Origin of the sequence: Rahnella perminowiae (assembly GCF_019049695.1) — a bacterium.
In the GTDB taxonomy this organism is placed as follows: domain Bacteria; phylum Pseudomonadota; class Gammaproteobacteria; order Enterobacterales; family Enterobacteriaceae; genus Rahnella; species Rahnella perminowiae.
Genome location: NZ_JAFMOT010000162.1, coordinates 1 through 57,671, shown reverse-complemented (window position 1 = coordinate 57,671; position 57,671 = coordinate 1). Strand labels below are relative to the sequence as shown.

The 57,671-nt window shown below is 52.1% G+C and carries 53 protein-coding genes, 1 tRNA gene and 2 pseudogenes (1 of these 56 running past the window's edge); 25 read left to right on the top strand and 31 right to left on the bottom strand.

Going from position 1 to position 57,671, the window contains the following annotated elements; translation table 11 throughout:
* On the bottom strand, nt 1-300 hold the start of the coding sequence (purK, locus tag J1781_RS06440; RefSeq protein WP_217220979.1) for a 5-(carboxyamino)imidazole ribonucleotide synthase. 765 nt of this gene lie to the left of the window's left edge; only the first 300 of its 1,065 coding nucleotides appear in the window; it begins with the start codon at nt 298-300; the stop codon falls past the left edge of the window.
* Nucleotides 297-806: a 5-(carboxyamino)imidazole ribonucleotide mutase gene (gene purE, locus J1781_RS06435; RefSeq protein WP_129955610.1), complete on the bottom strand. Its 510-nt coding sequence runs from the start codon at nt 804-806 to the stop codon at nt 297-299. Before purE ends, purK begins: the two co-directional genes overlap by 4 nt.
* A gap of 180 nt (nt 807-986) precedes the next feature.
* Here purE and miaE point away from each other — a divergent pair, with 180 nt between their 5' ends.
* Complete coding sequence (gene miaE / locus J1781_RS06430; RefSeq protein WP_129992288.1) at nt 987-1,619, top strand: MiaE family protein; 633 nt, start codon at nt 987-989, stop codon at nt 1,617-1,619.
* 111 nt (nt 1,620-1,730) lie between these two features.
* Here the strand turns inward: miaE and lpxH are convergent, their stop codons facing one another.
* Nucleotides 1,731-2,453, bottom strand: coding sequence for a UDP-2,3-diacylglucosamine diphosphatase (lpxH, locus tag J1781_RS06425; RefSeq protein WP_217233347.1), 723 nt, complete (start codon nt 2,451-2,453; stop codon nt 1,731-1,733).
* 11 nt (nt 2,454-2,464) lie between these two features.
* Entirely contained in the window at nt 2,465-2,959 is a 495-nt protein-coding gene (gene ppiB, locus J1781_RS06420) for a peptidylprolyl isomerase B (protein ID WP_129955607.1), read from the bottom strand.
* Nucleotides 2,960-3,186: 227 nt separating this feature from the next.
* On the opposite strand from ppiB, the gene cysS reads away from it, so the two are divergent.
* Together cysS and alkA are read left to right on the top strand one after the other, a co-directional pair.
* Nucleotides 3,187-4,578: a cysteine--tRNA ligase gene (cysS, locus tag J1781_RS06415; protein WP_217233346.1), complete on the top strand. Its 1,392-nt coding sequence runs from the start codon at nt 3,187-3,189 to the stop codon at nt 4,576-4,578.
* A 121-nt stretch (nt 4,579-4,699) separates the two neighbouring features.
* On the top strand, nt 4,700-5,563 hold the full coding sequence (gene alkA / locus J1781_RS06410) for a DNA-3-methyladenine glycosylase 2 (RefSeq protein WP_238483480.1): 864 nt from the start codon (nt 4,700-4,702) through the stop codon (nt 5,561-5,563).
* 13 nt (nt 5,564-5,576) lie between these two features.
* Here alkA and J1781_RS06405 read toward each other — a convergent pair whose 3' ends face one another.
* The 3 genes from J1781_RS06405 to J1781_RS06395 all read right to left on the bottom strand — a co-directional run bounded on the left by J1781_RS06405 (nt 5,577) and on the right by J1781_RS06395 (nt 9,723).
* Entirely contained in the window at nt 5,577-7,853 is a 2,277-nt protein-coding gene (locus tag J1781_RS06405) for a diguanylate cyclase (protein ID WP_129955604.1), read from the bottom strand.
* Between the two features lie 202 nt (nt 7,854-8,055).
* Nucleotides 8,056-9,495, bottom strand: coding sequence for a magnesium transporter (mgtE, locus tag J1781_RS06400; protein ID WP_217220977.1), 1,440 nt, complete (start codon nt 9,493-9,495; stop codon nt 8,056-8,058).
* A 9-nt stretch (nt 9,496-9,504) separates the two neighbouring features.
* The gene (locus tag J1781_RS06395; protein WP_217220976.1) at nt 9,505-9,723 is read right to left on the bottom strand and encodes a YfgG family protein; all 219 of its coding nucleotides are present in this window, start codon (nt 9,721-9,723) and stop codon (nt 9,505-9,507) included.
* Nucleotides 9,724-10,264: 541 nt separating this feature from the next.
* On the opposite strand from J1781_RS06395, the gene J1781_RS06390 reads away from it, so the two are divergent.
* The gene (locus J1781_RS06390; RefSeq protein ID WP_238483374.1) at nt 10,265-12,469 is read left to right on the top strand and encodes a sensor domain-containing phosphodiesterase; all 2,205 of its coding nucleotides are present in this window, start codon (nt 10,265-10,267) and stop codon (nt 12,467-12,469) included.
* A 74-nt stretch (nt 12,470-12,543) separates the two neighbouring features.
* On the opposite strand, the gene ppx is transcribed toward J1781_RS06390, so the two are convergent.
* The 5 genes from ppx to purM all read right to left on the bottom strand — a co-directional run bounded on the left by ppx (nt 12,544) and on the right by purM (nt 19,130).
* Nucleotides 12,544-14,088, bottom strand: a complete 1,545-nt coding sequence (gene ppx / locus J1781_RS06385) for an exopolyphosphatase (RefSeq protein ID WP_129955626.1) — start codon at nt 14,086-14,088, stop codon at nt 12,544-12,546.
* A gap of 22 nt (nt 14,089-14,110) precedes the next feature.
* Complete coding sequence (gene ppk1, locus J1781_RS06380; protein ID WP_129955600.1) at nt 14,111-16,180, bottom strand: polyphosphate kinase 1; 2,070 nt, start codon at nt 16,178-16,180, stop codon at nt 14,111-14,113.
* A gap of 441 nt (nt 16,181-16,621) precedes the next feature.
* Entirely contained in the window at nt 16,622-17,197 is a 576-nt protein-coding gene (gene speG / locus J1781_RS06375) for a spermidine N1-acetyltransferase (protein WP_129955599.1), read from the bottom strand.
* Nucleotides 17,198-17,417: 220 nt separating this feature from the next.
* Nucleotides 17,418-18,056 (bottom strand): phosphoribosylglycinamide formyltransferase, encoded by a 639-nt coding sequence (gene purN / locus J1781_RS06370; protein WP_217233345.1) that lies wholly within the window; start codon nt 18,054-18,056, stop codon nt 17,418-17,420.
* 36 nt (nt 18,057-18,092) lie between these two features.
* Nucleotides 18,093-19,130, bottom strand: coding sequence for a phosphoribosylformylglycinamidine cyclo-ligase (purM, locus tag J1781_RS06365; protein WP_129955597.1), 1,038 nt, complete (start codon nt 19,128-19,130; stop codon nt 18,093-18,095).
* Between the two features lie 232 nt (nt 19,131-19,362).
* Here purM and upp point away from each other — a divergent pair, with 232 nt between their 5' ends.
* The 3 genes from upp to hda all read left to right on the top strand — a co-directional run bounded on the left by upp (nt 19,363) and on the right by hda (nt 22,371).
* Nucleotides 19,363-19,989, top strand: a complete 627-nt coding sequence (upp, locus tag J1781_RS06360; RefSeq protein ID WP_013576561.1) for a uracil phosphoribosyltransferase — start codon at nt 19,363-19,365, stop codon at nt 19,987-19,989.
* A gap of 205 nt (nt 19,990-20,194) precedes the next feature.
* Nucleotides 20,195-21,487 (top strand): uracil permease, encoded by a 1,293-nt coding sequence (uraA, locus tag J1781_RS06355; protein WP_129955596.1) that lies wholly within the window; start codon nt 20,195-20,197, stop codon nt 21,485-21,487.
* 176 nt (nt 21,488-21,663) lie between these two features.
* Entirely contained in the window at nt 21,664-22,371 is a 708-nt protein-coding gene (gene hda / locus J1781_RS06350; protein ID WP_013576559.1) for a DnaA inactivator Hda, read from the top strand.
* A gap of 51 nt (nt 22,372-22,422) precedes the next feature.
* On the opposite strand, the gene arsC is transcribed toward hda, so the two are convergent.
* Both arsC and bepA read right to left on the bottom strand, forming a co-directional pair.
* Nucleotides 22,423-22,779 (bottom strand): arsenate reductase (glutaredoxin), encoded by a 357-nt coding sequence (gene arsC / locus J1781_RS06345; RefSeq protein WP_129955595.1) that lies wholly within the window; start codon nt 22,777-22,779, stop codon nt 22,423-22,425.
* Nucleotides 22,780-22,806: 27 nt separating this feature from the next.
* Entirely contained in the window at nt 22,807-24,339 is a 1,533-nt protein-coding gene (bepA, locus tag J1781_RS06340; RefSeq protein ID WP_165383774.1) for a beta-barrel assembly-enhancing protease, read from the bottom strand.
* A gap of 260 nt (nt 24,340-24,599) precedes the next feature.
* Between bepA and J1781_RS06335 the strand changes: the two genes are divergently transcribed.
* The gene (locus tag J1781_RS06335) at nt 24,600-25,664 is read left to right on the top strand and encodes an AI-2E family transporter (RefSeq protein WP_129955593.1); all 1,065 of its coding nucleotides are present in this window, start codon (nt 24,600-24,602) and stop codon (nt 25,662-25,664) included.
* Between the two features lie 75 nt (nt 25,665-25,739).
* On the opposite strand, the gene bcp is transcribed toward J1781_RS06335, so the two are convergent.
* Nucleotides 25,740-26,207, bottom strand: a complete 468-nt coding sequence (gene bcp, locus J1781_RS06330; RefSeq protein WP_217233344.1) for a thioredoxin-dependent thiol peroxidase — start codon at nt 26,205-26,207, stop codon at nt 25,740-25,742.
* Nucleotides 26,208-26,232: 25 nt separating this feature from the next.
* A complete protein-coding gene (locus J1781_RS06325) occupies nt 26,233-26,799 on the bottom strand; it encodes a glycine cleavage system transcriptional repressor (RefSeq protein ID WP_129992281.1) in 567 nt (188 codons plus the stop codon).
* Nucleotides 26,800-26,944: 145 nt separating this feature from the next.
* Between J1781_RS06325 and dapA the strand changes: the two genes are divergently transcribed.
* The 11 genes from dapA (at nt 26,945) to J1781_RS06270 (ending at nt 37,018) form a co-directional block, all read left to right on the top strand.
* Nucleotides 26,945-27,826 (top strand): 4-hydroxy-tetrahydrodipicolinate synthase, encoded by an 882-nt coding sequence (gene dapA, locus J1781_RS06320; protein WP_013576553.1) that lies wholly within the window; start codon nt 26,945-26,947, stop codon nt 27,824-27,826.
* 16 nt (nt 27,827-27,842) lie between these two features.
* A complete protein-coding gene (bamC, locus tag J1781_RS06315) occupies nt 27,843-28,922 on the top strand; it encodes an outer membrane protein assembly factor BamC (protein ID WP_217220973.1) in 1,080 nt (359 codons plus the stop codon).
* Between the two features lie 56 nt (nt 28,923-28,978).
* Nucleotides 28,979-29,692 (top strand): phosphoribosylaminoimidazolesuccinocarboxamide synthase, encoded by a 714-nt coding sequence (gene purC / locus J1781_RS06310; protein WP_015698209.1) that lies wholly within the window; start codon nt 28,979-28,981, stop codon nt 29,690-29,692.
* 225 nt (nt 29,693-29,917) lie between these two features.
* Nucleotides 29,918-30,793 (top strand): KPN_02809 family neutral zinc metallopeptidase, encoded by an 876-nt coding sequence (ypfJ, locus tag J1781_RS06305; protein ID WP_129955590.1) that lies wholly within the window; start codon nt 29,918-29,920, stop codon nt 30,791-30,793.
* A gap of 113 nt (nt 30,794-30,906) precedes the next feature.
* On the top strand, nt 30,907-31,359 hold the full coding sequence (locus J1781_RS06300; RefSeq protein WP_129955589.1) for a DUF441 domain-containing protein: 453 nt from the start codon (nt 30,907-30,909) through the stop codon (nt 31,357-31,359).
* 1 nt (nt 31,360) lies between these two features.
* Nucleotides 31,361-33,346: a tRNA(Met) cytidine acetyltransferase TmcA gene (locus tag J1781_RS06295; protein WP_217233343.1), complete on the top strand. Its 1,986-nt coding sequence runs from the start codon at nt 31,361-31,363 to the stop codon at nt 33,344-33,346.
* A gap of 108 nt (nt 33,347-33,454) precedes the next feature.
* On the top strand, nt 33,455-34,105 hold the full coding sequence (ypfH, locus tag J1781_RS06290) for an esterase (protein WP_129955587.1): 651 nt from the start codon (nt 33,455-33,457) through the stop codon (nt 34,103-34,105).
* A gap of 984 nt (nt 34,106-35,089) precedes the next feature.
* Nucleotides 35,090-35,581 carry a type VI secretion system tube protein TssD gene (gene tssD / locus J1781_RS06285; RefSeq protein ID WP_217233342.1) on the top strand — a complete coding sequence of 164 codons (492 nt, stop codon included), beginning with the start codon at nt 35,090-35,092 and terminating at the stop codon, nt 35,579-35,581.
* 13 nt (nt 35,582-35,594) lie between these two features.
* Nucleotides 35,595-35,951, top strand: a complete 357-nt coding sequence (locus J1781_RS06280) for a tlde1 domain-containing protein (protein WP_217156237.1) — start codon at nt 35,595-35,597, stop codon at nt 35,949-35,951.
* Nucleotides 35,948-36,385 carry a hypothetical protein gene (locus tag J1781_RS06275; RefSeq protein WP_217156239.1) on the top strand — a complete coding sequence of 146 codons (438 nt, stop codon included), beginning with the start codon at nt 35,948-35,950 and terminating at the stop codon, nt 36,383-36,385. Before J1781_RS06280 ends, J1781_RS06275 begins: the two co-directional genes overlap by 4 nt.
* Nucleotides 36,386-36,529: 144 nt before the next feature.
* A complete protein-coding gene (locus J1781_RS06270; RefSeq protein ID WP_217156679.1) occupies nt 36,530-37,018 on the top strand; it encodes a phage head morphogenesis protein in 489 nt (162 codons plus the stop codon).
* A 246-nt stretch (nt 37,019-37,264) separates the two neighbouring features.
* Here the strand turns inward: J1781_RS06270 and J1781_RS06265 are convergent, their stop codons facing one another.
* The 7 genes from J1781_RS06265 to acrD form a co-directional block, all read right to left on the bottom strand.
* Nucleotides 37,265-38,365 carry a phosphoserine transaminase gene (locus J1781_RS06265; RefSeq protein ID WP_129955586.1) on the bottom strand — a complete coding sequence of 367 codons (1,101 nt, stop codon included), beginning with the start codon at nt 38,363-38,365 and terminating at the stop codon, nt 37,265-37,267.
* A 2-nt stretch (nt 38,366-38,367) separates the two neighbouring features.
* The gene (locus tag J1781_RS06260) at nt 38,368-39,666 is read right to left on the bottom strand and encodes an ATP-grasp domain-containing protein (protein ID WP_238483478.1); all 1,299 of its coding nucleotides are present in this window, start codon (nt 39,664-39,666) and stop codon (nt 38,368-38,370) included.
* 109 nt (nt 39,667-39,775) lie between these two features.
* A complete protein-coding gene (locus J1781_RS06255) occupies nt 39,776-39,961 on the bottom strand; it encodes a YpfN family protein (RefSeq protein ID WP_013576544.1) in 186 nt (61 codons plus the stop codon).
* 10 nt (nt 39,962-39,971) lie between these two features.
* Entirely contained in the window at nt 39,972-40,631 is a 660-nt protein-coding gene (locus J1781_RS06250; protein WP_205951638.1) for a M15 family metallopeptidase, read from the bottom strand.
* 11 nt (nt 40,632-40,642) lie between these two features.
* Entirely contained in the window at nt 40,643-41,770 is a 1,128-nt protein-coding gene (dapE, locus tag J1781_RS06245) for a succinyl-diaminopimelate desuccinylase (protein WP_217139348.1), read from the bottom strand.
* 1 nt (nt 41,771) lies between these two features.
* Nucleotides 41,772-42,155, bottom strand: coding sequence for an ArsC family reductase (locus tag J1781_RS06240; RefSeq protein WP_217233341.1), 384 nt, complete (start codon nt 42,153-42,155; stop codon nt 41,772-41,774).
* A gap of 448 nt (nt 42,156-42,603) precedes the next feature.
* Nucleotides 42,604-45,759 carry a multidrug efflux RND transporter permease AcrD gene (gene acrD, locus J1781_RS06235; protein ID WP_129955582.1) on the bottom strand — a complete coding sequence of 1,052 codons (3,156 nt, stop codon included), beginning with the start codon at nt 45,757-45,759 and terminating at the stop codon, nt 42,604-42,606.
* A gap of 330 nt (nt 45,760-46,089) precedes the next feature.
* Between acrD and J1781_RS06230 the strand changes: the two genes are divergently transcribed.
* The gene (locus J1781_RS06230) at nt 46,090-46,380 is read left to right on the top strand and encodes a winged helix-turn-helix domain-containing protein (RefSeq protein ID WP_129955581.1); all 291 of its coding nucleotides are present in this window, start codon (nt 46,090-46,092) and stop codon (nt 46,378-46,380) included.
* Nucleotides 46,381-46,452: 72 nt separating this feature from the next.
* Complete coding sequence (nudK, locus tag J1781_RS06225) at nt 46,453-47,043, top strand: GDP-mannose pyrophosphatase NudK (RefSeq protein WP_129955580.1); 591 nt, start codon at nt 46,453-46,455, stop codon at nt 47,041-47,043.
* 55 nt (nt 47,044-47,098) lie between these two features.
* Here nudK and J1781_RS06220 read toward each other — a convergent pair whose 3' ends face one another.
* Nucleotides 47,099-48,274 (bottom strand): hypothetical protein, encoded by a 1,176-nt coding sequence (locus J1781_RS06220; RefSeq protein ID WP_217233340.1) that lies wholly within the window; start codon nt 48,272-48,274, stop codon nt 47,099-47,101.
* Nucleotides 48,275-48,528: 254 nt separating this feature from the next.
* Here J1781_RS06220 and J1781_RS06215 point away from each other — a divergent pair, with 254 nt between their 5' ends.
* A complete protein-coding gene (locus J1781_RS06215; RefSeq protein ID WP_129955578.1) occupies nt 48,529-49,596 on the top strand; it encodes a DUF1176 domain-containing protein in 1,068 nt (355 codons plus the stop codon).
* A 98-nt stretch (nt 49,597-49,694) separates the two neighbouring features.
* Here the strand turns inward: J1781_RS06215 and ybcJ are convergent, their stop codons facing one another.
* Both ybcJ and folD read right to left on the bottom strand, forming a co-directional pair.
* A complete protein-coding gene (gene ybcJ, locus J1781_RS06210; RefSeq protein WP_013576535.1) occupies nt 49,695-49,913 on the bottom strand; it encodes a ribosome-associated protein YbcJ in 219 nt (72 codons plus the stop codon).
* 32 nt (nt 49,914-49,945) lie between these two features.
* Complete coding sequence (gene folD / locus J1781_RS06205) at nt 49,946-50,818, bottom strand: bifunctional methylenetetrahydrofolate dehydrogenase/methenyltetrahydrofolate cyclohydrolase FolD (protein WP_129955576.1); 873 nt, start codon at nt 50,816-50,818, stop codon at nt 49,946-49,948.
* A 185-nt stretch (nt 50,819-51,003) separates the two neighbouring features.
* Between folD and J1781_RS06200 the strand changes: the two genes are divergently transcribed.
* From J1781_RS06200 to J1781_RS06190, 3 genes and pseudogenes are all read left to right on the top strand, one after another.
* Nucleotides 51,004-51,915, top strand: a complete 912-nt coding sequence (locus J1781_RS06200; protein WP_129955575.1) for an L-lactate dehydrogenase — start codon at nt 51,004-51,006, stop codon at nt 51,913-51,915.
* A gap of 145 nt (nt 51,916-52,060) precedes the next feature.
* Nucleotides 52,061-52,137 (top strand) — tRNA-Arg (locus J1781_RS06195).
* A gap of 195 nt (nt 52,138-52,332) precedes the next feature.
* Nucleotides 52,333-52,755: pseudogene (locus J1781_RS06190) on the top strand (tyrosine-type recombinase/integrase); the annotation flags it as partial.
* 172 nt (nt 52,756-52,927) lie between these two features.
* Here J1781_RS06190 and J1781_RS06185 read toward each other — a convergent pair.
* From J1781_RS06185 to J1781_RS06165, 5 genes and pseudogenes are all read right to left on the bottom strand, one after another.
* Complete coding sequence (locus J1781_RS06185; protein WP_217233339.1) at nt 52,928-53,560, bottom strand: hypothetical protein; 633 nt, start codon at nt 53,558-53,560, stop codon at nt 52,928-52,930.
* Between the two features lie 2 nt (nt 53,561-53,562).
* On the bottom strand, nt 53,563-55,002 hold the full coding sequence (locus J1781_RS06180; RefSeq protein ID WP_217233338.1) for a KPHS_23130 family T6SS system protein: 1,440 nt from the start codon (nt 55,000-55,002) through the stop codon (nt 53,563-53,565).
* Nucleotides 55,002-55,259 carry a PAAR domain-containing protein gene (locus tag J1781_RS06175; RefSeq protein WP_129992345.1) on the bottom strand — a complete coding sequence of 86 codons (258 nt, stop codon included), beginning with the start codon at nt 55,257-55,259 and terminating at the stop codon, nt 55,002-55,004. The genes J1781_RS06180 and J1781_RS06175 overlap by 1 nt, the downstream gene beginning before the upstream one ends.
* Nucleotides 55,256-57,283, bottom strand: a complete 2,028-nt coding sequence (locus J1781_RS06170) for a Tle3 family T6SS lipase effector (RefSeq protein WP_217233337.1) — start codon at nt 57,281-57,283, stop codon at nt 55,256-55,258. The genes J1781_RS06175 and J1781_RS06170 overlap by 4 nt, the downstream gene beginning before the upstream one ends.
* Before the next feature lie 3 nt (nt 57,284-57,286).
* A pseudogene (locus tag J1781_RS06165) lies at nt 57,287-57,671 on the bottom strand (T6SS immunity protein Tli3 family protein); the annotation flags it as partial.

Sequence of the window (57,671 nt, the reverse complement as noted above, 5' to 3'; positions counted from 1 at the left end):
CAGCAATTGCCATGGTGCGGTTGCCAGGCCGAGTTGATCCAGTAACTGTTTTTGCGTCAGGCGGTCGGCCAGACGCGGGAAAATATCGCGGTTGACGAACGCATTATGCGTCGCCAGTTCACGGGTCAGGGCAGTTTCCGGCCAGCGCTCGATTTCAGCAGTGATGACGCTTTGCTGATACGGTACGGCTTCCGGCTCGGCATCCAGGCCGACGGGATATACGGCGATGCCCAGCGGTTCACCGGCCTGACGCAGCATTCTGCCTAACTGACCGTTTCCGAGTACGCAAACCGGTTTCATGCTTCCTCCCGCGGATCGGGATTATTCAGCACTTCGTCCGTTTGTGTGGTGCGCCATGTCGCCAGATTTTTGGCGATTTCAGCATCATGCAGCGCCAGAATCTGTGCCGCCAGTAGCGCCGCGTTAGCCGCACCCGCTTTACCAATCGCCAGCGTACCGACCGGAATGCCACGCGGCATCTGCACGATGGAATATAAGCTGTCGATGCCACTGAGTGCCGCACTTTGCACCGGAACACCCAACACCGGTACCAGCGTCTTCGCCGCCAGCATGCCCGGTAAATGCGCTGCGCCACCGGCACCCGCGATGATCACATCAAATCCGTTAGCGGAAGCCTGCTCAGCGAAAGTAAATAACTTGTCCGGCGTACGGTGCGCGGAGACGATATCGACATGGAAAGGAATATTCAGCGTTGTGAGGACGTCGGCGGCGAACTGCATGGTCGCCCAGTCACTTTTTGACCCCATAACGATGGCGATTTTTGCCGGGGTAACGTTGGATGACATGTCTGTAAAGCTCCTGTGATTCGGAAATAGAAACTGCGAGGGCGCAAATGATAGCATGCTCCGTGAGGGAGGAAAACGGTTGCGTCGCCGGAAAACCGCGCATTTTTGATGAGAAGTTGGCGGCAGATTTGTATAATCCCCCTCACGCTGTTAATGACAAATCTGACTGGAAACTGATTTATGACGCAGGCTTTACTGGCACCGATTTATGATTTTCTTCACTGTGAAACCCCTGCTATCTGGGTCGATGTGGCGTTGGAAAATCAGACGGTGATGCTGATTGATCACGCCAACTGTGAAAAGAAAGCAGCGGCAACGGCGATGAGCCTGATGACCAAATATCTTGAGCGCACTGAACTGCTGTTTTGCGCGGCCCGTCTGGCACGGGAAGAGCTTCACCACTTTGAGCAGGTGGTGGAAATCATGCAAAAACGCAATATTACTTATACCCAGCTTTCACCGTCGCGCTATGCCAGCGGGATGATCAAACATACCCGTCATCATGATGATCTGAATATTCTGGTTGACCGGCTGATTATCGGAGCGTACATCGAAGCGCGTTCCTGCGAGCGCTTTGCCAAAATTGCGCCACATCTCGATGAAACCTTATCGCGCTTTTATACCTCACTGCTGCGTTCTGAATCACGGCATTTTGCCGATTACCTGGCGCTGGCAGAACAGTATGCCGGAACGGATATCCGTGAACGGGTAGAGGAGTTTGGCAGAATTGAAGCGGAACTGATCCTCACGCCGGATGAGCAATTCCGCTTCCACAGCGGCGTACCTGTTACCCTTCATACTTCAGGCTGCTGATATGTTGACTGCGTTCATTCGCCCTGGTCACTGAGCCAGCTAAGCTCCCGGGGATTCACAAACTTGTTGCCTTCGGCAACTCAACATTATTCAGGGTAATGGGAGGGTGACTCAAAACGGGAAGCTGATCAGTTCCACGTTGTCGGCAGTCACCTTGACCATCGAGCCTTCTTCGTGCCAGGCACCGAGTACCACCCGGTGGCCGGTTTTATTCTGCAACGCCACCTCGTGGATCGCCGGACGATGGGTATGGCCGTGAATCATCCATTCTACGCCTGACGTCTGCATTTCGCTGATCACTGCCTGCGGGTTCACATCCATAATATCCAGTGACTTACCCTGATTTGAGGCTTTGCTGTTGGCGCGCATTCTGGCGGCAATCGCCAGCCGCCATTTCAGCGGCAGCATCAGGAAAAGTTTTTGGATCAGCGGGTTGTGGACTTTTTTGCGGAAATTTTGATACGCGACATCATCGGTACACAGGGTATCACCGTGCAGGATCAGGACGCGGCGGCCATACAGCTCAAGCACTTTTTTTTCCGGCAGCAATGTCATCAGGCTGTCGCGTGCGAAGCGTCTGCCGAGCAGAAAATCGCGGTTACCATGAATGAAAAAGCAGGGTACGCCTTGCTGGTGTAACTGATGGAGTGCTGCGGCGATCTCGGCATGAAGCGGCTGCGGATCATCGTCGCCTATCCAGGCTTCAAACAGGTCACCGAGAATGTACAGGGCATCAGCCTGCGGCGCATCTTCGCGCAGAAAACGCAGAAAACCGGCAGTGATTGCCGGTTCCTGTGCGCAAAGATGGATATCAGCAATAAAAAACGTGGTCATCCCGACGTTGATTATTCGCTGACTGTGACGCTTTTGATCACAACATCTTCTTTTGGAACGTCCTGGTGCATGCCGCTGCGGCCGGTTTTGACGGCTTTGATCGCGTCAACCACATCCATGCCTTCGACCACTTCTGCGAATACGCAGTAACCCCAACCTTGCGCATTTTTGCCGCTGTGGTTCAGGAAATCGTTGTCAGTGACGTTGATGAAGAACTGGGCCGTGGCGGAGTGCGGATCGTTGGTACGCGCCATTGCCAGCGTGCCTTTGGTATTTTTCAGACCATTGTCTGCTTCATTATTGATAGGCGCATCGGTGTTTTTCTGGTTCATGCCTGGCTCAAAACCGCCGCCCTGGATCATGAAACCGTTAATCACACGGTGGAAAATAGTGTTGTCGTAGAAGCCTTTACGGCAATAGTTCAGGAAGTTTTCAACGGTGGCTGGCGCTTTGTCAGCGAAAGTATTAATGACGATGTCGCCGTGGTTAGTGTGGAAAGTGACCATATTTATCATCCTGCTAATGTTGATGTGTGCTCTTAGTAAGAGCGGCTACTATAGCCTTTTCTTATACCATAACTCAAAAGTTGCCGTCAGCAGTGGCTTTGTGATGACTAAAGCCCGTCCGGTGGCCTTATGGCGTTTCGGTGAAATCATTTTCGTTATATTATACGCGTTAGTGTCGCTTAAACGCGTCAACGTCATTTTCTACGCCCAACACACGGAATAGCCTGATGCTGAAGATTTTTAATACCCTGAGTCGCCAAAAAGAGGAATTCAAGCCAATTCATGCCGGTAAAGTCGGTATGTACGTGTGTGGGATCACTGTTTACGACCTGTGTCATATCGGCCATGGTCGCACCTTTGTGTCTTTCGACGTGGTATCACGTTATCTGCGCTACCTCGGTTATGACCTGAAATATGTGCGCAACATTACCGATATCGACGACAAAATCATTAAACGTGCCGCTGAAAATGGCGAAAATTTCATGTCGCTAACCGATCGTATGATCGCGGAAATGCACGCTGATTTTGCCTCACTGAACATTTTGCCACCGGACGCGGAACCGCGTGCGACGCGGCACATTGATGAGATCATCGATATCGTGCAGAAGCTGATTGACCGCGACCATGCTTATGTCGCGTCGAACGGCGACGTGATGTTCTGGGTGGAAAGTGATCCGGATTACGGCGTATTGTCCCGTCAGGATCTGGATCAGTTACAGGCTGGCGCACGCGTTGAAGTTGAAGCTAACGTGAAACGCAATCCGATGGATTTTGTGTTGTGGAAAATGTCTAAGCCGGGCGAGCCGAGCTGGACATCACCGTGGGGCGAAGGTCGCCCGGGCTGGCATATCGAATGTTCTGCCATGAACTGCAAACAGCTCGGCGCGCATTTCGACATTCACGGCGGCGGTTCTGATCTGATGTTCCCGCACCATGAAAACGAAATTGCACAGTCAAGCTGCGCGCATGACGGTCCGTATGTGAATACCTGGATGCACTCCGGTATGGTGATGATTGATCGTGAAAAAATGTCCAAATCGCTGGATAACTTCTTTACGGTGCGCGACGTGCTGAAATATTACGATGCTGAAAGTGTGCGCTATTTCCTGATGTCGGGTCATTACCGCAGCCAGCTGAATTACAGCGAAGAGAATCTGAAACTGGCGCGTACCTCAATGGAGCGTCTTTACACCGCGCTGCGCGGGACCGATGCTGCTGCAATGCCAGCCGGTGGTGAGGCTTTCGTTGCGCGTTTCCGTGCGGCTATGGACGACGATTTCAATACGCCGGAAGCTTATTCTGTGCTGTTCGATATGGCGCGTGACATCAACCGCCTAAAAGCGGAAGACCTGTCTGCGGCAAACGGACTGGCCGCCGAACTGCGCCAGCTGGCGGGTGTACTTGGCCTGCTGGAACAGGATCCGGAGCAGTTCCTCAAGTCCGGCGCACAGGCGGATAATGACGACGAAGTGGCTGAAATCGAAGCGTTGATCAAACAACGTAACGATGCCCGTGCCAGCAAAGACTGGGGCATGGCGGACAAAGCGCGTGATCGTCTCAATGAAATGGGTATCGTGTTAGAAGATGGCGCTGCCGGAACCACCTGGCGCCGCAAGTAATCTCCTTCATACCTGAAGCTGCAGCAGTGTGCCTTGCTGCAACTCCAGTTATTTTGGAGAGGCGTGATCTCAACAGCCTCCTTTTTGGAGGCTTTTTTATAAGGATTACCCTGTGACCCGAATGCTTCTGACGTATCAGCCTCCGTATGACTGGCAATGGATGACGACTTTTCTCGGCGTACGTGCGTTGCAGGGCGTCGAACAGCAGGACGGCGAATATTATCAGCGCACGCTGGCAGTGATGCACAATGGTGAACGGCTGACAGGCTGGTTGCGGCTGCGTCCGTTGCCTGAGCAACATGGCGTTGAGCTGGAAGTGTCGGCGTCGCTCTCGCCGGTCACGGAAAAAGTGGCGGCACAGGTGCGGCGTTTGCTGGATCTGGACGCGCAGCCGATGCTGATCGCCGGCGGTCTGGGGACGCTGGCGGAAAACGCCGTGGGATTACGTCTGCCGGGCTGTATCAATCGTTTTGAGCTGACGGTTCGCGCCATTCTCGGACAACTGGTGAGCGTGAAAATGGCGGCGACACTGGCGACGCGGCTGACCGAAAAATGGGGAGACTCTGTGTGTACGCCGTTTGTGGCACTGACCCATTTGTTTCCATCTGCGGCTACGATCGGGCAGTTAACGGTGGATGATTTACGGGGCATCGGTGTGCAGGGCAAGCGTGCGGCATGTCTGATTAATCTTGCACAGGCGGTGGAGGAGGGTCGTTTGCCGCTGGATGACATCACCGATGTGCAGGACGGAATAAAACAACTGCTGGCAATGCCGGGGATTGGCAACTGGACCGCCAGTTATATCGCCATGCGCGCCTGGTCTGCGCCTGATGTTTTTCTCGGGGGCGATTATCTGATTAAGCAACGCTTTCCGGGAATGACGCCGGCGAAAATTGCCCGCTATGCCGAAATCTGGAAACCCTGGCGTACTTATGCCACGCTACATTTATGGTTCAATCACGACTGGCAGCCGGATACGCCCTAGTCGGGTTCCAATGTTACCCTTGTGCACCAGACTGAGGATTTTCAGGCGGTGTTTCGCCGCTGGTGTACGCGATGGCGTTTTTTTGCTCCGGTTCATATTTATAAACCCGCCCGCGTCCGTTGTGTTTGGCGATATAGCAGGCCATATCCGCCTGTGCCATGTATTCGCTGCCGGTTACGTTTGCATCGTTTATTTGCGTCATCCCTGCGCTGGCTCCGATCCGGTAGCCATTTCCTTCCCAAATAAAGTAAAAATTATTGATTTTATCCACCAGATGCTGAAGCGTTATCAACCCCTGTTCCTGGGGACAATCAAATAAAATCAGCGCAAATTCATCGCCACCCAGCCGCGCCAGCCGGTCACTGTTGCGGATATTCTCCTGCATCAGGGTGCTTAACTGACGCAGCAGTTCATCCCCGGCGGCATGCCCTGCCGTGTCGTTAATCGCCTTAAAATGATCCAGATCGATAAACGCCAGCACATGAGACTGACGTTGTGTTGCCGTCACATTGAGCGCTTTTTTCAGGCTCGATTCGAAGCTGCCACGATTCGATAACCCGGTGAGTAAATCGTGAGAGGCGCTGTAGCTAAGTTTGCGCATCAGTTCGCGGGATTTACTGACATCCTGTAGTACCAGCACAATGCCAATCGGTTCGTCTTTCAATGTACGCAGCGGCGACACGGCCAGCTGAACGTCAAACAAAGCAGTATGCTGTCCGTGCAGAACCAAGGAACGCTCAACCGAAGAGTGCAGGTTTTCATTGATATCAAACTGCAAAAGGTTATCGATAAGCGGCCCTCCCGCCCCTTTGCTGATAAGCACAATGCGGCTCACCGGTTGTCCCTGTGCCTGCTGTTCTGTCCAGCCGGTCATTTTCTCGGCCACCGGATTCATGAAAGTAATATTCATGTTACGGTCAGTTGAGATCACGGCTTCATTGATAGAATTGAGCGTGATATGCAGCAGTTCTTTTTCTTCATGCAGCGCTTCCGAAAGGCGCTTATTGGTCACTTCGGTGTGTTTAAGTTCGTTGATATCTTCAATCTGAGAAATGAAATACAGCGGATTATGGTGTTCATCACGCACCAGCGATACGGCGAGCAGTGTCCAGATAATTTCCCCGCTGCGGCGCATATAGCGCTTCTCCAGAGTGTAGCTCTGGATTTCATCGTTAAGCAGTTGCTGCAGTAGCATCAGGTCTTTGCCCAAATCGTCATGATAGGTAATTTCCTGGAACGTCAGGGTCGTCAGATACTCCGCCTCATAACCCAGCAACTGACATAACGCTTTGTTTACCTGCAACAGTTTGCCTTCCGGAGATACCAGCGTCATACCAATCGCTGAATATTCCATGGCATTTCTGAAGCGATTTTCACTCTGCGTGATGTGAGATTTTTCAGCGCGCAGCGCATGCATCGCCATCGCCATGGCATTCGCAGGCATCAGAATCAGTAACAGCGGCAGAAAAATTAACCCCTGGGGGACCTGAATCGACAGTCGCGGCTGAACAGAAATAATGCCGCTGGTATGCAGTAACGCAATCATCAGGGTCACTGCCAGGAAAATAATGAACGCTTCAATCCGGGGTAAACGAATGGCGCACCACAGCAGGGGAATGGTGATAAATGCGAAAGTGTAAGGCAGCCATTTCAGCGCAAGATAACCGGCGGCCAGGGTCAGGATTAACGTCAGAAGTAGCCCGAACAGACGTCGTGAAGTGAGCAGTTTAGACAGATAGCCGCGCTGGTAGATTAGCCCCAGTGGTGTGAGAGCGAGGATCGCCACCGCTTCTGACATAAACCAGGTCACAAAGCGGCTTTGTAATTCCGCCGGGGTATGAGCAGGCAGAATAAACAACAGCATAATTAACGCGCCGACCAGCGGGCAGAAAATTACCGCGACGAAGAGAAATTTCATCCAGGAACCCAGCCCGGAAAGCGGATCCTGGGCTGGCAGCATTCTGCGCAACAACGCGGCGCAAAGTGCCCCTTCAATAAGATTGTTGATCAGATAAGGCAGGTAATGGAAAAAAGGGGTGCCGAGGATGGTATGTGATGCCGCGATCCCAAGCGCAGCGGACCCCAGCAGCGGGATCCAGGCGCGATAACGGTTATGGAATAAAACAGGGATCAGCAATGCCGTCGGTAGCCACATCCCGGCGAGGCTGGATGACTTCTGAATAATACTCAGGCAAGTCAGCGCCAGCAGGCAAATTGAAATGCCCAAAAGTAAGCAGGATGTCCAGTTTGCCCGATAAATCCTGCGTGAAAGCGGTTTGCTCTTTTCCACAATGAAAACCTTTTTCTGGCTGACGGAGAGTTGCAGGCAGTCGCAGTGACACTTATTTATTCCTGTTACTCTGCACCTGTCGCAAGTCGGGCTGCGACAGGAGGAATGAATATCGGAGAATCAGCGCTAATTATTAATGTAAATTCTACATTACGCTGTAATAGATAACGAATTTTCCGGCCAGAAAGCCGGAATTGATTCATCAGAGCAGGAAAATGGTGGCGAGGCCGAGGAAAATGAAAAATCCGCCGGTGTCTGTCAGCGCGGTAATCATGACACTCGAACCGACTGCCGGGTCCCGGCCAAGACGCACCATGGTCAGCGGGATCACGACGCCCATCAGTGCGGCCAGCAGCAAATTCAGTACCATCGCCAACGTCATCACGGCACCCATTTGCCAGTCACCGTAGAGCAGCCAGGTGACGACCCCCATTAATCCGCCCCACACAAGGCCGTTGATCAGCGCCACGCCCAGTTCCCTGAACATCAGGAATTTCAGATTGCCGAGCTGTACGTGGTGCAACGCCAGCCCGCGCACAATCATAGTGATGGTCTGATTACCGGTATTCCCGCCGATACCGGCAACAATGGGCATCAGCGCGGCCAGTGCAACGAGCTGTGAAATCGTGTGTTCAAACAGGCCAATCACGCGGGAAGCCACAAACGCCGTACACAGATTGATGGCCAGCCATGCCCAGCGATTACGTACAGCTTTGGTCACCGGCGAGAAAACATCTTCTTCAGGACTTAACCCCCCCATACGGCGTAAGTTGCTGTCGGTGTCGTTATTGACGAAATCAACAATTTCTTCCACCGTCAGGCGCCCCATCAGTTTTCCTTTTTTATCCACGACGGCAGCGGTGATCAGATCGTAGCGCTCGAACGCACTGGCTGCATCCTCCGCTTTATCCTCCGGTTCAAAGCTCGTGAGTTCGGTGATCATCACATCAGAAACCAGCGTATGCGGCGGGTTCAGTAAAATGGTAGTCAGCGGCAATTCGCCGATCAGCGTATTTTTCCGGTCAGTGATAAAGACTTTGTCGGTTGCCTGGGGAATTGATTTGCGTGATCGGAGAAAGCGCTGAACGGTGCCCAGTGAGACATCCGGACGAACGGTCAGTAACTCGAAATCCATAATGCGGCCAACGCATTCTTTACTGAATTTCATGACTTCACGGACTTTGTCGCGCTGGCGCGGATCCAGCGAAGTCAGTACGCGGCCAATCAGGTCGCGGGGCAGATACTCCGCCAGATAAACCTGATCATCGACATCCAGCAGTGACATGGTTTTGAGCAAATCTTTATCGCTCATTTCTTCGATCAGGCTGTCCCAGACCGTTTCTGAGACTTCCACCAGTGCTTTGCCGCGCGCAGCAGGTTCTACCAGCCGCCAAAGCGCCAGACGCTCCCGTATCGGCAAGGCTTCCAGTACGTCCGCCACGTCAGCGGCATGAAGATTTTTTACCCGCGAGGTCAGCTCGGCGGTGTTGTCCATCAGTTGTGCACGCGTGTCGTCATCGACGTCCGGTTCCTCGCCCAGAATACTGTCGGCGAGGTCATCGGTGTTCAGAAGGAGATCGAGGATCCTGCTGCGGCTTTCAGCCAGCTTCTGGCCGTAATTTTTCGGTTTTTCACCAGGCATTTGAGATCCTTAGTCCTTTGAATAACGGCAGGTTTTCAACGTTCCGGTACAGGTTTTTTCAGGAGCCGGTTCCTGTGGCCCCACAGTTTGCGTATCGGTCAGGGTTTGTTTTTGATCCTGATGATGTGAATACGCGCCGATAGCGGAGTAGACCAGACGTCCGAACAAAATAATGAAGCTTATCGCTAAAACGATTTTCGTTATTCTGATGTTGGTTTTTCGAGACATAATTTAATCGCTTAAGTAAATCGTTGCTACGGTGAAGGAATGAAGACATGCAAATGATAACGTTTACAATATATAGCACATCTAAACAGGCGGCCAGATAATCGGATTAAGAACAAAACGTGCGGTATTATCTTTTATACAACTGACAAAAACGCATCCTTTTCCTTATTCATGGGAATGATCTCATTAAATAATCTATACATTTTATTTTGTTAATCACGCGATGAATTTGTTTGAGATGAATTTCAGCCAAATCATAAAGATTGTGTTTATTGATATGCATCAAGGGATTTAAGATGGGGCACATTAGAATCCAGTCATATTTTAAAAGTGATGTCCCGACCTCCGCTGTATTCTTTTTTCTTCTGCGCTTTTTCTGTGAGATGACGTTTTTACAACGATAATTGAGGACGCGACCCGTAGCCACCGTCATCGGACTGCCAGTCTGACGTCAGTTATACTTTGAACCCTTCATTGCGGCATGAAATTCATGCACAAAACTTAGATGGACTTGATGCATAAAATTTTTTCCAGGCACAACATGCGCCATAAATGGTGGGGACTCCCCGTAATTTGTGCGCTGGTGCTGATCCCGGTGACCTCGTGGCTTTCTCCGATGATCTCCCTGCCGGATGGCCGCACTTATCTTATTTATATGCCGATGGCGACCTGTGTCGCGTTGCTGATGGTGTTTGACTGGGCTGCATTACCTGGCATCGTCCTGACGCTTTTCCTGCGTTATTACCTGCGGGTTGGGGTCGAGATGGGCATGCTGATGACGGTAATTTACTTCACCGCGCTGTCCCTGGCCTGGCTGGGTTATCGCTGGCAGGCGGGCAGCCGCTGGTCCGCACCGCTCGGGCTGATGAATCTGGCGAAGGCCCGCGTAGGCTGGTTGGTGATTTTCCTGACGTTATTTTTCGTCATTGTGCTGCAGGTTGTGATTGAAAGCGGGTTACTGCCCGGTTATCTCGGCATGGCGACACGGGATTTTGTTACGCTCAGGACGCTGGTCAATTTACAGGCATTGATCCTCGGCATTCTGCTTAACTCTCATGTGATTTATCTGGTGTTACGCATTATCCGTAAGCCGCATTATTTACGTATGATATGCATGAGGCTGCGAAAAGAGCAATCAGCGGGCGTGAGATTTGCTGAAATTGTGCTGTGGTTTACGGTTCTGGTGTTTATGGTCACGCTGCTGTGCCTGCCGGGGATGAGTGAACCGTTCATGAAGATTTTACTCAGCGATTACACGCTGACGCTACTGTTCCCGGTATTGCTGTTTGGGGCATGGCGCTACGGTTATTACTTTATCAGTATTGTCTGGACCCTCACCCTGACGGTTTTATTTCACTACTATCAGGGGTTTATTTCCGGGAACGGCTTTATTCATAATCTGGTGTTCGTCTCCGCCCTGATGCTGGTTTATACCATCACGTTGTTACTGATGGCGGCTATCGCCTCACGGCAGCGTTTGCTGATGAAAAGATCCAGTGCCGCCGCCTTGCAGGACCCGGTGTTTGGCCTGCCTAACCTGCGTGCCTTCAACCGTGATCTGGCGCGCTATCCGCGTTCCATGCTCTGTTTTATCCGCGTCTCCGATATGGATGTGTTAAGCCGTAATTACGGCATGCAGTTACGTATTCAGTTCAAACAACAACTGGCGCTCGGGCTGAAGCCTTATCTGCAGAAGGGGGAGCAGGTTTATCATTTGCCGGGTTATGATCTGGTCTTGCGGCTTAACTGCGAAGATGCGGATAAAAAACTGCAGAATTTGCATGACTATCTGGAAGATTTCCGTCTCATCTGGAACGGTTTACCGCTGCATCCCAACATTGGTTTATCTTACTGTACGGTGTATTCGCCGGTGGAACATCTGCCGGTTTTACTGGGCGAACTGAGCGGGATTGCCGAAGTTTCCCTGACCACCGGACAGCCGGAATCGAATAAAAACGATCACACTCAGGTACAACTGGAGATCAGAGAGAAGGTCGAGATGCTGCACAAAATCCAGCGGGCACTGGATGACGATCGTTTTGTGCTGATGGCGCAACCGATCTTCGGGGTACGCGGCGACAGTTATCATGAAATTCTGCTGCGCATGTCAGATGGTGCGCATGAAACGCTGATCACACCGGATAAGTTCCTGCCGGTGGTGCATGAATTTGGTTTGTCGTATCAGCTGGATATGTGGGTGCTGAAACATACGCTGATGTTTATCAATCAAAACCGTGTCCGTCTGCCAAGCCTGCGTTTTGCGGTGAATTTCACACCTTCGACGTTGTGCCGGCCGACATTTACCCGCGATTTTAAAGCACTCATGCTGGAATATGAGGTGGAACCGTTCCAGATTGTGCTGGAGGTGACTGAATCTCATCTGCTACAGAATATGAAATATGCTGACCTGGCGATGCGGGAATTACGTTCTTATGGTTGCCGCATTGCGATTGATGACTTCGGTACCGGCTATGCCAGTTATGGTCGTCTGAAGGCTATCCAGGCTGATATTCTGAAAATTGACGGCAGCTTCGTGCGCAATATGCTCACTGATTCGCTGGATGCCTACATTGTGCAGTCGATCTGTCAGGTGGCGCGCATGAAGCATTTATCGATTGTGGCGGAGTATGTAGAAACTGAAGACCAGAAAACCGCGCTGCATGCGCTGGGTGTGGATTACATGCAAGGTTATCTGGTGGGTAAACCGGAGCCGTTAAAGACACTACTTGAACTCCCGGGCGCCTGAAACTGAACGGCAGCCGGAGAAAAAAGCCCTCTGCGCATCAGATGCCAGAGGGCTTTTTTATTGCAGCGAAACGGTTAGTTTTCCGCAATGCCGTCTTCTTCCTCAAGCATCAGTTTCCAGCCTGTGACGTCATCCCAGTAACTTTGCTCTTTTTCGAAATCCAGCTGAACCAGGTTATTCTGCGCCAGATATCCGGCCGGGAAACGCAGCGTCCAGTGATTATCATCGGTGGATAACCGCAGGGATTCAGGCGTTGTCGTCGACTGACGCTGGTTATTGAGCAATGCGCCTAAGCGCAGAAGCTGAATCAGCGGAATGTAGTGCTTCTTCTTGAACAAATTCAGGCGCGGCAGTTCTTCTAGCTTGATGGCTTTGCGGTGGAAACGTACCAGTGTGGCCAGCAGCGTTTGCTGTTCCTGGTTGAACCCCGGCAAGTTAGTATTTTGCAAAATATACGAGGAATGACGGTGCATGCCGGTGTGGTTAATACTCAGACCGACCTCATGCAACATGGCGCTGAATTTCAACAGTGATTCCAGCTGCGGCTGCACCAGCTTGGTATTTTGCGCCAGCCATTGTGCATACAATTGCTCGGTCGTATCCAGCACGCGGCGAGCCTGTTCCCGGTCAATGTTATAATGCTCAGCCAGGCTTTTCGCGGTACGGGTACGGATATCCTGATGACGGAAGCGGCCTTCCATTTCATACAGCACTCCTTCACGCAGCGCACCGTCCGAAAGACGCAGCTCTTTGACCGCCAGCGCATCAAACACGCCGCGCAGAATGGCCAGACCCGGTACAAAAACCGATTGCCTGTCTTCCGATAAACCCGGTAAATCCAGTGCGCTGAAATGCTTGAAGTTCAGTACTGCTTCGGTCAGCATTTCCAGCCGTTCAGGGGTAATTAAGCCGTCTTTCTCGCCCATGGCGACCAGGACTTCATGTGCTGCTTTAATACTGCCGGATGCACCCAAAGCATACTGCCAGCCTTGCAGCCTGTATTGCCACGCCAGAGTTTCCAGCTTTTGCGCGGCGGCAAGCTGCGCACGTTTGAAATTACTGCGACTGATTTCGCCATTGGGGAAAAACATCTGCGCAAAACTGACGCAGCCCATACGGCGGCTTTCGGCCAGCAATGGCTCGAAATCCTCTCCGATGACCAGTTCTGTTGAACCGCCACCGATATCGACTACCAGCTTGCGGCCTTTTTCAGGCTGGGTATGTTCAACACCCATAAAAATAAGTCGTGCCTCCTCCTGCCCGGAAATAATTTCAATCGGGTAGGGGATGACTTCTTTGGCGCGCTTGAGAAACTCCTCGGCATTCACTGCCTGACGCAGCGTATGCGTGCCGACGATAGTGACGTTATTTTCCGCAAACCCCTGCAGGCGTTCGGCGAATAAAGCCAGGCAATCCAGCCCGCGTTGAATGGCTTCTTCACTGAGCACATTTTTAGCGTCGAGGCCATCGGCCAGATGAACGCGTTGTTTCAGGCGTCCGAGGACCTGTAGCGCGCCGTTGACGACGCGGGCAATGACCATATGGAAACTGTTCGACCCGAGATCGATGGCCGCAATTTCCTGTGGTTTAGCATTCAGTGGGCTGCTTTTAAGGGGCATAATGGTATAACGCTCCAGGGGTTCAGGCTTGCTGACTTTGTTGTTCCAGCTCTTTGAGATATTCATAAATCGCCAGTTGCGCACGAACTTTGCGGCGATTTCCGCGTGGAACATACCGGTTGCTCAGTTCTTTATCAATCACTCTGGCTTTTACTGTGTCACTAAACAGCAGTTCAAGGATATCCAGAACGCGCTGTTTCAGACGCGGATCGAGCAGGGCAACGGCCACTTCAATACGGTAATCAATATTACGTGTCATCCAGTCGGCAGAAGACAGGAAGACTTTCGTCTCGCCGCCGTTTTCAAAGACATACACGCGATCGTGTTCCAGATAACGGTCAATGATACTGGTGACCTGAATATTTTCACTAAAACCAGGCAAATTCGGTACCAGTGAGCACATGCCGCGGATCAGCAGACGGATTTTCACCCCGACGTTTGACGCCACGTAGAGACGGTCAATCAGCCCTTTATCCACCAGGTTGTTGATTTTTAAAGTAATGCCGCCGGTACCTCCTGCCTGCACGTTGGCAATTTCACGGTCAATCAAACGGTAAAGCATGTCGCGTGAGTTTTGCGGTGACACCATCAGATGCTCGAACGACACCGGGCGGTACGGGTTTTCAATAAAGTTGAAGACACGTCGGACTTCGTTGGTGATCCTCGCATCGGCGGTGAGCAGTGAATAGTCGGTATAAAGCCGCGCTGTTTTCTCGTTAAAATTACCGGTCCCGATATGAGCATAGCGGACAATTTCATCGCCTTCCCGGCGGGAAATAAGAAAGAGTTTTGCGTGAATTTTCAGACCCGGCGCAGAGAAAATAACGTGCACACCGGCTTCCGTCAGGCGTTTCGCCCAGTGAATATTCGCTTCTTCATCAAAGCGCGCCTGCAGTTCGACGACCACCGTGACTTTCTTACCGTTGTGGGCAGCGTGAATCATCGATTCGATGATGCGGGAATCTTTCGCCACGCGGTAGATATTGATTTTTATCGACAGCACGTTCGGATCGAAAGATGCCTGACGCAACAGTTCCAGTACATGCTCAAATGTGTGGTACGGATAATACAGCAGTACGTCTTGTTCACGGATCGCCGCAAAGCCGTTGCGGAATTTGTCGAACCACAAATGGCGCAGACGGGGGAGCGGACGGTTCACCAGATTGGCTTTGCCAACATTCGGGAAGCCAATGAAATCTTTGAAATTGTGGTAACGGCCACCGGCGATTACCGAATCATAATTGGAGATACCGAGTTTACCGCGCAGCAGCTCCACCATTTCATCCGGCATATCGCGCTGGTAAACGAAACGTACCGGTTCGGCGGTCAGACGCTGTTTCAGACTCGATGACATCAGCTCCAGCAGGCTCGATTCCATTTCCGTGACCAGATCATATTCAGCATCGCGGGTCATTTTCATTGAGTACGCATTCAGCGCATCGTAATCGAAGAAGCCTTTAAAAATATCATCCAGACAATAACGCAGAATGTTATCCAGCAGAATCATTGGCTTACGGCGGCGCGGTGCTTCCGGTGGCAAGTTAACGAAACGCGGCACTTTATCGGACGGAATTTCGAGCAGCGCGTAGTGGATCTCTTCGCCGCGGATAATTTCAACCGCCAGATAGGTGTAATCGTCTTTAAGGAATTGCACCAGGTTGGTGTCGTGATTAATCAGAATCGGTGTGATGTACTGGCGCAGATGATGTTTGAAATACTGGCGCAGCCAGGCTTGCTGGTTTTCGGAAACCTGACGTTCGTTAATAAGGAAAATCTGATTACGCGCCATTTCCAGAAGCAAGTCGTTGTAAAGGCTGTCGAACTCCTGATCAATGCGCAGCACCTTGGCCTGGATTTTTTTCAGTAAATGGCGGGACGCGCCCAGAAAACCTTGTTCTTCGCTGATGAGGATCCGTCTTTTTAAATCGGCGAAACGAACTTTATAAAATTCATCCAGGTTATTGGAATAGATCCCTAAAAAACGCATCCGTTCGATCAGGGGATTGCTTTTGTCAGCCGCTTCTTGCAACACGCGCTCATTGAAGGACAGCCAGCTTAGTTCTTTCTCGATATAAAGCTTTTCCTGACCCATTTTCACTCCGTTCATTTAGCTTGCAACCTGGCCCATACAGGCAAATTTGCCTGAAAACACCGCAATATAGCTCAACATATTCTTCGTGTTGCCCGCTTTTTAAGCGGCCAGCGCAGCAGGAAGCCATCTGTGAGAGGGGCCTAGTGTCTACTATCAATATTGCGAAAGATTGACAGGAAAGTCCAACATAACAAAGGATGATTTCAGAAGAGTTTATAGCAGGGGAATTATTGCGAGAAAAAGGAGGACAAAGCCTTACATGTGAAGGAGTTCGTCTACCCTGACCGATACGCTTCATACTTCAGATCGCAGGTGCGTTGGCTCCGTTTGCTGACCCGCACCACTGACTTAAATCAGTGATGCGGGATTCACCCACTTGCCGCCTTCCTGCGAACCGAATTATTTTGGGTATAAATATTGAATAATATTTACCGCGCTAAATTAAATCGCGCTGGCACCCACCAGAGATTCAGGTTTGACCTGAGCAGGCTTGGTTTTGTATTTCGCCAGGAACTGAGGCTGGAAAATACACATGCGGATGGCGCTGCGATATTCGCCGTTCACAAAAAATTCCTGTTTCAGTTCCCCTTCAAGCTCGAACCCTAATTTGCTGTAAATATGGATCGCCTTTTTGTTTTCTTTATCCACAATTAAATACAGTTTGTAGAGGTTCAACACGGAGAAGGCATAATCCATCGCCAGACGGACGGCATCACCGGCAAAGCCTTTGCCCTGATGCTGCGGGTCAATAATGATCTGAAACTCCGCGCGGCGGTGAATATGATTAATTTCCACCAATTCGACCAGGCCGACCGGTCCGCTTTCGAATTCGATAATAAAGCGGCGCTCGCTTTGGTCATGGATATGCTTGTTATACAAATCGGTCAGTTCGACGAAGGCCTCGTAAGGTTCTTCAAACCAGTAACGCATGATGCTGGCGTTATTATCAAGACGATGAACAAACGACAGGTCGTCCTTTTCCAGTGGACGTAATCTGACGCTGTTATGGCTAAACATGGGGTGTTCCTCAACTATACAAGCCGTTTTATGAGGGTAACCTTCGTAAATATAAAATCTGAAACAACCGTGGTTCAGATGAAGGTCGGCGCACAAACGACGTTTAAACGTGCACCGGGACGGGCATTATATCGGGCGAAATGTAAACAAATGTCAAATAACGGAAAATAAAAAACCGGCACGTGGCCGGTTTATAGTGAAATCGTGATGCAATGACAGATTAATCTTCCGCGTATCCACGTTCAGAAAGTGGATGGTTATCCAGCAGTGCCTGGCCGTTTTGCAGCGACAAACGTCCCTCAACAAACCAACTGACCACCAGCGGATAAATGCTGTGTTCCTGCGTTTGCACGCGGGCGATCAGATCTTCTTCGGTATCCTCAGTAAACACCGGTACCTTAGCCTGTAAAATTACCGGACCCCCGTCGAGTTCTTCAGTCACGAAATGCACGGACGTACCGTGTTCCGCATCCTGATTTTCAATGGCCTGACGGTGTGTATGCAGACCCGGATATTTTGGCAGCAGGGAAGGGTGAATGTTGATCATGCGACCGGCAAAGCGCCGGACGAATTCAGCGGTCAGAATACGCATATAACCGGCAAGTACCACCAGATCAGGCTGGTAACTTTGGATAGCATCGGCAAGCGCAACGTCAAACGCCGTACGGTCTTCATAGGCTTTAACATCCAGCGCATGCGCGGGAATATTGGCTGAACGGGCTCTTTCAAGCCCGTATGCCGCTGCTTTATTGCTGAAGACCGCACAAAGCGTTGCATTGATTCGTCCCTGCTGGCAGGCATCGATCAGGGCCTGTAAATTGCTTCCCTCGCCCGATACCAGAACCACAATCCTTTTCATTTTCCTACCCGTCATCAGTCAGTTGTTTTACTGGTTTTATTCAATAATCACGCGTTCAGCGGCATCAGAGGCTTTAATGTAGCCAATTTTCCACGCTTTTTCGCCGTTATCGTTCAGTAATGCAATCGCCTGATCGGCCAGTTCTGCAGGAAGTGCCACCAGCATGCCGACACCACAGTTAAAGGTGCGGTACATTTCATGACGGCTGACGTTACCGGCGGTTTGCAACCAGGTAAAGACATCCGGCCACTGCCAGCTTGATTCATCGATAATCACCTGCGTGTTGTCCGGCAATACGCGGGGGATATTTTCCCAGAAGCCGCCACCGGTCAGATGGACGATGCCGTGAACATCCACGTTTTCGATCAGGTTCAGGATCGATTTCACGTAAATTTTGGTCGGTGCGAGCAAATGATCAGCCAGCGGTTTGCCTGCCAGATCGGTGGTTTCCGGGTCGGTCTTGCTGACTTCCAGAATTTTGCGCACCAGAGAATAACCGTTAGAATGCGGGCCACTGGCGGCCAGACCAATCAGCACATCCCCGTCAGCCACTTTGCTGCCGTCGATGATTTCTGATTTTTCCACCACGCCCACGCAGAAGCCTGCCACGTCGTAATCTTCGCCGTGATACATGCCCGGCATTTCAGCGGTTTCACCGCCAACTAACGCACAGCCAGACTGTTTACAGCCTTCTGCGATACCCGTGATCACGCTGGCAGCCGTATCGACGTCCAGTTTGCCGGTAGCGTAATAATCGAGGAAGAACAGGGGTTCGGCGCCCTGAACGATCAAATCGTTGACGCACATCGCGACCAGGTCGATACCGATAGTATCGTGGCGTTTCAAATCCATCGCCAGACGCAGCTTGGTGCCAACGCCGTCGGTACCCGATACCAGCACGGGTTCACGATATTTTTGCGGCAGCGCGCAGAGGGCACCAAAACCGCCCAGTCCACCCATGACTTCAGGGCGGCGAGTCTGTTTTACTACACCTTTAATGCGGTCTACCAATGCGTTACCGGCATCGATATCTACGCCTGCGTCTTTATAGCTGAGAGAGGTTTTGTCGGTCACTGCGAAGTCCCCACGGCGGTTTGGGTTGGTGGTTGAAGAATAAAGCGGGGCAATTCTAACAGTGCAAGCAAACGTTTGCGAGCGCCTTATTCGATGAGGGATTTTAGGCTGTCTATACTCTAACCGGGTTAGTGATGATCCAGATCAGGCTATTTGGTATGGCGTTCAAAAAAAATGGCGTTATAATCTCGCGATTTTTTTTTGCAGCTCAACCACCTTAGGAGAATAAATAATGAAGATCGTCGAGGTGAAACACCCGCTGGTGAAACACAAGCTGGGCCTGATGCGTGAAAATGACATCAGCACGAAACGTTTTCGCGAACTGGCTTCTGAGGTGGGGAGTCTGCTGACGTATGAAGCGACTGCCGATTTAGAAACTGAAAAAGTGACGATCGAAGGCTGGAATGGCCCGGTCGAAATTGATCAAATCAAAGGCAAGAAAATTACCGTAGTGCCTATCCTGCGCGCCGGTCTGGGCATGATGGAAGGCGTACTGGAGCACGTTCCAAGCGCGCGTATCAGCGTAGTCGGCGTATACCGTGATGAAGAAACCCTGAAACCTGTGCCGTATTTCCAGAAGCTGGTTTCTAACATTGAAGAACGTCTGGCTCTGGTGGTTGATCCGATGCTGGCGACCGGGGGGTCTATGATTGCGACCATCGACCTGCTGAAAAAAGCTGGCTGCCAGAGTATTAAAGTCCTGGTGCTGGTTGCCGCACCGGAAGGGATCGCCGCTCTGGAAGCTGCGCACCCGGACGTTGAGCTGTACACCGCCTCGGTGGATCAGGGGCTCAATGATAAAGGCTACATCATCCCGGGGCTCGGTGATGCGGGCGACAAGATATTTGGTACGAAATAAGTTATTAGCCGACTGAGAAGTCGGCTTTTTTTTGCTCGTCATACTTCAGGCTGCGGATGCGTTGGCTGTGCCTGTTCACCCTGAGCGCATAATTATCTGTGCCTCCGGGGCTTACGGATTGGCCGCCTTTCTGCAACCCGAATTATGCAGAGCAAAAGGTTCTGTTTAACACAACATCACAAACACCTTTGAGAGGATCACATTCATGACCCGTCGTGTCATCGGGGTAAGCGAACGTCCGCCATTGCTGCAGACGATTCCCCTGAGTTTCCAGCATCTGTTTGCCATGTTTGGTGCCACCGTTCTGGTGCCTATTCTGTTCAAGATCAACCCGGCAACAGTGCTGCTGTTCAATGGCATAGGGACTTTGCTGTATTTATTTGTCTGTAAAGGGAAGATACCCGCCTACCTCGGCTCAAGTTTTGCGTTTATTTCTCCGGTGCTGTTGCTGTTGCCGATGGGGTATGAAGTGGCGCTGGGCGGCTTTATTGCCTGTGGTCTGTTGTTTTGTCTGGTGGCGCTGATTGTTAAGAAAGCCGGGATTGGCTGGATTAACGTGATGTTCCCTCCGGCGGCAATGGGCGCAATTGTAGCCGTTATCGGGCTGGAGCTGGCGGGTGTGGCGGCGAACATGGCGGGGTTGCTGCCTGCTGATGGCGCTGCGGTGGATTCCACCACCATTACCATTTCGCTGGTGACGCTGGCCGTGACTATTCTCGGTTCCGTATTGTTCCGCGGCTTCCTGGCGATTATCCCGATCCTGATTGGCGTGCTGGTGGGTTATGCGCTGTCGTTCTTCATGGGCGTGGTGAATGTTTCTGCCATTGAAAACGCGCACTGGTTCGCGCTGCCAACCTTCTATACGCCACGTTTTGAATGGGTCGCTATCCTCACGATCCTGCCTGCGGCGCTGGTTGTTATTGCCGAACACGTCGGGCATCTGGTTGTGACGGCAAACATTGTGAAGAAAGATTTGCTGCGTGATCCTGGCCTGCACCGTTCGATGCTGGCTAACGGCCTGTCGACCGTGTTATCCGGTTTTTTTGGTTCAACGCCAAACACCACGTATGGTGAAAATATCGGCGTCATGGCCATCACCAAGGTCTACAGTACCTGGGTGATCGGCGGCGCGGCTATCCTCGCCATTCTGCTTTCCTGTATCGGCAAACTGGCGGCGGCAATCCAGGCCGTTCCGGTGCCCGTGATGGGGGGCGTTTCTTTGCTGCTGTACGGCGTGATTGGCGCATCCGGTATCCGCGTGCTGATTGAATCGAAGGTTGATTACAACAAAGCGCAGAATCTGATCCTGACGGCGGTGATCCTGATTATCGGTGTCAGTGGCGCGAAGATCCACATTGGTGCGGCAGAGCTGAAAGGTATGGCGCTGGCAACGATCGTGGGCATTTTCCTGAGTCTGTTGTTCAAAGTGATCGAGATTTTCCGTGGTGAAGAACAGATCATTGATGTTGATGATGAGCGGGAAAATCCGCCGGTCTGATCCGGGCGTTTTTAAGTCAATCCCTGACCGGCGGGCGCATAACCCGCCGGTCGGGTGCTCGGATCGCAAGCGGTTGCACCGGGCACAGTTCATTTCACCGCGGATCCTTGCTAGAATTCGGCAGTTCTTTTTTTTGACGTGACAACATCTGCGGTCATCATGCCGCTTTGGTTGAGGTGCTTCTGAATACGCCGGCACAGCTTTCCCTGCCACTTTATCTTCCCGATGATGAAACCTTTGCCAGTTTTTATCCGGGGGAAAACCCTTCTCTGCTTTCTGCCATTCAGAGCGCATTGCATCAGGAACACGGCACCTATATTTATTTCTGGTCACGCGAAGGCGGTGGCCGCAGCCATTTGCTGCATGCGGCTTGTGCTGAATTATCACAACGCGGTGAAGCGGTCGGTTATGTGCCGCTGGATAAACGCGCTTATTTTGTGCCTGAAGTCCTGGACGGTATGGAACATCTGGCGCTGGTTTGTATCGACAATATTGAAGGCATTGCCGGTGATGATGAATGGGAGGCGGCTGTTTTTCATCTCTATAACCGCATTCTTGAAACGGGTCGTACGCGCCTGTTTATTACCGGCGATCGTCCTCCGCGTCAGCTGAATCTCAGTCTGCCGGATCTGGCCTCCCGTCTGGACTGGGGACAAATCTACAAACTTCAGCCGCTTTCCGATGAAGAAAAGCTTCAGGCATTGCAGTTGCGCGCTAAACTGCGCGGCTTTGAACTGCCGGAAGACGTGGGCCGTTTTCTGCTTAAGCGTCTCGACCGGGAAATGCGTACGCTGTTTATGACCCTTGATCAGCTCGATCGCGCTTCTATTACGGCGCAGCGGAAATTGACAATCCCGTTTGTGAAAGAAATTCTCGGGCTGTAACGGGAAGGAATGTCCGGGTTCGTTAGCTGAACCCGAACGGAAAGCGGGGGGTTATAAAATCTCTTTCACCTGCTCCGGCGGACGCCCTAAACGCGCCTTGCCGTTGGCTACCACAATCGGACGTTCAATCAGCCGCGGGTGATCAGCCATTGCCTGTAAAAGCGCGTCCTCGCTCAGATGAGCATCCTTCAGATTCATGTCCTTGTAAATTTGCTCGCCCTTACGCATCAGTTCGCGTGCTGAGCTAAAGCCCAGCAGCCCGAGCAGTTCCTTAAGCTTATCCACAGACGGCTGCGTTTCCAGATATAAAATCACTTCCGGTTCAATGCCTTCTGCTTCCAGCAATTTCAGGGTTTCGCGGCTCTTTGAACATGCCGGATTATGATAGATTGCGACATCGTGTTGCATAAGATTTCCTCCATTCTGGCCCTGGGATCAGCCTTTCTGATACTGACGGAACCGTTGCTGTAACTGACGAAGCTGATCGATTCGTGCATCGTAACGGGCCTGTTCCAGACTGCCTAATTTTTGTAATGCGCTGGCATTGCTCAGCATCTCAATCGCCTGATCCAGACGTCCGACTAACGCCATGCTTTCTGCCCGGGCAGCCAGTTCCTGCGCACGCAGTCCTTGTGCCGCAGCGGCCTGAGACAACAAATCCCAGCCATTCGGATCGCCCGGATAATTAAAAGTATAGCGGTTGAGAATTTTCATGGCATTGGCGGGTTTGGCGCCCTCAAGGTAGGCGTTGGCCAGGTTGAGTTGCAGCACGGCGTTGGAACTACTGGCCGCACCGGCCTGTTCCAGACGCGCAATCGCCTGCGGTGCACGTTTGCTGTCGATATCATTATCGGTGGCTAAATCCAGCAACCATTCATTGCCCGGATACTGTATCAGCAACTGATCCAGTAAGGTCCGTGCCTGATCATTCTTCTTGGCTTTGTAAAATTGCAATGCACGGCCATATTTTGCCGCCAGTTGTTCACGGATATTGCCGTTACTCAGTTTTTGCAGATAGTCATCTGACAACGGGAAACTCTCGGAACCGTACATGCCCAAAATGCGCACTTTTGCCATCAGATAATCTTGTGAGGATTGCACAATCGGGTGCGGCATCTGGTTGGCGCGGTTACGGATATCGGCCAGGCGGCTGTCGGGAAGGGGGTGGGTCAGCAGCATTTCCGGCGGACGGGTCGAGTAACTTGCCTGATCCGCCAGTTTTTGCAGGAAGGCTGGCATAGCCTGCGGATCAAAACCGGAACGCTGTAAGACCTGAATGCCGATACGGTCAGCTTCCTGCTCATTGCCCTGCGTGAAACTGATCATGCCCTGTTGCGTGCCGGCCAGGGTACCGGTCAGTGCCGCCATGCCCATTTGCGGGCTGGCCATTGCCAGAAGAATCGACCCCAGCGCGCCCACCCAGGTGAGCGGGGCGTTACGTTGCTGGTCTTCCATCGCACGCGCCAGATGGCGCTGGGTTACGTGGGAAATTTCGTGCGCCATGACGGAGGCCAGCTGGCTTTCGTTATCGGTGTAACGGAACAGCGAAGAGTGAAGCACAACATTGCCGCCAAAAAAGGCAAAGGCGTTCAGCTCATCGTTATTAACGATGAAAAAATGGAACGGGGTGCGTACGGAATAGGCATGCGCCACCAGCCGTTGCCCCAGTTCGTTGATATACTGATTGAGCAGCGGATCGTTAATCAGCGGCGTGCTGGCGCGCATCTGACGGACATAAAAATCGCCCATCTGTAATTCCTGATTAATACTGAGCGTGCCGCCTGCGGTAGTGCCGATGTCCGGTAACTGGTCGCTCACCGGCGGAGCTAAGGGCGAGTTAATGCTTTTTGCGGGACCCGCGGGAGTTGACCAGAATGAACTGTCATCTGCACCGGCGGGCAGTATGGAACCCGCGAGCAGGCTACCCAGACACAGGGCAATCACTCTTTTTTTCAACCGCATAACCATAAACATTTGCTTCCCAATAAGTTAACCGCGATACCGATGAGCTTTACGAGCCTTTCTTTCGCGAACAGTCAGCCAGACTGTTATTTTCTTGCGCTTTTCTCTGCGCCGGTCTCTATAGTAGCTATCCGCGTGAGAGTTTAAAACACTCCGAAGCTACAGTTGTGTGACAACGAACTTTTTAAATAGTTACTTGTGTCTGAGCGCGCAGGGAACGAACAGCGCGCATATGCCGGACCCGAAATTACAGGAGCGTTTTCTTGATGTTGGATATGTTATTACAGTGGTATCGCCGTCGCTTTACGGATCCGCAGGCTATTGCGCTGCTGGCTATTCTGGTCGCAGGGTTCTGCATTCTCTATTTTCTCAACGGCATCCTTGCGCCGCTTCTGGTGGCGATGGTGCTCGCCTATTTGCTGGAATGGCCGACGGTTCGCCTGCAACATGTCGGGCTTTCCCGCACACTGTCGGTCAGCGTGGTGCTGATTATTTTCGCCGGGATTTTACTGCTCGGCATGTTCGTCATTGCACCGGTGACCTGGCAGCAGGGCGTGAACCTGATGACCGATTTACCGAGCATGCTGAACCGCTTTTATGATTTCGCCGCGACATTGCCGAAACGTTATCCTGCGCTGGTGGATGCGGGCATCATCGACATGATGGCAGAAAATATGCGCAGCAAATTATCCGGTCTGGGTGAATCAGTGGTGAAATATTCACTGGCCTCGCTGGTCGGTTTACTGACGCTGGCGATTTACCTGATTCTGGTACCGATGATGGTCTTCTTCCTGCTTAAAGATAAAGAGCAGATGCTGAATGCCGTGCGTCGCATACTGCCACGCGATCGTGGACTGGCCGGACAGGTCTGGGTGGAGATGAATCAGCAGGTCACCAACTATATCCGCGGCAAAGTGCTCGAGATGATTATCGTCGGTGTGGCCACTTATCTGGTGTTTTGGGTGATGGATCTGCATTATTCGCTGCTGCTGGCGGTGCTGGTCGGTGTATCGGTTCTGATTCCGTATATCGGCGCAATGCTGGTGACTATTCCGGTGGTCATTGTCGCGATGTTCCAGTGGGGACTGGGCGCGGATTTCTGGACGCTTTTTGTCGCCTATCTGGTGGTACAGGGTCTGGACGGGAATGTGATTGTGCCGTTGTTGTTCTCAGAAGCTGTTAATCTGCATCCGCTGGTGATTATTCTTTCTGTCGTGGTGTTTGGCGGTTTGTGGGGATTCTGGGGGGTATTCTTTGCAATACCGCTGGCGACGCTGGTCAAAGCTGTGGTTCACGTCTGGCCGGATGAATCACTGAACGAAACCCGGTGATTTATTATGCTGAGCGTATCCAATAAAAAAAAGCGCGTCTGCGCTTTTTTTGTATCCACACTCTGACCGTTTCGGTTATTTACCGCTCAGGTAGGCCATCACGATGTCATGGTGATTAGTGGTTTTGAAATCGTCGAACACTTTCTCGACTTTGCCATTGCCATCGAGCAGGAAGCTGATGCGATGAATGCCATCGTAGGTTTTACCCATAAAGGATTTTTCACCCCAGACGCCAAACTGTTCACAGACCTGATGATCTTCATCGGACAGTAAAGTGAAGTTCAGCAGTTCTTTCTCAGCAAAACGCGACAGCTTTTCCGGCTTATCGGTGCTGATCCCCAGCACTTCAACGCCGGCACTTTTTAACTGATCCATGTTATCGCGCAGTCCGCAGGCTTGTACGGTACAACCCGGGGTCATGGCTTTAGGATAGAAATAGACCAGGACTTTCTGTCCCTGGAAGTCGGCCAGATTAATTTGTTCACCGTCTTGGTCGGGCAAACTAAATTGCGGCGCAGGGTCACCGGCTTTCAGTGGGCTCATTGTCTTTCTCCATATCTCTTAGCGATTACTGCAGTTTATCTTCATTCTCAGAATAACTAACGACATTAATACTGCCTTGCGCTTTCAGTTCTGTACATAGCTGATGAAACGCCTGCTCAATAATTGCCGCATCAGTGTTGGCTGCGCTGTGCGCCGTAATTTGAATCGATAACTGCGCCGGTGTGTTGGCATCTGCCGGGCGGGTTTTGGAGGCAAGTTCGGCGATATTCATCTGATGCGTATCGAACAAATCGGTAAAACGCTCGATCAGATGCGCTGAGTCTTTCACTTCCACTTTCACCCAAACCGTAGCAGGCATGGGCGGACGTTCATGTGCGCTGGTTCGCTTCATCACGATTAATAATTCCAGCTCTGCGCCTTTTTGCGGCAGGGTGGATTCAATCAGCGTAATCGCATTCCAGCTACCGGAAAGCAACATGATAAACGTAAACTCATCACCGAGCATCGCAAGACGGCTGTCTTCAATATTACAGCCGCAGCTGCTGACCTGGCGGGTTATGGTGTTGACGATGCCCGGGCGATCAGCACCTAACGCGGTGATCACGAGATAATGTTGTTGTGGCTGCGGCAAAATAGGTCTTCCTGTCGTGCTTGGGAGTATTCCCAAGGTAAACATAAAAAAAACCGCCGGACAAGCGGTTACCGCTCGTTGATTGCTTGCTTTTGCAGGGGTGTCAAAAGTACCATGAGTGACCTGTTTGTGGAGGGGAAGGTCAATGTTTACGGGAAGTATTGTTGCACTGGTTACGCCGATGGACACCAAAGGTGCTGTCGATCGCGCGAGTCTGAAAAAACTGATTGATTATCATGTGTCCAGTGGTACTGCGGCGATCGTTTCCGTTGGCACGACCGGCGAGTCGGCCACGTTGAGCCATGAAGAGCACGGTGACGTGGTCTTACAGACGCTGGAACTGGCTGATGGACGCATCCCTGTTATCGCAGGTACCGGCGCAAACGCGACCGCTGAAGCGATTTCTCTTACGCAACGTTTTGAAAAAAGTGGCGTTGTTGGCTGCCTGACAGTCACGCCTTATTACAACCGTCCGACGCAGGAAGGTCTGTATCAGCACTTCAAGGCCATCGCTGAAAATACCTCTCTGCCGCAAATTCTCTACAACGTGCCGTCACGTACCGGCTGCGATATGTTGCCGCAGACCATCGCGCGTTTAGCAAAATTGAAGAATATTGTTGCTGTTAAAGAAGCAACAGGGAACTTAAGTCGCGTTAGTCAGATCCAAGTGCTGGTTGATGATGAAGATTTCATTCTGCTGAGCGGCGATGACGCCAGCGGTCTGGACTTTATGCAACTTGGTGGTAAGGGCGTTATTTCCGTCACGGCTAACGTAGCTGCCCGTGAAATGGCCCAACTTTGTGAGCTGGCTGCGCTTGGCAACTTTGCCGAAGCGCGTCGCCTGAATCAGCGCCTGATGCCTTTGCATCAGAATTTGTTTGTAGAAGCAAACCCAATCCCGGTGAAATGGGCCTGTAAGGCACTGGGCTTGATGGCAACCGATACGATGCGTCTGCCTATGACGCCGTTAACAGATGCTGCCCGTCCGGTCGTGGAAGAAGCATTAAAAAGCGCCGGTTTGCTGTAACTCTTAGGAAGATTTGATGGCCTCTTTATTTGACAAGAACAGTTTCCAGATGACCCGATTGCAGAAAACGGCCGTGGCGAAAGTGGTCGGGGTTTCCCTGATCATGCTGCTCGCTGCCTGTTCAAGTGATCAACGTTACAAACGCCAGGTGAGTGGCGATGAAGCCTACCTGGATGCGTCAGGTTTGCATGAGCTGAAAGCGCCGGTCGGGATGATTCTGCCTGTGCAGAACGGAACATACGAGGTTCAGGCAGGCTCAATGCAGGGCGCGGTGGGCAAACAGCTCGACATCCGTCCTCCTTCCCAGCCACTGGCGCTGCTGAATGGTTCTCAGACGCAGTTCTCTGGTGACAGCAGTACCGTATTGTTGGAAAACACCGCGCAGAACCGTGACCTGTGGAATAACGTCGTGAAAGCCGTTGAGCAAAATAACTTCAAAATTGCCAACCGTGATGACGCTAACCAGACGCTCACCACTGATTTCATTGACTGGAATCGTGCGGATGAAGACTTCCAGTATCAGGGACGTTATCAGGTTAGCGTGAAACAGCAGAGCTACCAGTTAGCGCTGACGGTGAAAACGCTTGAGCTGAAACAACAGGATAAAGCTGTGACGTCTTCCGCTGAAATCCAGCGTTATAACAGCCAGATGATGAACTCCATCACGGCGAGTCTGGATAAAGTGCAGCAGGATACGCAGGCGCGTCTCGACAACCGTCGTGTTGGTGAGATTGACGTTCAGAGCGGCGCAGATGATACCGGCCTGCCGGTGCTGATTGTCCGTGAGAACTACGGTGTTGTGTGGGATCGCCTGCCAAATGCCCTGGCAAAAGCTGGCATGAAAGTGACCGACAGCAGCCGTCCGCAAGGCACATTGTCTGTGACCTACAAACCGCTGAATGACGATGCATGGCAGACACTGGGTGCGAAAGATCCGGGCCTGACTTCCGGTGATTACAAACTTCAGGTTGGCGATCTCGACAACCGCAGCAGCTTGCAGTTCCTTGATCCGAAAGGACATGCTCTCAGCCAGTCGCAGAACGATGCGATGGTGGCGGTCATGCAGGCCGCGTTTAGCCAGAGCAGCGCAAAATAATACCAAGGGGCTCCGGCCCCTTTTTACATCTGTTTTTTCCACTGGAGTAAGTAAAGATGCAAAAGTTAGCTGAGTTGTATCGCGGCAAGGCGAAAACCGTCTACACCACCGAAAACCCGGACCTTCTGGTACTGGAGTTCCGTAACGATACGTCAGCACTGGATGGTCAGCGTATTGAGCAGTTCGACCGTAAAGGTATGGTTAACAATAAATTTAACCATTTCATCATGGCTAAGCTGGAAGAAGCCGGTATTCCAACCCAAATGGAACGCCTGCTGTCTGACACCGAAGTGCTGGTGAAAAAACTGGATATGGTCCCGGTTGAATGCGTTATCCGTAACCGTGCTGCAGGTTCGCTGGTAAAACGTCTGGGCATTGAAGAAGGTCTGGAACTGAATCCGCCGTTGTTCGATTTGTTCCTCAAAAATGACGCCATGCATGACCCGATGGTCAACGAATCGTATTGCAAGACGTTTGGCTGGGTGAATGAAGAAAACCTCGCACGCATGAAAGAGCTGAGCTACAAAGCCAACGACGTGCTGAGCAAACTGTTTGATGACGCCGGTCTGATCCTGGTCGACTTCAAACTGGAATTCGGTCTGTTCAACGGTGAAGTGGTGCTCGGTGATGAGTTTTCTCCTGATGGCAGCCGCCTGTGGGATAAAGAAACCCTGAACAAAATGGACAAAGACCGTTACCGCCAGAGTCTGGGTGGCCTGATCGAAGCTTACGAAGAAGTCGCTCACCGTATCGGTGTGAAACTGGACTAAGCTGCGCATTATTTTTTTAGCCAGGCTGCGCAATCGTTTACGCAGTCTGCGCTGGCGCTAAACGGGGGGCGGATACCGCTTCCCGTTCTTTTATTTGCGTTTTATTTTTGTCTTCCTGCCCTGCTTTCTTTCATTTAATTCTGACTTCCCTAAAATTACGTCCCTTCGCGGATGGTATTAACCGCGTGTGCTGGCTAGTCTTACAAAAACAGTCTGGAGGTGATTATGCGTTGGCAAGGGCGTCGCGAAAGCGACAATGTAGAAGACAGACGCGGACAGGGAGCTAACAGCGGCGGTTTAGGTGGCGGAGGAATGCGCCTGCCGATCCGTGGCAAAAGCGGTATCGTGATCATCATCGTGGTGCTGGTCGCCGGGTATTACGGTATCGACCTGACGCCGCTGATTGATGGTGGTCAGTCCGGCGGCATGCAGCAACAAACACAATCACAATCCATCAGCCCGAAAGATGACGAGCAGGCAAAATTCACCTCGGTGATCCTTGCCTCGACAGAAGACACCTGGAAAGACATTTTCCAGAAGCAGGGCATGACTTATCGTGAGCCCAAACTGGTGATGTATCGCGGCGCGACCCGCACCGGGTGTGGTACCGGCCAGTCGGTAATGGGCCCGTTCTATTGCCCGGCGGACAGCACGGTCTATATCGACCTGTCTTTTTATCAGGAATTACAGGACAAGCTCGGGGCGGGGGGTGATTTTGCACAGGGCTACGTTGTGGCGCATGAAGTCGGCCATCACGTGCAGAATCTGCTGGGCACTGAACGCAAGGTTCGCCAGTTGCAACAGGGCGCATCGCAGGCTGTGGTAAACCAGCTATCGGTAAAAATGGAATTACAGGCTGACTGTTATGCCGGTGTCTGGGGACATGCGATGCAGCAGCAAAACGTTCTCGAAGAGGGTGACCTGCAAGAAGCGCTGGATGCCGCACAGGCCATCGGCGATGACCGGCTGCAACAGCAAAGTCAGGGGCGCGTGGTGCCGGACAGCTTTACCCACGGGACTTCCCGGCAGCGTTATACCTGGTTCAAACGCGGGTTTGATACCGGTAATCCTGACCAGTGTAATACCTTTGCCAGCCGCTGATTATGTGGCAGGAAGCGCTGGTTTGCTGCTAAAAACTGTTTAATAATCAGTGACTGATCCGGAGAGGTCTGCGGATCTCTCTTTCATTTTCATGTTGACCCGCTGGGAACGCCATGGCTTTTCTCGATCCAACGCTATTGATCTTACTTGTCTTCGCCGGTCTGGGCATTATCAGCCATAACAGCGCCGTCACCATCGCCATGTTTTTCCTCCTCACGGTGCGCATCACGCCGCTGAACAGCTTTTTTCCGTGGATAGAAAAATACGGTCTGACTCTCGGTATTATTATTCTCACCATTGGGGTAATGGCACCGATTGCCAGCGGAAAAATCAGCGCCAGTACCGTTGTACATTCTTTCCTCCACTGGAAATCCATCGTTGCCATTCTGGTTGGTGTGCTGGTGTCGTGGCTGGGCGGGCGTGGCCTGACGCTGATGGGCACGCAGCCGCATCTGGTGGCTGGCCTGTTAGTGGGCACCGTGCTGGGGGTGGCGTTATTTAAAGGCGTGCCGGTCGGGCCGCTGATTGCTGCCGGTCTGTTATCGATGATTATCGGGAAAACCTGAGATGTCTGCCACTTTGCTACAGCAACAGATGCAGCGGCTGGGCGTCCGGCGTTTGCTGGTGTTCAGTGGCGCAACGCAGTGGTGTGAGCAACAGGCGATTCTGTTTTCTGCACAAAGTGTGGGTGACTGGCTCTGGCTGAGCGATTCACCGCCTGACGGCGTCACTTCCTGTCCGCCTTCAGCGGCACATACGTTGCTCGGGCAGGATATTTTTCACGGTGTGTTTGATGCGCGTTATGGTCTGAATGTCGAGGCACTGGCGGCGTTTTCAGGCACATTAAAAGCCGGAAGCTGGCTGATTCTGCTGATACCGGAATGGCATTCCTGGCCTGACACGCCGGACGCGGACAGCCTGCGCTGGAGCGAGCAACCCCGGCCAATCCCCACTCCGCGTTTTATACGTCGTTTCCGGTCTTTCCTTGAGCAAGACTCTGGCATTACGATTTGCCGGCAGGGTCAGCCTTTAACTATTGCTCCTCTGCCTGCCGCACCCGACTGGCTGCCACCCGACGGCCAGCCAACCTCTGAGCAGTCCCAGATTTTAAAACAACTGATGCAGGCTCAGTCCGGCGTGTGGGTGCTGACCGCGCCGCGCGGGCGGGGGAAATCGACACTGGCGGGAATGCTGGTCAAACACTGGCCGGGTACCTGCCGGGTAACCGCACCGGCTAAAGCCTCTGCCAGCCAGATCCTTAATCAGCAAACAGACTCTGCCCGCTTTATCGCACCTGATGCATTGCTTGCCTTATGTCGCGAAGGCGCGGTAACCGGCGTTGACTGGCTGATCATCGATGAAGCTGCCGCCATTCCGGCCCCGATGCTGTCGGAAATTATCGCGGCTTTTCCGCGCGTGTTGCTCACCACCACGGTTCAGGGATATGAAGGCACCGGACGCGGATTCTTACTCAAATTCTGTGCGTCTTTGCCGCAGTGGCATGACCTGCGTCTGAACGCACCCATCCGCTGGTCATCATCCGACACGCTTGAGCCGTTTATCAGCGATTTATTACTGTTTGACGAGCATCTGCCGGTGGCCGGTGAGGCGCGCGGTACATCAGAAATTTTTCCGATTCATGCTGACGACTGGCCGAATGAACCGGTGCTGTTAGAGGATTTCTACGGCCTGCTGACCAGCGCACATTACCGCACGTCGCCGCTGGATCTGCGGCGTCTGCTGGATGCGCCGGGCATGACGTTCAGCGCCTCACGGCACAACAATACGTTGACCGGTGCGTTATGGCTGGTGGATGAGGGCGGCCTTAGCGCATCGCTGGCGCAGGAAGTCTGGGCCGGAAGACGGCGTCCGCGCGGGAATCTGGTGGCGCAGTCGCTTGCCGCGCACGCGGGGTTCCCGGAGGCTGCCGTCATGCGTTCACGGCGCATCAGCCGGATTGCCGTGCACCCGTTATTCCGTCGTCAGGGGATTGCCCGTCATTTATTGTTGACGCAGAAACGGCAGGCTCAGCAGGCGGGGCTGGATTTTCTGTCGGTCAGTTTTGGTTACACCACGGAGCTGGCTGCTCTGTGGCAGCAGACCGGATTCCGGCTGGTACGCATGAGTATGCACAAAGAAGCCAGCAGCGGGTGTTATGCTGCGATGGCGATATTACCGCTGAGTGCGGCGGGGAAGGCACTGGCGGACAACGCCGTGCATCAGCTTCAGCGGGACTGGCGCTGGCTGGCACCTCAGGTGGATTTAACTCTGCCGCTCAATATCGCTGCAGATACACAACCCGATGACGCCGACTGGCGCGAGCTGAGCGGATTTGCCTTCGCCCATCGTCCGCTGGAAAGCAGTTTACCTGCGCTCAGCCGTGTTTTGCTGCACAGTCATTTGCCGCTGACGGCGTTGCGTGCGTATTTGCAGCAAGGGAAAAGCGTGGCGGACATCGTACAACACTTGCGGCTTTCCGGGCGCAAAGCGCTGGTTTCGCGCTGGCGTGAGGAAACGCAGCAGATACTGAAAGAGGCGGGTATGGGCGGATAAGCCCCCGCTTTCATTGCAATAAATGGAAAGACTCGTTCAATAAAACCCGATTTCACTGACCGGCAGGCGGCGTATAGTGAACCCATTATTCGACAACGGGAGAGAGCAATGAGCTCAGAACAGATCATCGTCCGGCAGCCGGAGGAAAGGGCTAATCAGCTGATTTTATTGTTTCATGGCGTAGGCGATAATCCAATTTCAATGGGGGAAATCGGTAAATTTTTCGCTGTTTCATTTCCGCAGGCGCAGGTGATCAGCGTCGGCAGTCCGGATATCTGTGATTTTGGCCGGGGCTTCCAGTGGTTCTCAGTTCAGGGTGTGACTGAGCAAAACCGTCAGCCGCGTGTCGATGCCGCAATGCCAGTTTTTGTGCAGATTGTGCGTGACTGGCAGCAAAAAACCGGTGTCCCGCCGGAACACACCACATTAGTCGGTTTCTCGCAGGGCACCATCATGGCGCTGGAATCAACGAAAGTAGAAGAGCATCTGGCGTCGCGTATTATCGCGTTCAGCGGACGTTTCTCAACGCTTCCGGAAAAACCGATTGCCGCCGGTACGGTCGTGCATTTCATTCATGGGGAGCAGGATCCGGTGATTAATCCGTTCCAGTCGAAAAGTGCGGCAGAACGTCTGAAATCATTAGGTTGTGAATGTACGCTCAATCTTCAGCCGGGCATGGGCCACGGGCTGGATTCGCATATGATTAATACGGCGATAGCGCATTTGAAAAACTACGAGCCGAAATCACATCAGCATTAATTTTTCGCGACTTTAATAAAAAATGCCCCCGGCTGTATCACAACCGGGGGCGTTTTTTTATGGCTGACTGAGGGTGATTATGTGGGGAGGTGATCAATTCTGGACTGCAATCCCAATCAACTGATCGCGTTTAAACACCTTTTAATCGCCGATAAACAGAGTGTCAAACACCCCCGGCGTGTTTCTTTTCCCAGGCAGACAAAAGAAAATCGAGTTTCTTTTATGCCATCCCTTTCTTTTCTAATAACTCATTGAGACAAAACACCTTTAAATCAAATCCATAAACTAAATTGCAAAAGCAAAATCAAGCGCGGTATTTGCTTTTCTCAAAGGAGAACGCGGATAGGCGACCGTTAACGTCATTGTTCCTATATGCAGTGCGCACAATTCTACTCAGAGCGCGGGCCACCTTGCTAAGCGCTGCCACTTCTCTGGCGTGTAGGGTCCGTCAGGTCTTGTTCTTCACCAGTGACAGATGCCCCCTTTTTAACATCTCCATGCAATCGCAGAATTTGTGCCCTCTCACTTTCTGGAAGCATTGCAAACGCAGAGATTGATTCAATGCCTCTGAGCGCGTTAATGATGCCTGTAATTCCATGCTGAACTATTGCGAGGGCGAGCTGATGCCGCTGGTCCTTAGTCATGACGCTGAGAACGCTAGCAAGCTGATCGTCGCAAAATATGGCCGTTCTCTGTCCTCAGTTCGGCATTAGCGACCGCCTTGGCTGGGAGCTTATCAGCCAGTCCGGTGGCCAGTCTGGAAGACAGCAGCAGAATTTATTTTAGTAAAAATATTCACCGTAAAGGGGCCGGATTATTCCGGCCTTTTTTTATTTAAATCAATACTCCCTCCGTTACTGAATTTTCAGGCTGTACAAAAATTGACGCTAATTTGACTTAGGGGTAGTTTAATTCCACTGCGAAAGCAGCAGGTTAGCCAGCATGTTTCGCGCTGGCTCTCTCTTTAAAATGGAGTTTAAAACTATGGCTATTCCAGCTTATCTATGGCTCAAAGACGACGGCGGCGCGGACATTCGCGGCTCTGTCGACGTTGCGGGCCGTGAAGGCAGTATCGAGATCCACGGCCTGCATCATGGCGTCAGTATTCAAACCGACAACGCCACGGGAAAGGCTACAGCGACCCGCGAACACGCCCCTTATCTTTTCAGCAAAGAGATCGACGCTTCCAGCCCCTATCTGTACAAGGCCATAACCACAGGCCAGAAACTGAAATCCGCTGAGGTTAAATTTTATCGCATTAATGACGCGGGTCAGGAAGTGGAATACTTCAGCGCCATGATGGAGAATGTAATGGTCGTAACGGTTGGGCCGATGATGTATGACGTCAAATCCCAGTACGGCGAAGCCAGAAATCATCTTGAAATGATTGAGCTTGTTTACGAAAAAATCCCCTGGCGTTATGTGGATGGAAATATTATCCACTCAGACAGCTGGAACGAACGCGCGACGGCATAAGGGATTATTACCTATGGCATGGAAATATGAGCAAAGCACAGGCAGGTTGTACTATGGCAGCGAGCTGGTCGAGACCGGCTACTCCGGTAGCCTGACTAATAAAAATAACCCTGACCGCCAGCAGGTTAAAGGGATGGGGCCGCTCCCCCGTGGTACTTATCGCATCGCGGGCCATTCTCGTTCAAAAGGCCCCGCTACCATTATTCTGGAGCAAACTTCGGGGGATTCCTTTGGCCGTTCTGCCTTCCGTATTCATGGCGAACGCAAGGACAAGCCTGCGGGATTCGCCTCTGAAGGTTGCATCATAATGTCCCCAGCGACACGCTGGCGGATAATCAGCGTAGGCGGGACGCTGGAGGTCGTAAGATGAGGCGGTTAATCCTGCTGCTTTTGTTGTCAGGTATGGCGGCCAGTTCAATGGCTGCCACCATCAACTGGCCCGACGCTTTGAAGGGAATTGCAGCCGGAGAACAGTACTGGCTTGATAAGGCCCCCGAACTCGCCAAAGTTGCGAACGTGCAGCAATCGCAAGCGCTCGAGGACGCTTTATCGTCTGCGCTGTCGAGTAACACCGAAGGCGCGCTGAAGGCTCTGGTCGTGCTGGATTCCCGGGACTGGCCTCATTTCGTTGGGACAGACCTCGTTTGCATGGGACCCATTAACAAACAATCGGCTGAGATAGAGACCTTTTATCAGCGAACCCGTCTGGCCCTGCTGGGGACGGACAAAGGAGCGACCTGTCTGTGGATCCTTGAAGCGACATACGAAGAATGGAAAGCAGACAACGCCCGCAAGGTTAAGTAATATTATCCCCTGAAGTACAAAGCCCGGTCGGCTGACCGGGCTTTCCTCACGTTCCACCCCCATTGATTTCCCGTGTTAATTCTCCTTAGTCGCTGAACCCCCTCAGCCACTTTCGCACGTCTTCAGCTCGCACAATACCCCTACTTGTTAACGTGGCTTTCGCCACCCGATATCCGCAACGGCCTGACCGATTCCCTGGCGAACGGTAGCACCTACCGGGAGTTCGTTAATAACCTGCAGCCGGTACTGGAGGCGAAAGGCTGGATAGGGAAAGGTCTGGTGGCTGACCCGGAGACCGGAGAACTCCAAGGTAAGCAGCTGACGCCGCGCCGGTTACAGACCATTTTTGACACGAATATTCAATCCAGTTACAACGCCGGACGCTATCAACAGCAGATGGCCAACGTGGTCGACCGGCCTTATCTGGAACGCGTGGCCGTGATGGACACCCACACCCGCCCGAAGCATGCTGCGCTAAACGGCTTCACGGCCCGGGCAGACGACCCGGTCTGGGAATACTTGTACACCCCTGACGGGTACGGCTGCCGCATTCGCGCCCGCTCCCAGTCCGACGTGGACAAGTACGACCTCAACGTGCAGAGCAGCGACCCGCTATTTCGCCAGCGTAATTGACTAAGCACACACAAACGCGCTGTAATCCCCGCTAGCCAGTTAAACCACAAGATGATAATGGTTAATAACGATCAATTTATTGGTATTGATCGGTGATGCCGATCAGTTGTTTTTGAGAGGTTTATCAGGTGCGGGGTTTAATGACGTTACAATCAATTCTGGACAGTCCAAAAAAGGCATTTTATAGGTCGTTAGACAGTCCAGAAATGAGCGCAAAACAGTCCAGAAAATTTCGCCGCGCTACAATTATTTGCGGTTCTTACGCATGAAATCATCCATGAAGTTCGTCAGCTTTTCGGCTGCCGGCAGCGACAGGGCGTTGTAGATAGAGGCACGGATACCGCCAATCGCGCGGTGACCCGCCAGGCCGGAAAAGCCAGCTTCATGGCTCTCTGCCAGGAATTTTTTCTCCAGGTCCGCATCAGGCAATTTAAAGGCCACGTTCATAGATGAACGGTCTGCTTTGCTGCTCCAGCCATTGTAGAAGCCGTTGCTGTTGTCGAGCATCGCGTACAACAGTTCCGCTTTATGGCGGTTGGTCTGTTCCATATTTTCCAGACCGCCAACATCGTTGAGCAACCAGCGGGTGACCAGCAGTACAACGTAAATCGCAAACACCGGCGGCGTATTGAGGTTGGAATGGGATTCAACCTGACGACGGTAGTTCAGGAATGACGGCAATTCATCTGAAGATGCTTTCACGACGGTATCGTGCACCAGTACGATGGTGACGCCTGCCGGGCCGATGTTTTTCTGTGCGTGGGCGTAGATCACGGAGAATTTGTTCGCATCGCACGGTTTGGACAGAAAATCAGAAGACATATCGCAGACACGGGGCACATCGTCGCGGCCGAGAACGCGCTGGAACTGTAATCCTTCCACCGTTTCGTTAGAGACATAATGCAGATACGGCGCATCAGGCGAGAATGCCAGCTCTTCGTCCGCAGGCAGACGGTTAAATCCGCAGGACTCACCGCTCCACAGGACTTTTACCGGCCCTTCGCGACGCGCTTCGGTGACGACTTTACTGCTCCAGTAACCGGTATCCAGATATTCGGCGGCGTGCTTCTGGCCGCGTAACAGGGTCATCGGCACCATCGAAAACTGCTGCGTTGCACCGCCCTGCAGGAACAGGATATGGAAGTCTTTCGATAACCCGAGCAGGGCCCGGATGTTGTTTTCTGTTTCCTGCACAATGGCGGCAAACCAGTCTGAACGGTGGCTGATACCCAGTATCGACAGCCCCACCTCCGGCACTTCTTTTATTGCAGCTTCAACCTGAGTGAGCACGGTTTCCGGCAATGCACCAGGTCCACCGGAGAAATTCAGAGCGTTACGTGAAATCATATTTATTCTTGTCCTTTAAACGCATCAGCAGAGATGTTGGTGTGCGCCAGGGCACGGGATAGCAGCAACTCGCGGCATGCTGTTTTAACTTTATTCATGTGGATTTGTTTGTGCGGGAACATCACTTCCAGATCCATCGCATGTACCACCATGGCCGGATCGATTTCAAACACCAGCAACCTGCCGTCCGGCGTTTCACTGCAATCAATGCCCAGATAATCAAGTTGCGTGGCGTCATAAATCGCTTGCAGCGCCTGTTGATGGCGCGTCGCAAATGCCCGGAAGTTGTTCAGAAATGCCGCTTCTTCTTCGCGTTTTTGAATGTCTTCGTACATGAAAGCGTTCACGTAATGCACCATCCAGTGGGATGAAATCGCCATATGACAGGCATAAGGCACGCCGTCGATCAACGAAATTCGGTACTTACGGAACTGGCCGTCTTTATTGCTGTAATCAATAAACTGCGACAGGAAATAATCTTCAACCTGCACGCGGGTCAGATAGTCCGCGAGTGTTTTCTGACAGGTAATTTTTTCCAGACCGTGGCCGCCGTGCGAACCGGCAGGACGCAGGATCACCGGATAGTGGCTTTCAGGCAACGCATCGTGCAGCGTGGTTTCTCCGGCGGCGACGGCCGATAAAGTGGCAAATGTCACCGCATGCGCCTGTGCAATGGCTAAACCGGCTTTGTTTTGCAACAACCGGCTGGCAGTGTGGCGCTCAGAATTCGGGATATGTTGTGGCGCATTGATAACAGGCACCGGCCAATGTTGCGTGACATTCTCAAGTTGCTGCAACAGGAACAAATTTTCAGTGGTGGCGCTGATGCCGACCATCATTAAATCGTGCTCAGGGATCGGGGCTTCAAACGGGGCTTCTTGCGTAATGTAGTAATAAATCAGCTCGATATCGCTGTTTTCCAGCAGGCAATCCAGCGGTACGTTCGCAGAAAGCGTACCGGGCACCATCAGTATCAGTAAGCGTAATGTTGCCGGTTGTCGCGCGGCACGAAGGGTATAGACCTGCTGCATCGCCAGTGCCTGATTCTGAATAGTCAGACCCAGTTCAGTGCGTTGCAGACACAGCATGACGGTAGAAAGATTCATCCACAATACGGCGTCATCAGGGGATTGCTGCGCACGGGTGATCAGCACCTGCGCAATGTCAGACCATTCTTCGCCTGCGATGCTCATGCGTAAAAACGGAGCCAGACCCAGAAATTGCGAGGCGTCGAAGCGTTCAGGCACTGCGTGGTCCGCCCGGGAAATAGGTAATGTTTGCAAAGGACTTGCTCTCTCCATGCATCAGTTTCATGTCGCATGATAATGGCAGGAGAGAAAGTCAATCGGCGGAGAATCGCTAGATTATCCGCCGACTAATATTGATTAACGATGAGAGGCTGACGGGGCGTTACTTTTTCTTTGGCCAGTCGTCATCTTTATCCCACTCGGCATTATTGTCGCGATGCGGCGGGATTTCAGGTTTGTCTTTCAGGAACTTTTTCACATCAACGCGGTTCAGCTCTTTGATACCGCTGATGAACATGCCGACCAGAATGATCAGAACGATCCACCAGTAATCTTTAATCCACTCCATGGTGTACTCCTTAAAGGGGTGAGGGGGCGATAAATCGCGGGAAAAGGGTGTCTATTTGCCCGGCTAACCAGTCTGCGGCAGCCACGTCTTTTCCGGTCCAGGCGCTGAGTAAGACCTGCGGCGTGAGCTGTTTTTCACATTCCGCCGCCAGCGGCTGGTAGCTCAGATGCCAGGGTTCGACAGCCACGCCGCCGCGGTCTTCGGCATACGGGCGGTAAAAACCAAACTCTGCCATATGCGCTGACATCCATTGGTTCAGCGGATAAAAATACCCGTCTTGCTCATATTCCCACGGCTCCAGTTGCAGCGTTTTACCTGCCGGAAGCAATGAAGGATCATACACATCCAGATCACTGCCCCAGTGGTGACGGCTGGCGCCCGGCAGTGCAGACCAGCGTAAAATCAGCTCACAACGTTCTGCGGTCGTCAGTGCACGGATATCTACCGGCTGGCTGTTCTTATCTAATACTGGTCGTTCGCCGCGAAATTTGCCATTCCAGATGGTCAGTTGCCGATCGAAATCACGAAAGGTACTGGCCGGTTGTAAGTCAAAACCAGCCTCACGGGCTGCCTGATGCATTTTTTCAAATGCGTGTGCCGCCTCTTTCTGCAACCGGTGTGGCCCTTCACCCAGCGTCACCAGATGTGCAACGGAGCGCCCGGTCAGCATCTCGTGATCGATCATGCGACTAACTGTTCCATGATGCGCTGATACATGCGGCTGAGCACCTGCAGATCGGCGGCATGGACGCATTCATTGATCTTGTGGATAGTGGCGTTGACCGGCCCGAGTTCGACCACCTGCGCCCCCATCAGTGCGATAAAACGCCCGTCTGAAGTACCGCCGGTAGTTTGCAGTTCCGGCGTGATTTCGCTGTAATGACGCACCGCATTGACCACCGCATCCACCAGCGCACCGCGTGATGTCAGGAAGGGCTGGCCGGAAACCACCCAGTTCAGGGTGTATTGCAGGTTATGCCGGTCCAGCAGTTCTGCCACGCGCTGTTTGATAATGTCATCGGTCAGCTCGGTGCTGAACCGGAAGTTGAACTGCACATACAGTTCGCCCGGAATGACGTTGTTGCTGCCGGTGCCCGCGTTGATATTGGCGATTTGCATGCTGGTCGGCGGGAAGAATTCGTTGCCGTTATCCCACACGGTAGCGACCAGTTCGTTCAGTGCCGGCATGGCGCGGTGCACCGGATTATCTGCCAGATGCGGATACGCGACGTGTCCCTGAACGCCATGGACATGCAGATTGGCAGTCATGGAGCCACGGCGGCCATTTTTCACGATATCGCCGACGCGCGTGGTACTGGAAGGCTCACCTACCAGACAGTAATCAAGGCGTTCATTGCGCGCCATTAACGCATTCACTACTTTCACGGTGCCGTTAACGGCGCTGGCCTCTTCATCAGAAGTAATGAGAAAAGCCAGACGCCCCTGATGGCGGGGATTGGCGGCGACAAAACGCTCCGCTGCCACCACCATTGCCGCCAGGGAACCTTTCATATCTGCTGCACCGCGACCATACAACATGCCGTCGCGCAGCGTGGGCTCAAACGGGCCGGTGACCCAGAGTTTGTGATCGCCGGTCGGGACGACATCGGTATGTCCGGCAAATGCCAGCGTTTTACCTTCTCCCCGCGTTGCCCAGAAGTTCAGGGTATCGCCGAAATGCATCGGTTCAATGTGAAAACCAATGGCCCTGAGGCGGGCAATCATAATCTCCTGACAACCGGCATCATCCGGGCTGAGGGAAGGGCGGCGGATTAACTGTTGGGCTAAATCGAGAACCGGACAACTCATGTTACTTCACCTGTGCGAGGAATTGCTGATAGATTTCTGGTTTGAATCCCAGCAGGGACTGACCCTCTGCGGCCAGTAAAAATGGGCGTTTGATTACCGCAGGTTGTTCCAGCATCACGGCTTTGGCGCTGGCTTCGTTATTGCAGGCGGCGCGTGTCGTTTCATCGAGCTTACGCCAGGTTGTCCCGCGGGTATTAAGCATGGCTTCCCAGCCCTGTTTATCCAGCAGGTTTTGCAACAACGCACCATCCAGTCCTTCGACACGGTAATCATGAAACTGATAGTTAACCCCGTTTTCTTCCAGCCAGCGTCGGGCTTTTTTGACGGTATCGCAATTTTTTATGCCGTAGAGAATAAAAGAGGTTGGAGCAGAAGTCGTTGCCATAGAAAAACGTAACCTGTCAGTAAAATAAGAACTTTTCACCCGCATAAAAACGGGCGTAAGGATAGAACACATAATGAGGCAAAACGTCGGCAGGATCCAGACGGGGCGGGATTGTGATCGCGCTTAAAAAATAATGATGGAGTTTTTGCATGGTTAAAAAATAGACGTATAATGCGTTCGTCCAATCAAGGGGAGTAAAATGTTAGAACAAGAGTTAGGTCACTGGAAAGACTTTATCGACCGTATGTTGAAAGCGTAATTGCCCCACATCGTTACCGTTAAAGCAAAGAAAAGATTTATTCTCAGTGCAGCACGTCATTATAAAAAACGTTTGTTCAGGAAGATCATTACGTCCGATTTATCGACGATTCTCACAGCCAGTAAATCATTAATAAAAAAGGCGTTAATCTCTATTAACGCCTTTTTTGTTGTCCGTTATCCAGCACCGTTATTTATGTTCTGCGGGCACAGTCTCAACGATATCAGCAATCACCGGATGCACGATTTTCCCGGGAAACCGGCGGCGGATCAGGACGAAGAACAACGGCACGAAGAAAATGGCCAGAATCGTTGCGGAAATCATCCCGCCGATCACGCCAGTACCGACCGCGTGCTGGCTGCCTGAACCGGCACCCATGCTGGTTGCCATTGGCAAAACACCGAAAACAAACGCCAGCGAGGTCATCAGAATCGGACGCAGACGCATTCTTGCGGCTTCCAGGGTGGCCTCCAGTAATGCCTTCCCGCGGACATTCAGATCATTGGCAAATTCGACAATCAGAATCGCGTTCTTCGCCGACAAACCAATGATAGTCAGCATCCCGACCTGGAAATAGACATCGTTTTCCAGCCCGCGCAGCCAGGTGGCAATGACCGCCCCCAGTACCCCGAGCGGCACCACCAGCATGACGGAGAACGGAATTGACCAGCTCTCATACAACGCGGCCAGACACAAGAATACCACCAGCAGGGAAATCGCATACAGCGCCGGTGCCTGTGAGCCTGACAGCCTTTCCTGATACGACAGTCCGGTCCATTCAAGGCCAATCCCGACCGGCAATTTTGCTACCAGTTTTTCCATATCATCCATGGCGGTACCACTGCTGATACCCGCTGCCGGTTCGCCCACAATTTCCAGCGCGGAATAGCCATTATAACGTTCCAGACGTGGCGAACCGGTCAGCCATTTTGACGTCGCAAAAGCGGAGAAGGGCACCATGGTTCCGGCCGAGTTTCGCACATACCAGCGATCGATATCATCCGGCAACATGCGGTATTTTGCTGCGGCCTGCACATAGACTTTCTTCACGCGGCCACGATCAACGAAGTCATTGACGTACGTTGAGCCCCACGCGGTGCTCAGCGTGCTGTTGATATCCGTAATTGCCACACCCAGAGCCTGCGCTTTCACCTGATCGATATCGATCTGCAACTGCGGACTGTCATCCAGACCGTTGTGACGCACACGGGTCAGATTGCTGTCTTTAGCGGTCATCGCCAGTAACTGATCACGTGCCGCCATCAGCGCGTCGTGGCCCAGCCCGGCGTGATCTTGTAATTCCATATCAAAGCCGGTCGCGCTGCCGAGACCATTGATGGCAGGTGGGCTGCTGGCGATAACACGGGCTTCAGTGATCTTGTTAAACGCTTTGGTTGCCCGTTCAATCAGGGCAAAGGAAGAGTCATCTGTGCCGGTACGTTCATCCCATGGCGTCAGGCGCACAAACATACGTGCGACGTTCTGCCCGTTACCACCCGGCCCTGCACCTATGGTCGAGAACACCGACAGTACGTCTTTCTTATCTTCAGTCAGAAAATACTTTTCGACCTTTTCCACGACTGTTTGGGTTTGCTGCAACGTCGAACCCGGCGGCAACTGAATCTGCACGGTGAATACCCCGCGGTCTTCCAGTGGCAGAAACGACGTGGGTAATTTGATAAACATGACCGCCAGCACCGCGACCAGTGCGGCATAACCGAGCATGTAACGCAGGCTGTTACGCAGCACCCGTGCCACGCCGTTCTCATAGCGACGGGCGTTGCGGTCAAACATCCGGTTAAACCAGCCGAAGAAGCCGCGTTTGCCGTGGTGATGCCCCTGCGTGACGGGTTTAAGAATGGTCGAACACAGCGCCGGTGTCAGTGTCAGGGCGACAAAGACTGACAGTACCATCGCCGAGACAATCGTGATGGAGAATTGGCGATAAATCGCGCCGGTGGTTCCGCCGAAGAACGCCATCGGCACGAATACCGCTGACAGCACCATCGTAATCCCGACCAGCGCACTCTGAATTTGCCCCATCGATTTTCGCGTCGCCTCTCGGGGACTGAGGCCTTCCTCGCTCATTACGCGCTCGACGTTTTCCACCACCACGATGGCGTCATCCACCAGCAGGCCGATGGCGAGCACCATCGCGAACATCGTCAGGGTATTTATGCTGTAGCCGAACTGATGCAATACGGCGAAAGTCCCCAGTAAGACCACCGGCACGGCAATCGTCGGGATCAATGTAGCGCGGAAGTTTTGCAGGAATAAATACATCACCAAAAACACCAGCACGATAGCTTCAAACAGCGTTTTCACGACGTCCGTGATTGCCGCTTTAACAAATGGCGTTGTTTCGTAGGCAATTTCGGCTTTCAGACCGTGTGGAAAATAGTGAGAGAGTTCGTCGAGACGTGCACGAACGGCTTTGTCCGTTTGCAGTTCGTTGGCACCGGACGCCAGTTTCACGCCCATACCGGACGCAGCCTGCCCGTTATACCGGCTCAGCAGGGCATAGTTTTCCGCACCAAGACCGACAGTTGAGACGTCGCCAAGTTTAACCTGTGAGCCGTCCTGGTTTACTTTGAGCGTGATCTGACGGAACTGCTCCGGCGTCTGTAACTGCGCCTGGGCATTAATGGTGGCATTCAGCGCCTGAAAATCCACCGAAGGCGCGCCGCCGAGCTGGCCCACGGCGACCTGACTGTTTTGCGCTTTGATGGCGGTGACCACATCGGCAGTGGTCAGCTGGTAATTATTGAGTTTATCCGGATCCAGCCAGATACGCATCGCGTACTGTGAGCCGTAAGCATCGATGCTGCCGACGCCGGGCACGCGGCTCAGCGGATCCTGAATATTGGAAGCCACATAATCGGCAATATCCTGTTTATCCATACTGCCGTCTGTGGACACAAACGCCACCATCATCAGGTTGGTATCACCGGTTTTTGATACCGTCACCCCTTGCGTCTGAACATCCTGTGGCAGACGTTTAAGCGCCTGTTGCAGTTGATTTTGTACCTGTTGCAGCGCTTCATTCGGATCGGTTCCGGCAGTAAAACTCAGGGTAATCTGCGATTTACCGTCGTTACTACTCTGTGAAGACATGTACATCAGATTATCGAGGCCGGTCATGTTTTGTTCAATAATCTGAGTAACAGTGTTTTCTAATGTTTGTGCTGATGCACCGGGATAGGTTGCAGAAATCCTGACGTTTGGCGGAGCCAGATCGGGATACTGCTCAACCGGCAGAAAATAGATAGCGAGTGCGCCGGATAAAGAAATGATGATCGCTAAAACCCAGGCAAAGATTGGGCGATCGATAAAAAAGTTAGCCATGCTTCAGAAACCTCGTTGTCACTCTGGCGTGAGTGACTAACATCAGCAAACAAACACAATGTCAGTAATCTGACAAAAAAATCCCCTGAGCGTCATCTTCTCAGAGGCGGTACCGTCCCGGCGGGACTGAGCAAGTGTTAGAGTGTAGTGCTACATCAGTGCACTTTACCTTCTCATCACGTATAAAACGTGGAGAAATAAAGGAGATAATGTAAAAAAAACCTCCCCGCACACAGGGTTATCTCGCAGACAGATTCGCTAAAAGCGGCTACGCTTTGACTACCCGCTTTTTTTAGCCCCCATTCTTATGTCCATACCGGAGCCGTTCAGATGAGTTTGATGTTAAATTCGGTTTTCGCCCGTCGTCTCTACCTTTGCTGGTTGCTGGACACTGAGCAAAAACCGAACGTACCGAAACTGATGGAAATCACCGGCTGGCCGCGCCGCACTTTGCAGGACGTTCTGAAAGCGTTGCCGGGCATGGGCGTTGAGCTGGAGTTTGTGCAACAAGGTGTACGCAACAATGACGGGTATTATCAGCTTTCAGGCTGGGGGCCACTGGATGCAAAGTGGATTGAACGCCATCGTGAACAATTGCTTAATGCAATTGAGCACGGCTGAATCTGGCGGGCGCGGTGTAATATCGCTATGATGTCTGGCTTCTCTCACCCCCTCTGAGCGGAGGCACGCTTTATGTCATCTGATGACAATTCATCCAGAATCGAAAACGTCCGGAACCAGTTACTGTCTGATAACTGGTATGTTCTTCGCAAATATACCTATGATTTAATCAAGCGTAATGGCGAACGCCAGCCGCAATCCCGCGAAGTGTATGACCGGGGTAATGGCGCGACGATTCTGCTCTATAATCGTCCTAAGAAAACCGTCCTGCTGATCAGACAGTTCCGTATGCCGACCTACGTCAATGGCAACCCGACCGGTATGCTGCTGGAAACCTGCGCCGGTTTGCTCGACAACGACTCGCCGGAAGATTGCATCCGTAAAGAAGCCATCGAAGAAACCGGTTTTGCGGTGGGCAAGGTAGATAAACTTTTTGAAGCCTATATGTCGCCGGGCAGCGTGACAGAAATCGTACATTTTTTTGCGGCGGAATATGATGAGTCGCAGCGTCAGAACGCCGGTGGTGGTGTGGAAGACGAGGACATTGATGTGCTGGAGGTGCCATTTACCGAGGCACTGGCGATGATCAAAGACGGGCGCATCAAAGATGGTAAAACCATCATGTTGCTGCAATATGCGCAGATTCAGGGCTGGCTGGCGTAAAGAAGACCGGCGAAATGCATTAACGCCAAAGGCACCCGCAGGTGCCTTTGTTGTTTCAGTGCTCCATGTTTATCACGGTACTGCCTGCGTGACCTTTCATGGCAGACCACGGTAAAACTGACCATTCAGGGCCTTCGCACGAACGCATAACGCGGGCAAAGGTCGGATCAAAATACAGCCCTTTTGGCGTGAAATACCAGGCCGGGAACTGCCAGACCGACGGGTCTGAGTAATCGCAATCGTCTTCGCTTTCTTCTGTCGGTTTTTTCATTTGTTGCGGATAGGCCACTGCCAGCTGTTTTACCAGCCACGGTGCCCATTTTTTATCGCGGTACTGGGCGAAGGTATCGAAATCCACATCGTTCTTACCGGTGAGGGCGCGATCTTCAGCATTCAGATAGTGGAATGGTGCACCATCGCCCACCCAGACCACATCTTCCAGCGTCAGTGTTTCTGCAGTTTTTGCGTTCAGGTTGATCGGTGCCTCGCCAAAATCAGGATGCGCGCCACCGCAATCATAAGAAGTAAACACGCTGATACTGACGACCTGGTCGCTCATGTATTCAGGCGTCACTGTCTGCTGATATTCACCCTGACCAAAACGACTGGCACCCAGCATACAGGCATGCCAGCCGCTGACTTCCTGCCATAAACGGGCGCGTAGCTTCTGGTTAATGGCCGGTAAACTGGCTTCCGGATAGCCGGAGACAATCTCAAAGAAGCTGATTTTCGACTGTGGCTCAGTCCACCATTGCAGCTGATAACCCATAAAGTGTTCATTTTTACCGGCTTTCAGTTGCAGCGCGGATAAACGCAAATACTCATACGGATCGGTGTGGAACAAAGAACTGAGATAGCCGTCGTCAGTGGCTGCTGCCGGTAATTGCGCAGGCTGAAGCTTAACCGGCAGATTTTTGCCCTGCGGGTTAGTCCAGTTGCCTTGCCAGCCACCGTTTTCATCTTTGGTCAGCGTCAGTTCAGGACGCGGCGTATCGTCGAAATCATCCAGGCCTTCCTGTAATTTTAGTTCCTGACCATCCAGCACCCCGTTCAGCGGCAGATCCAGCCGGTATTTTTGATAGAAATACCGGCCGGTGACTTCGTCAGGTTTATTTAAATCGAGTTCGACAACAATACTGGTGCTACCCAGTGTGCCGGCGTACACCACCGGCGGCTCTTCAGCCAGCGCAGGCAGTGATAACAGCGTTATCATCAAAACCAATAACTTCATCCGTATCTCCCAGAGAAATGATCTTCATCCTTTCGCCATTATTGTTTGTTTTTGGCTCAGCCAGTGTACTGAAAGTTTCCCTGCGTCACCATTACGGCTTCTTGCCTGTCATGAAAAATTATTGTCTGCCGCACACCCTGCTGGCAGAGTATCTCTTTCTAAATCCGAATAAAAAATGCTGAATTGGTGGCAGAGTCTTGCCGGGGGTTACGCTATTATCAGAAAGATAATTTCGAACAGAGCTGAAACTCATAATGTGTAAATGGATAACCGCCCCTTTATGCCTGCTGGCCACAATACTGGCTTTTAGTGTGCAGGCTGAGCCGTTGCAGGCTATTTATAACGACTGGCAGGTCAGCTGTGACAACCTGAATCACTGTGTCGCGCGCAATTCGCAGGACGGGCAGGAGCTGGTCATGAAAATCACCCGCGAAGCCGGACCGGAAGGAAAATCCTCCGTCAGTATTGATTATCAGCGTAACAGTGATGAGCAGACGGCGGATGTGCCGGTTGCTAACCATTTGCAGATGAACGGCAAAACGCTGAGTTTTAATCACCGCGAATGGGATGTCAGTACAAAACATCTTTCCACCACTAACCGTCTGGTGGTGAATGATTTTATCGCCACTGTTCGCGAAGGCAGTAGCATTCAGCTGGCAGTAAAAGCCGACCCGGCTCAGCCTGTCAGGCCGGTAATCTCCCTCAAAGGCATAAAAGCCGCGCTGCTGGCGATTGATGCGCAACAAGGCCGTGTCGGCACCAAAACCGCCTGGGTTAGCCGGGGTGCAAAACCTGCCAGCAGTGTGCCGCCGATCCCGGCCACGCCGGTCATTGCGCGTTTCAGCGAACCGCATGCGTTATCTGAAACCGAGATTTCAGCCATTACACAAAATGCCGCGACCACCATTGAAAATAACGATTGCAGTCTCGACCCTTCCGAACGTGAAGTGCATATTTTCGCTTTGAGCAACGATAAGGCCCTGATGACCGTCAACTGCGATATGGGGGCATACAACCTGTATGCGCTGGGTTTCCTGGTTTCGCGACAGGCGCCTTATAAAATGGAAAATCTGACGCTGAATATGCCGTTTAAACTGGGTGAGGATGATGAGTCGCCGGAGCTTATCAACGCTGATTTCGACCCGAAAACCGGTATGCTCTCGACCTACGATAAAGGACGAGGCATCGGTGATTGTGGCGTCTCTTCGCGCTGGGTGTTTGATGGCAAACAGTTCCGGTTGGCGGCTTTTGCCTCTGAGCCCAGCTGCGATGGTTATAGCCGTGGTGGAGAATGGCCGGTATTGTGGGTGACGCAGCCGTAACGGATGCCCGGGCTTGTGCTCAGCCTGTCAATGAAAAATGCCCTGTGAGCTTTCGCTTCCAGGGCATTTTCTTTTACGTTGCAACGTCGCAGGAAAGATTATTCGGATGCTTTCACAACGACTTTATTGCTGGCGAACTCAACATTCATATCAGCAACGATTTTGCAGCGTTTACGGGTTTCGACTTTACCGTTGACCTTAACCTGGCCTTCGGCAATCACTGCTTTCGCCGTACCGCCGCTGTCACACCAGCCCATAAATTTGAGCAGATCGCACAGTTCAACGTGCGGGTGTTTTTCGAGAAAGAAAGTTTCCATGTATTCCTGACTTTTTGTGTAATGCAAATGGTTTAAGGCTTACTGGCACTGATATCGTGATATTCCTCGCATGCCTGCAAGGTATTTTGAATCAACGTCGCGACCGTCATCGGGCCTACGCCGCCCGGCACCGGTGTGATAAAGGAAGCACGCTCAGCGGCGGCATCATATTCCACATCGCCGACAACTTTACCACTTTCCAGACGGTTAATACCGACATCAATGACAATCGCGCCTGGTTTAATCCATTCGCCTGGAATAAAGCCCGGTTTACCCACAGCGACAATCACCAGATCGGCATTCTCAACATGGTGGCGCAAATTCCGGGTGAAACGGTGCGTGACGGTCGTGGTGCAACCGGCCAGCAGTAATTCCATGCTCATCGGACGGCCCACAATATTGGAAGCACCGATAACAACAGCGTTCAGCCCGAAGGTATCAATACCGTAACGCTCCAGCAGCGTCACAATGCCGCGCGGTGTACATGGGCGCAGCGTCGGTGCACGCTGACACAAACGACCGACATTATACGGATGGAAGCCATCGACATCTTTATCCGGGTGGATACGCTCCAGCACTTTAATGTTATCGATACCGGCAGGCAGGGGAAGCTGAACCAAAATGCCGTCGATGGCACTGTCGTTATTGAGTTTTTCGATCAGTTCCAGCAACTCACCTTCGGTGGTGGTGGCAGGGAGATCATAAGAACGGGAGATAAACCCGACTTCTTCACAAGAACGACGTTTGCTGGCGACATAAATCTGTGATGCCGGGTTTTCACCGACCAGCACGACAGCCAGACCTGGGGCGCGTTTTCCTTCAGCCAGTCGTTGTTGAACACGCGCCGCAACTTCGCTTCTGACTTGCTGCGCAATCGTTTTACCATCAATAATCTTTGCTGCCATCAGGGAGTAAATCCATCAATTAATTAATGCAGGGGGATAAGTCTATTTTGTCAGAAGCGGCGGACGCTGTCAGGCGTTGAATGCGAATAAGTTGTTATTCACGGCTGAAAATTTAACCTGAGACAGGGGCGGAAAAAGTGTCTATTTTAGAGCTGGCTCTTTTTAAATCATAAGGAAAGGAACAAATGACACGCAAAGTGGGGATCATCGGTGCCGGTCATGTGGGTGCTGACGTTGCATTCTCGTTGGTCACGCAGGGTTTGTGTGACGTAATAGTTTTGCTCGACGAAAACGAACCTAAAGCAGCCAGTCAGGCGCTGGAGTTGCGCGACATGGCGTCGCTGACGACCTCACGCGTACAGGTTATTGCCAATGATTATAGCGAGCTGCATGACGCCGATGTCCTGGTGATTGCCGTTGGACCGAAAACATTGCTGCGTGAAGACCGCCTGGAAGAACTCGCTGAGACCCGCGCTGCCGTGCGCGAAGTGATCCCCCGCGTGATTGCCAGCGGCTTTGGCGGTGTGATCGTCAACATCACCAACCCGTGTGATGTTATTACGCAGATTATTCAGCAGACCAGCGGATTCCCTGACGCACAGGTCTTCGGCACCGGCACCTCGCTTGATACCGCGCGCATGAAACGTGTCGTGGGCGAATTTTTTGGCTTTGATCCGAAAAGTGTCACCGGTTATGTGATGGGCGAACACGGAGAATCACAGTTTGTGGCCTGGAGTACCGTCACCCTCGGCGGACGCCCGGTGGCTGAACTGGCAGGCGACCGTGACGTCGACTGGGTAAAAATGAACGATGCTGTACGGGGCGGAGGTTGGGAAATCCTGCAGGGGAAGGGGTGGACAAGTTTTGGCATTGCTACAGCCACTGCCAGACTGGTGAATGCCATTTTGTCTGACGCCCATAGCGTGTATCCGGTTTCTGCCCTGGATGAAAAACTGGGCGTTTATATTGGTCAGCCAGCCGTCATTGGCAAAAAGGGCATTGTACAAACACTGCTGCCGGAACTGACCGCTTACGAAAGCGTGGCTTATCATGCTTCCGCCCGTGTGATAGCTGCCGCGCTGAAATCCGACAAATAGCCGATACCGTGTACATAACCTTGCAAGACAGCCGGGAATATCTGCAAATTGCTCAGGCATTAAGCAGTGAGTTCGAAAGCCATTGACTCATCCCGGTCTGCCCGTATAATCCGAACCCGCAACGCTCCCGAAAGGGACAAGCAATGCGCCCTTAGCTCAGTTGGATAGAGCAACGGCCTTCTAAGCCGTAGGTCACAGGTTCGAATCCTGTAGGGCGTACCATTTCGAAGTAAACAGACGTCAACCGACGTCTTTTTTTATGCCTGAAATTCAGTGGGTTGGCTGTTTTTGGTGCGTCGAAACTCTCTCTGAGTCTACCTACATCTACCTGCATCAAGTAGTATCTGTTGGTATATGTGATGGTATATCCCCGTTCAATGAAATCTTGTACCAACAGCCAGCAACGGAGGGCCTCAAATGGCCTTAACCGATGTAAAGGTAAGAAGTGCAAAGCCTACCGACAAGCCTTATAAGCTTACCGATGGCGAAGGAATGCATTTAATGGTTCATCCTAATGGATCTAAATACTGGCGCTTACAGTACCGTTTTGACGGTAAGCAAAAGATGCTGGCGTTGGGTATCTATCCTGAGATTTCTTTATCTGAAGCCAGGCAGCGGAGAGATGAAGCTAAGCGGCAAGTTGTTAACGCTATCGATCCCAGCGAACAGAAAAAGGTTGAGAAACAAGCTCGCAAAGCGACAGTGGAAAATACTTTCAAAGCGATCGCTCTGGAATGGCATGAGTACAAACGCCCTAACTGGTCGAAGGGTTACGCTGAAGACATTATGGAAGCGTTTGAAAATGATATCTTCCCGGATATCGGTAAGCGCCCGATTGCACCCTCTGTCGCAGTGAAGACAAGACTGCAGGCGAGGGGGGAGATTTTTGCCTGCTGAACCTGTTCTGCACTGCCGGTCACCAGCCGGTAGTTGCTGATGCCGGATACTGTCGTACCGATGGCCAGAACCAGCATCGCGGCGGCGCTACTCCACTGCGCCACTGTTCGCGCCGTTACGCCGACCGGATGACCGGCGCGGCGATGAATACCCGCAGACAACTCCCGCCAGACCGGAGAATCCGCGCGTGTTCCGCCTGAGTGTATTGCGCCTCATGACTGACCCAAATCAGCGCATCGGCAGGGGCATGAGGACGCAGACGGCGCAACGCCTGAAGATCTGCCGTATTGCCGCCCGCCGCCAGCGACCCGCCCCATAACAGCAGGGTATTGCCGACCGTCATCCAGCCGGATTCTGTCAGCCCCGGCGCGACCGCTTCAATATCGGTCACTTCACCCATCACCAGCAGCCAGGGGAGTTTGCGCTTCCAGCGCAGGCCGTAGCGATGCCTGAGTGCAGATCTCAACCGGCCAACATCAATGGACGGCTGAACAGGCCGCTCCGATTCTGTACCCTTCGATGCGAATTTGGGGCGCACAGGGACCCGCCAGCTGGCCGACGTGGTGACGAGGGTAAATGACAGGGCAATAAGCGCGACAATCAGCGTGATGATCAGAACGGTCATTAAAATGCCGGAGTGCTTTGAGGACGAAGAAAACACGCTGAATTGCCGGAACACACTGATAATCGCGACTGCAACGGCCAGCAGCAGGAACAATATTCCCAGACGTGTAATGATTTTCTTCACAATCAGCTTCCTTGCTGCGCAGAACGGATAAAGTGCGGTTCAAGCAGGCGATTCAATATGATCCGCAGGCCCACGGCGCTGCCAATCATCGTGACGACCAGCGTCAGGATCAGCGTGATTGTGCCCCGGAAAGAAAACAGCCAGTCCGGGAAGGCATGGCCGAGGGACCAGAACAACACCAGATTGAACAGCAGTGAAGCGACCAGGCATCCGGCAGGGTAGACATCGCGGGGTAACTGGCTGTGATAGTCAGCCTGAACCGGCGCTTGAGTCCCGACAACCACCGCCCAGGCTGACTCTTCTGCGGCGGCCAATACCCACTGGCTGCCCTGACCGCGCTTAATCATATCAGCGGCGGCGCCGATCATCAGCCAGCCTGAAAGTGACCCATACCCTCCGCAGCCTTTGTCGAAATCCAGCTGCCCGCCCATAGGGGCTTCCTGGCGCAGCGGTAATTTCAGGTCATGGACAACGGCATTGAGCTTTTGACGCAGGGTGTCGGTCAGCCCGGAGAACCACAGCAGGCGAAGAGACTCTGCCGGCTGCTGCGTCATGTCTCGCAGTTCCAGCAAATCCTCGGGCAGTTTTTTCAGATTTAGCGGCATGGTTCTGAAGAGCTGCGGGGCATTTTGCACGGCATCGGGTCTAAGCAAGTTGGCGGGGGAGAGCAGCAGGCCGGTCGCGATTTCGCTGAGAGGCTTTTCCTCCACACCGTCGTAGTACTGCATCGCAATAACGAGAGAGGGAGTGCGTGCGTCTAAGCAGGTTCCCACAGTTTCCAGAGACGCCTGCGGGCCGACAGGGTTTACCTGTAACGAGTAACCGGGATAAAGCGTTTGCCAGAGCTCTTCGAGGTAGAGAATGTGTGTTTCAGTCACCTCCGTCTGCGTCTGCACAAAGAGTCTGAACGTTACCTGTTTTGGCAGATTCAGCGCTTTAATGGCGTCTTCAAACGACGCCAGGATATGGCGGCAGATGATTTCAAAGCGATAAATCCCCGGCGGCACGTCATCGTCAGGAAACAGCAACACCGCAGGCTCCTCGTTATCGCCTTCTGGACGGGAGAGGCCCGCGACCTGCGGGTATAAATCCAGACGGGTGGTGAAGTTCACGCTATCAACAATATGCAGATGCTGATGTGTCCAGTTTTGCCATGCTGCATTGGTGTTTGCCTGCCAGTGTGTCCAGCTGTAATACATCAGCGCACCGGTTTCCCATGTCAGGAGATAAAGCGACAGAGACGACAATATCCCCACCAGCGTGAAGCCGGTCAGCGGCAGATAATGACCTGAAGACAACGGATACAACCCGGTTGATGGCGTATCGAGCACTACCCAGACTAAAGCCAGTGCAAAAGCCAGCAGAAAAATAAACACGCAGACCCACGGCGACCATGACATGGGTTTTTGCGGTAACGTTGCCTTGGGAACTGACCAGCCCATTATTCGAACCCTGCATCAGGGAAGCTGGCATAGACTACCGACCCACATTCAGTTTTGCACAGATGTACCACAATCCCTTTTCCCTGCTCCTCATAATCTGGCTCGCATTCGATAATGCGGTTAGGACCATGTTCCTCGCAGCTCACCATGTCATGTAGCAACGCCGCATTTTTGCCCTCAATCTCAAACGTCGATGAAGCAGAAACCACAGCGCCGCCGTGGGAAGTTTTATCCCCAAGAACCACGACATTTTTCATGCGAGTTCTCCCTGCGGTTTCTGTGCCCGGACTAATGCGATATTGTCAGCCTCGGCCTTTTTCACTGCGGCGTCATAGCGCTGCCGGGCATCAGCATCTACGTCTTTACGGATAATGGGCGGCAGCGGAGGTGGCGTGAAAGTGCCTGTTTGGTAGTAATCATCTGAGCCAATATGTGTCCAGTCAGCCATATCGCGCAGCATCTGCATCTGCGTTTCGTTCTGACCGATATTGCAGAAACCAATTGGCAAGTCGTAGGCCATCACCTGCTGAAGGAATAACGGGTTTTGAGGTAAATCACTGTGGTCCGCAGGCCGGGAAATATACTGGCTTATGCGCGATCGCATCTGTTCAACGCTTTCCCTGTCAACATTACGTTTATCGTAGGGAGAGCCTGAGCCTGGCGAAACAGGGAAGGTTTTGCGCTCATTGAAGCCATACAGCTTGATGTAGTATTTGTAGGTATTGTCGTTGGGCTTCCCTGTTTCCGGGGCATTGGTGCTCCAGCTATAACCATAGCTGTCATAATTTTTATCAGCCAGATAGATTGAATGTGCTGCTTTATCGGCGGGTAAGTCTTCAATATGTTTGCGGTCTTTATCGAAATCAGCCAGCTGCTCCGCAGTTATTGGCAGAGGGACCTGTTCGGCATTGATAAACAGCTTTTGGTTTGGGTCCGGATCAGGCCATGCCTGGCGACTAAACACAGAATCATTGCTGTCCCAGAATTTTTTACCGCCATTTGGTTTCCAGTCCCTGCTCATATCCGGCAACGTACCGAACGGCGTTTGCGGATTCGGTGCTTCGCCACAGGCCATATTACGGGCGAGCATGCGCACAAAAAGTGAGTTTTCCGGCACCATCGCAAAAACAGGGTGCGGCTGGGTATAGTTGCTGGCTTTCGTATTGGGAAGCCCTTGCCAGCCAATACTCAATAAGGGTGACGACCCCATTACCCGGTCATGCGGGCTGCAATATATATACGTGCGGCCGTGATTATCCCGCTCAGGAACATCCGGATTGGAGGTTTTCCCATCCGGTTGCCAGTTCTCGCACGCACCATCAACACCACAGACGAGTTTCTTCGGGTTGGCGTTCTTAAGCCGGTCCTTATTTTCAGCCACTTTGCCGACAATATCAGCAAAGGTGACGCGTCTCGCGGCTTCAGAAATACATTCCGCTAATGGATAGGAGAGATAGTCCATCCCTTTGCTTTCCAGACAGAGCGGAGAATTCATCACAAAGAGCGCATCGGGCGCGGCACCCTCCATTGCCGCTGCGGCAGTAGCAATCATAGTGCCCTGGCTATGAGATATAACCGTTACGGTATCCGTCGGGCTGAGTTCGCGGATCTTTCTCACCAAATTAGCCAGTCGTTCAGCAGCATGCGAGTAATATTCACGCGGCGGTGCGTTTGCCAAAAGACGGTCTGTTTCTTCATTGATAAACTGCGTACTGAAGGGGATAGGGATTTTTTTGACCCATTTGCTGAAACCGTACTTGCTCCACAATGAATACAGGGAAGTACAACCGTTTTGAAAAGGGCCACCGCCCCAGAAAAATGGATATTTATTGTTTTTTATCTGTTCATCATTGAGATCATTATAGCTAATCCCTTTTTCTGTTCTGAGCGGAATGGCGAAATCTTTTTCGGTACCTGGTTTTGCGCAGTATCCCCAGTAAAACCGAATAATTGGAGAACGTTCACTTTTAGTAATCTTTGCCGGAAAGATGCCGCCTTCATTATATGCATTGGGTTTTAGGGCAAAATTTGTGCCTTTCAGGCCAAGACGCTGATTAAGCCCTTCACAAAGGTTTTCTTCCGCTGGTGTGTACCATTCACCTTCCGAGTTTACGCCGTGAACAAAGATAACCAAGCCCGGGAGTTGGATATCTTTTCTTATCTCCCCCCGAACACAAACATTTTGCGGACTCATAGTACTTCTGGCTTGTTGAATACCATTAGGTGTCGTTTCACTGTTCAGTAAGCGAGTAGGTTGATCGTGTTGATAGGCTTCAGACATAAATCATCCTTGATTTTCAGATTGGCGGGGAAGTAAATCGAGATTACAACTAAAGTGAGTTGTAATCTGAGAAGATAACTCCAAGCTAGGAATTACATCCTCGGGTGTTTTATTTCTTATGTCATAATATATTATGCTTATTTTACTACCAAGTTCAGAAAGTTGTTCGGCCGTATAAGAATATTTTGTTGATAACAATCTACCACTTATTCCTAAAGGGTTTTCCTTATCTAATACATCTTGAGGGATACCTATCGTCAGCATTTTTTTGTAAAAAATATCGTTTATTAAAACCTCTCGTGGCTGTATGAATGCACCTGTACTATTGACCATATATTTATCAGCGGTATAACCTTCATTTTTGATATAGATAGCGTCATCAGTCAAA

What these genes read in the sequence shown, in the direction of transcription:
- purE (WP_129955610.1), bottom strand. Translation starts at nt 806, where the DNA reads ATGTCATCCAACGTTACCCCGGCAAAAATCGCCATCGTTATGGGGTCA.
- miaE (WP_129992288.1), top strand. Translation starts at nt 987, where the DNA reads ATGACGCAGGCTTTACTGGCACCGATTTATGATTTTCTTCACTGTGAA.
- lpxH (WP_217233347.1), bottom strand. Translation starts at nt 2,453, where the DNA reads ATGACCACGTTTTTTATTGCTGATATCCATCTTTGCGCACAGGAACCG.
- ppiB (WP_129955607.1), bottom strand. Translation starts at nt 2,959, where the DNA reads ATGGTCACTTTCCACACTAACCACGGCGACATCGTCATTAATACTTTC.
- cysS (WP_217233346.1), top strand. Translation starts at nt 3,187, where the DNA reads ATGCTGAAGATTTTTAATACCCTGAGTCGCCAAAAAGAGGAATTCAAG.
- alkA (WP_238483480.1), top strand. Translation starts at nt 4,700, where the DNA reads ATGCTTCTGACGTATCAGCCTCCGTATGACTGGCAATGGATGACGACT.
- mgtE (WP_217220977.1), bottom strand. Translation starts at nt 9,495, where the DNA reads ATGCCTGGTGAAAAACCGAAAAATTACGGCCAGAAGCTGGCTGAAAGC.
- J1781_RS06395 (WP_217220976.1), bottom strand. Translation starts at nt 9,723, where the DNA reads ATGTCTCGAAAAACCAACATCAGAATAACGAAAATCGTTTTAGCGATA.
- J1781_RS06390 (WP_238483374.1), top strand. Translation starts at nt 10,265, where the DNA reads ATGCGCCATAAATGGTGGGGACTCCCCGTAATTTGTGCGCTGGTGCTG.
- ppx (WP_129955626.1), bottom strand. Translation starts at nt 14,088, where the DNA reads ATGCCCCTTAAAAGCAGCCCACTGAATGCTAAACCACAGGAAATTGCG.
- ppk1 (WP_129955600.1), bottom strand. Translation starts at nt 16,180, where the DNA reads ATGGGTCAGGAAAAGCTTTATATCGAGAAAGAACTAAGCTGGCTGTCC.
- speG (WP_129955599.1), bottom strand. Translation starts at nt 17,197, where the DNA reads ATGTTTAGCCATAACAGCGTCAGATTACGTCCACTGGAAAAGGACGAC.
- purN (WP_217233345.1), bottom strand. Translation starts at nt 18,056, where the DNA reads ATGAAAAGGATTGTGGTTCTGGTATCGGGCGAGGGAAGCAATTTACAG.
- upp (WP_013576561.1), top strand. Translation starts at nt 19,363, where the DNA reads ATGAAGATCGTCGAGGTGAAACACCCGCTGGTGAAACACAAGCTGGGC.
- uraA (WP_129955596.1), top strand. Translation starts at nt 20,195, where the DNA reads ATGACCCGTCGTGTCATCGGGGTAAGCGAACGTCCGCCATTGCTGCAG.
- arsC (WP_129955595.1), bottom strand. Translation starts at nt 22,779, where the DNA reads ATGCAACACGATGTCGCAATCTATCATAATCCGGCATGTTCAAAGAGC.
- bepA (WP_165383774.1), bottom strand. Translation starts at nt 24,339, where the DNA reads ATGGTTATGCGGTTGAAAAAAAGAGTGATTGCCCTGTGTCTGGGTAGC.
- J1781_RS06335 (WP_129955593.1), top strand. Translation starts at nt 24,600, where the DNA reads ATGTTGGATATGTTATTACAGTGGTATCGCCGTCGCTTTACGGATCCG.
- bcp (WP_217233344.1), bottom strand. Translation starts at nt 26,207, where the DNA reads ATGAGCCCACTGAAAGCCGGTGACCCTGCGCCGCAATTTAGTTTGCCC.
- dapA (WP_013576553.1), top strand. Translation starts at nt 26,945, where the DNA reads ATGTTTACGGGAAGTATTGTTGCACTGGTTACGCCGATGGACACCAAA.
- bamC (WP_217220973.1), top strand. Translation starts at nt 27,843, where the DNA reads ATGGCCTCTTTATTTGACAAGAACAGTTTCCAGATGACCCGATTGCAG.
- purC (WP_015698209.1), top strand. Translation starts at nt 28,979, where the DNA reads ATGCAAAAGTTAGCTGAGTTGTATCGCGGCAAGGCGAAAACCGTCTAC.
- ypfJ (WP_129955590.1), top strand. Translation starts at nt 29,918, where the DNA reads ATGCGTTGGCAAGGGCGTCGCGAAAGCGACAATGTAGAAGACAGACGC.
- J1781_RS06300 (WP_129955589.1), top strand. Translation starts at nt 30,907, where the DNA reads ATGGCTTTTCTCGATCCAACGCTATTGATCTTACTTGTCTTCGCCGGT.
- J1781_RS06295 (WP_217233343.1), top strand. Translation starts at nt 31,361, where the DNA reads ATGTCTGCCACTTTGCTACAGCAACAGATGCAGCGGCTGGGCGTCCGG.
- ypfH (WP_129955587.1), top strand. Translation starts at nt 33,455, where the DNA reads ATGAGCTCAGAACAGATCATCGTCCGGCAGCCGGAGGAAAGGGCTAAT.
- tssD (WP_217233342.1), top strand. Translation starts at nt 35,090, where the DNA reads ATGGCTATTCCAGCTTATCTATGGCTCAAAGACGACGGCGGCGCGGAC.
- J1781_RS06280 (WP_217156237.1), top strand. Translation starts at nt 35,595, where the DNA reads ATGGCATGGAAATATGAGCAAAGCACAGGCAGGTTGTACTATGGCAGC.
- J1781_RS06275 (WP_217156239.1), top strand. Translation starts at nt 35,948, where the DNA reads ATGAGGCGGTTAATCCTGCTGCTTTTGTTGTCAGGTATGGCGGCCAGT.
- J1781_RS06265 (WP_129955586.1), bottom strand. Translation starts at nt 38,365, where the DNA reads ATGATTTCACGTAACGCTCTGAATTTCTCCGGTGGACCTGGTGCATTG.
- J1781_RS06260 (WP_238483478.1), bottom strand. Translation starts at nt 39,666, where the DNA reads ATGGAGAGAGCAAGTCCTTTGCAAACATTACCTATTTCCCGGGCGGAC.
- J1781_RS06255 (WP_013576544.1), bottom strand. Translation starts at nt 39,961, where the DNA reads ATGGAGTGGATTAAAGATTACTGGTGGATCGTTCTGATCATTCTGGTC.
- J1781_RS06250 (WP_205951638.1), bottom strand. Translation starts at nt 40,631, where the DNA reads ATGCTGACCGGGCGCTCCGTTGCACATCTGGTGACGCTGGGTGAAGGG.
- dapE (WP_217139348.1), bottom strand. Translation starts at nt 41,770, where the DNA reads ATGAGTTGTCCGGTTCTCGATTTAGCCCAACAGTTAATCCGCCGCCCT.
- J1781_RS06240 (WP_217233341.1), bottom strand. Translation starts at nt 42,155, where the DNA reads ATGGCAACGACTTCTGCTCCAACCTCTTTTATTCTCTACGGCATAAAA.
- acrD (WP_129955582.1), bottom strand. Translation starts at nt 45,759, where the DNA reads ATGGCTAACTTTTTTATCGATCGCCCAATCTTTGCCTGGGTTTTAGCG.
- J1781_RS06230 (WP_129955581.1), top strand. Translation starts at nt 46,090, where the DNA reads ATGAGTTTGATGTTAAATTCGGTTTTCGCCCGTCGTCTCTACCTTTGC.
- nudK (WP_129955580.1), top strand. Translation starts at nt 46,453, where the DNA reads ATGTCATCTGATGACAATTCATCCAGAATCGAAAACGTCCGGAACCAG.
- J1781_RS06220 (WP_217233340.1), bottom strand. Translation starts at nt 48,274, where the DNA reads ATGAAGTTATTGGTTTTGATGATAACGCTGTTATCACTGCCTGCGCTG.
- J1781_RS06215 (WP_129955578.1), top strand. Translation starts at nt 48,529, where the DNA reads ATGTGTAAATGGATAACCGCCCCTTTATGCCTGCTGGCCACAATACTG.
- ybcJ (WP_013576535.1), bottom strand. Translation starts at nt 49,913, where the DNA reads ATGGAAACTTTCTTTCTCGAAAAACACCCGCACGTTGAACTGTGCGAT.
- folD (WP_129955576.1), bottom strand. Translation starts at nt 50,818, where the DNA reads ATGGCAGCAAAGATTATTGATGGTAAAACGATTGCGCAGCAAGTCAGA.
- J1781_RS06200 (WP_129955575.1), top strand. Translation starts at nt 51,004, where the DNA reads ATGACACGCAAAGTGGGGATCATCGGTGCCGGTCATGTGGGTGCTGAC.
- J1781_RS06180 (WP_217233338.1), bottom strand. Translation starts at nt 55,002, where the DNA reads ATGGGCTGGTCAGTTCCCAAGGCAACGTTACCGCAAAAACCCATGTCA.
- J1781_RS06175 (WP_129992345.1), bottom strand. Translation starts at nt 55,259, where the DNA reads ATGAAAAATGTCGTGGTTCTTGGGGATAAAACTTCCCACGGCGGCGCT.
- J1781_RS06170 (WP_217233337.1), bottom strand. Translation starts at nt 57,283, where the DNA reads ATGTCTGAAGCCTATCAACACGATCAACCTACTCGCTTACTGAACAGT.